This is a genomic window from Sulfurimonas sp., assembly GCF_023228785.1.
GTDB lineage: Bacteria > Campylobacterota > Campylobacteria > Campylobacterales > Sulfurimonadaceae > Sulfurimonas.
In genome coordinates, this window is the sequence record NZ_JALOAN010000021.1 from 1 (window position 1) to 40,417 (window position 40,417).

At 34.1% G+C, this 40,417-nt stretch carries 43 protein-coding genes and 2 tRNA genes; 26 read left to right on the forward strand and 19 right to left on the reverse strand.

Features of this window, described 5'->3' with window-relative positions:
- The 3 genes from yidD to rpmH all read right to left on the reverse strand — a co-directional run.
- The coding region (gene yidD / locus M0Q24_RS06775; protein WP_295048745.1) for a membrane protein insertion efficiency factor YidD at positions 1–208 on the reverse strand (208 nt) is incomplete at its 3' end.
- Positions 205–555 carry a ribonuclease P protein component gene (rnpA, locus tag M0Q24_RS06780; RefSeq protein WP_295048824.1) on the reverse strand — a complete coding sequence of 117 codons (351 nt, stop codon included), beginning with the start codon at positions 553–555 and terminating at the stop codon, positions 205–207. The genes rnpA and yidD, both read right to left, overlap by 4 nt.
- Positions 543–677, reverse strand: coding sequence for a 50S ribosomal protein L34 (rpmH, locus tag M0Q24_RS06785; protein WP_021287024.1), 135 nt, complete (start codon positions 675–677; stop codon positions 543–545). The genes rnpA and rpmH overlap by 13 nt, the downstream gene beginning before the upstream one ends.
- A 164-nt stretch (positions 678–841) precedes the next feature.
- Between rpmH and M0Q24_RS06790 the strand changes: the two genes are divergently transcribed.
- On the forward strand, positions 842–2,455 hold the full coding sequence (locus M0Q24_RS06790; RefSeq protein ID WP_295048747.1) for an EAL domain-containing protein: 1,614 nt from the start codon (positions 842–844) through the stop codon (positions 2,453–2,455).
- On the opposite strand, the gene M0Q24_RS06795 is transcribed toward M0Q24_RS06790, so the two are convergent.
- Positions 2,444–2,797: a hypothetical protein gene (locus tag M0Q24_RS06795; protein WP_295048749.1), complete on the reverse strand. Its 354-nt coding sequence runs from the start codon at positions 2,795–2,797 to the stop codon at positions 2,444–2,446. The two genes, M0Q24_RS06790 and M0Q24_RS06795, sit on opposite strands and share 12 nt — an antisense overlap.
- 2 nt (positions 2,798–2,799) lie before the next feature.
- The gene (locus M0Q24_RS06800) at positions 2,800–5,388 is read right to left on the reverse strand and encodes an AAA family ATPase (RefSeq protein WP_295048751.1); all 2,589 of its coding nucleotides are present in this window, start codon (positions 5,386–5,388) and stop codon (positions 2,800–2,802) included.
- A gap of 156 nt (positions 5,389–5,544) precedes the next feature.
- Between M0Q24_RS06800 and M0Q24_RS06805 the strand changes: the two genes are divergently transcribed.
- Positions 5,545–6,222, forward strand: coding sequence for a nitroreductase (locus M0Q24_RS06805; RefSeq protein WP_295048753.1), 678 nt, complete (start codon positions 5,545–5,547; stop codon positions 6,220–6,222).
- Here M0Q24_RS06805 and M0Q24_RS06810 read toward each other — a convergent pair.
- Positions 6,215–7,069 (reverse strand): 1-aminocyclopropane-1-carboxylate deaminase, encoded by an 855-nt coding sequence (locus M0Q24_RS06810; RefSeq protein ID WP_295048755.1) that lies wholly within the window; start codon positions 7,067–7,069, stop codon positions 6,215–6,217. The two genes, M0Q24_RS06805 and M0Q24_RS06810, sit on opposite strands and share 8 nt — an antisense overlap.
- A gap of 6 nt (positions 7,070–7,075) precedes the next feature.
- Positions 7,076–7,903: a peptidylprolyl isomerase gene (locus tag M0Q24_RS06815; protein WP_295048757.1), complete on the reverse strand. Its 828-nt coding sequence runs from the start codon at positions 7,901–7,903 to the stop codon at positions 7,076–7,078.
- 173 nt (positions 7,904–8,076) lie between these two features.
- Between M0Q24_RS06815 and nth the strand changes: the two genes are divergently transcribed.
- Positions 8,077–8,718 carry an endonuclease III gene (nth, locus tag M0Q24_RS06820; protein WP_295048759.1) on the forward strand — a complete coding sequence of 214 codons (642 nt, stop codon included), beginning with the start codon at positions 8,077–8,079 and terminating at the stop codon, positions 8,716–8,718.
- A 36-nt stretch (positions 8,719–8,754) separates the two neighbouring features.
- Positions 8,755–8,991: a hypothetical protein gene (locus tag M0Q24_RS06825; protein ID WP_295048761.1), complete on the forward strand. Its 237-nt coding sequence runs from the start codon at positions 8,755–8,757 to the stop codon at positions 8,989–8,991.
- A gap of 2 nt (positions 8,992–8,993) precedes the next feature.
- Here the strand turns inward: M0Q24_RS06825 and cmoA are convergent, their stop codons facing one another.
- Positions 8,994–9,701 carry a carboxy-S-adenosyl-L-methionine synthase CmoA gene (cmoA, locus tag M0Q24_RS06830; RefSeq protein WP_295048763.1) on the reverse strand — a complete coding sequence of 236 codons (708 nt, stop codon included), beginning with the start codon at positions 9,699–9,701 and terminating at the stop codon, positions 8,994–8,996.
- 52 nt (positions 9,702–9,753) lie between these two features.
- Here cmoA and M0Q24_RS06835 point away from each other — a divergent pair, with 52 nt between their 5' ends.
- The gene (locus M0Q24_RS06835) at positions 9,754–10,101 is read left to right on the forward strand and encodes a hypothetical protein (protein WP_295048765.1); all 348 of its coding nucleotides are present in this window, start codon (positions 9,754–9,756) and stop codon (positions 10,099–10,101) included.
- A gap of 20 nt (positions 10,102–10,121) precedes the next feature.
- Here the strand turns inward: M0Q24_RS06835 and fbaA are convergent, their stop codons facing one another.
- Complete coding sequence (gene fbaA, locus M0Q24_RS06840; RefSeq protein ID WP_295048767.1) at positions 10,122–11,201, reverse strand: class II fructose-bisphosphate aldolase; 1,080 nt, start codon at positions 11,199–11,201, stop codon at positions 10,122–10,124.
- A gap of 165 nt (positions 11,202–11,366) precedes the next feature.
- On the opposite strand from fbaA, the gene M0Q24_RS06845 reads away from it, so the two are divergent.
- The 8 genes from M0Q24_RS06845 to M0Q24_RS06880 all read left to right on the forward strand — a co-directional run bounded on the left by M0Q24_RS06845 (position 11,367) and on the right by M0Q24_RS06880 (position 18,579).
- Positions 11,367–12,029: a hypothetical protein gene (locus tag M0Q24_RS06845; RefSeq protein WP_295048768.1), complete on the forward strand. Its 663-nt coding sequence runs from the start codon at positions 11,367–11,369 to the stop codon at positions 12,027–12,029.
- Between the two features lie 15 nt (positions 12,030–12,044).
- Positions 12,045–13,718, forward strand: a complete 1,674-nt coding sequence (locus M0Q24_RS06850; protein WP_295048770.1) for a flagellar assembly protein A — start codon at positions 12,045–12,047, stop codon at positions 13,716–13,718.
- Positions 13,719–13,932: 214 nt separating this feature from the next.
- Positions 13,933–14,175, forward strand: a complete 243-nt coding sequence (locus M0Q24_RS06855) for an XRE family transcriptional regulator (protein WP_295048772.1) — start codon at positions 13,933–13,935, stop codon at positions 14,173–14,175.
- Positions 14,176–14,178: 3 nt separating this feature from the next.
- The gene (locus M0Q24_RS06860) at positions 14,179–14,412 is read left to right on the forward strand and encodes a hypothetical protein (protein WP_295048774.1); all 234 of its coding nucleotides are present in this window, start codon (positions 14,179–14,181) and stop codon (positions 14,410–14,412) included.
- A gap of 97 nt (positions 14,413–14,509) precedes the next feature.
- Positions 14,510–14,794 (forward strand): HU family DNA-binding protein, encoded by a 285-nt coding sequence (locus M0Q24_RS06865; RefSeq protein WP_021287008.1) that lies wholly within the window; start codon positions 14,510–14,512, stop codon positions 14,792–14,794.
- Between the two features lie 43 nt (positions 14,795–14,837).
- Positions 14,838–16,337, forward strand: coding sequence for a hypothetical protein (locus M0Q24_RS06870; protein WP_295048777.1), 1,500 nt, complete (start codon positions 14,838–14,840; stop codon positions 16,335–16,337).
- The gene (locus M0Q24_RS06875; protein WP_295048779.1) at positions 16,330–16,869 is read left to right on the forward strand and encodes a peptidylprolyl isomerase; all 540 of its coding nucleotides are present in this window, start codon (positions 16,330–16,332) and stop codon (positions 16,867–16,869) included. The genes M0Q24_RS06870 and M0Q24_RS06875 overlap by 8 nt, the downstream gene beginning before the upstream one ends.
- A 63-nt stretch (positions 16,870–16,932) precedes the next feature.
- Positions 16,933–18,579, forward strand: coding sequence for an inorganic phosphate transporter (locus tag M0Q24_RS06880; protein ID WP_295048781.1), 1,647 nt, complete (start codon positions 16,933–16,935; stop codon positions 18,577–18,579).
- Between the two features lie 44 nt (positions 18,580–18,623).
- On the opposite strand, the gene argJ is transcribed toward M0Q24_RS06880, so the two are convergent.
- From argJ to rpmB, 3 genes are read right to left on the reverse strand one after another with little or no spacing between them, the layout of a single operon-like run.
- Complete coding sequence (gene argJ, locus M0Q24_RS06885; protein WP_295048784.1) at positions 18,624–19,799, reverse strand: bifunctional glutamate N-acetyltransferase/amino-acid acetyltransferase ArgJ; 1,176 nt, start codon at positions 19,797–19,799, stop codon at positions 18,624–18,626.
- Positions 19,792–20,922: a TrkA family potassium uptake protein gene (locus M0Q24_RS06890; protein ID WP_295048786.1), complete on the reverse strand. Its 1,131-nt coding sequence runs from the start codon at positions 20,920–20,922 to the stop codon at positions 19,792–19,794. Before M0Q24_RS06890 ends, argJ begins: the two co-directional genes overlap by 8 nt.
- A 17-nt stretch (positions 20,923–20,939) precedes the next feature.
- On the reverse strand, positions 20,940–21,128 hold the full coding sequence (gene rpmB / locus M0Q24_RS06895) for a 50S ribosomal protein L28 (RefSeq protein ID WP_295048788.1): 189 nt from the start codon (positions 21,126–21,128) through the stop codon (positions 20,940–20,942).
- Between the two features lie 172 nt (positions 21,129–21,300).
- Here rpmB and M0Q24_RS06900 point away from each other — a divergent pair, with 172 nt between their 5' ends.
- The 5 genes from M0Q24_RS06900 to M0Q24_RS06920 all read left to right on the forward strand — a co-directional run bounded on the left by M0Q24_RS06900 (position 21,301) and on the right by M0Q24_RS06920 (position 25,745).
- Positions 21,301–22,098, forward strand: coding sequence for an HDOD domain-containing protein (locus M0Q24_RS06900; RefSeq protein WP_295048790.1), 798 nt, complete (start codon positions 21,301–21,303; stop codon positions 22,096–22,098).
- Entirely contained in the window at positions 22,095–23,489 is a 1,395-nt protein-coding gene (locus M0Q24_RS06905) for a chemotaxis protein CheX (RefSeq protein WP_295048792.1), read from the forward strand. Before M0Q24_RS06900 ends, M0Q24_RS06905 begins: the two co-directional genes overlap by 4 nt.
- A gap of 184 nt (positions 23,490–23,673) precedes the next feature.
- Positions 23,674–24,315, forward strand: coding sequence for a ribulose-phosphate 3-epimerase (rpe, locus tag M0Q24_RS06910; RefSeq protein ID WP_295048794.1), 642 nt, complete (start codon positions 23,674–23,676; stop codon positions 24,313–24,315).
- A 1-nt stretch (position 24,316) separates the two neighbouring features.
- Positions 24,317–24,901, forward strand: a complete 585-nt coding sequence (locus tag M0Q24_RS06915; protein WP_295048796.1) for a phosphoribosylanthranilate isomerase — start codon at positions 24,317–24,319, stop codon at positions 24,899–24,901.
- Positions 24,891–25,745 (forward strand): 3'-5' exonuclease, encoded by an 855-nt coding sequence (locus tag M0Q24_RS06920; protein ID WP_295048797.1) that lies wholly within the window; start codon positions 24,891–24,893, stop codon positions 25,743–25,745. Before M0Q24_RS06915 ends, M0Q24_RS06920 begins: the two co-directional genes overlap by 11 nt.
- Here M0Q24_RS06920 and accA read toward each other — a convergent pair.
- The 5 genes from accA to gpmI form a co-directional block, all read right to left on the reverse strand.
- Positions 25,733–26,668, reverse strand: a complete 936-nt coding sequence (gene accA, locus M0Q24_RS06925; RefSeq protein WP_295048799.1) for an acetyl-CoA carboxylase carboxyl transferase subunit alpha — start codon at positions 26,666–26,668, stop codon at positions 25,733–25,735. The two genes, M0Q24_RS06920 and accA, sit on opposite strands and share 13 nt — an antisense overlap.
- Before the next feature lie 14 nt (positions 26,669–26,682).
- Positions 26,683–27,894, reverse strand: a complete 1,212-nt coding sequence (locus tag M0Q24_RS06930; RefSeq protein ID WP_295048802.1) for a beta-ketoacyl-ACP synthase II — start codon at positions 27,892–27,894, stop codon at positions 26,683–26,685.
- Between the two features lie 89 nt (positions 27,895–27,983).
- Positions 27,984–28,211 carry an acyl carrier protein gene (acpP, locus tag M0Q24_RS06935; RefSeq protein ID WP_295048804.1) on the reverse strand — a complete coding sequence of 76 codons (228 nt, stop codon included), beginning with the start codon at positions 28,209–28,211 and terminating at the stop codon, positions 27,984–27,986.
- A gap of 64 nt (positions 28,212–28,275) precedes the next feature.
- Entirely contained in the window at positions 28,276–29,022 is a 747-nt protein-coding gene (gene fabG, locus M0Q24_RS06940) for a 3-oxoacyl-ACP reductase FabG (protein ID WP_295048806.1), read from the reverse strand.
- A 225-nt stretch (positions 29,023–29,247) separates the two neighbouring features.
- Positions 29,248–30,723, reverse strand: coding sequence for a 2,3-bisphosphoglycerate-independent phosphoglycerate mutase (gene gpmI / locus M0Q24_RS06945; RefSeq protein WP_295048808.1), 1,476 nt, complete (start codon positions 30,721–30,723; stop codon positions 29,248–29,250).
- 141 nt (positions 30,724–30,864) lie between these two features.
- Here gpmI and mraY point away from each other — a divergent pair, with 141 nt between their 5' ends.
- From mraY to M0Q24_RS06975, 6 genes are all read left to right on the forward strand, one after another.
- The gene (gene mraY, locus M0Q24_RS06950) at positions 30,865–31,926 is read left to right on the forward strand and encodes a phospho-N-acetylmuramoyl-pentapeptide-transferase (protein WP_295048810.1); all 1,062 of its coding nucleotides are present in this window, start codon (positions 30,865–30,867) and stop codon (positions 31,924–31,926) included.
- A complete protein-coding gene (murD, locus tag M0Q24_RS06955; RefSeq protein ID WP_295048812.1) occupies positions 31,927–33,141 on the forward strand; it encodes a UDP-N-acetylmuramoyl-L-alanine--D-glutamate ligase in 1,215 nt (404 codons plus the stop codon). It begins immediately after the preceding gene.
- 18 nt (positions 33,142–33,159) lie between these two features.
- A tRNA-Phe gene (locus M0Q24_RS06960) sits at positions 33,160–33,235 on the forward strand.
- A 54-nt stretch (positions 33,236–33,289) separates the two neighbouring features.
- Positions 33,290–33,365, forward strand: a tRNA-Phe gene (locus M0Q24_RS06965).
- A 241-nt stretch (positions 33,366–33,606) separates the two neighbouring features.
- Positions 33,607–33,864, forward strand: coding sequence for a hypothetical protein (locus M0Q24_RS06970; protein WP_295048814.1), 258 nt, complete (start codon positions 33,607–33,609; stop codon positions 33,862–33,864).
- Positions 33,845–34,261 (forward strand): type II toxin-antitoxin system VapC family toxin, encoded by a 417-nt coding sequence (locus M0Q24_RS06975; protein ID WP_295048816.1) that lies wholly within the window; start codon positions 33,845–33,847, stop codon positions 34,259–34,261. The genes M0Q24_RS06970 and M0Q24_RS06975 overlap by 20 nt, the downstream gene beginning before the upstream one ends.
- On the opposite strand, the gene M0Q24_RS06980 is transcribed toward M0Q24_RS06975, so the two are convergent.
- Entirely contained in the window at positions 34,235–34,468 is a 234-nt protein-coding gene (locus M0Q24_RS06980) for a hypothetical protein (RefSeq protein ID WP_295048817.1), read from the reverse strand. The two genes, M0Q24_RS06975 and M0Q24_RS06980, sit on opposite strands and share 27 nt — an antisense overlap.
- Positions 34,469–34,734: 266 nt before the next feature.
- On the opposite strand from M0Q24_RS06980, the gene M0Q24_RS06985 reads away from it, so the two are divergent.
- Both M0Q24_RS06985 and M0Q24_RS06990 read left to right on the forward strand, forming a co-directional pair.
- Positions 34,735–36,672: a bifunctional diguanylate cyclase/phosphodiesterase gene (locus tag M0Q24_RS06985; RefSeq protein WP_295048818.1), complete on the forward strand. Its 1,938-nt coding sequence runs from the start codon at positions 34,735–34,737 to the stop codon at positions 36,670–36,672.
- 15 nt (positions 36,673–36,687) lie between these two features.
- Positions 36,688–37,665, forward strand: coding sequence for a substrate-binding domain-containing protein (locus M0Q24_RS06990; protein WP_295048820.1), 978 nt, complete (start codon positions 36,688–36,690; stop codon positions 37,663–37,665).
- A gap of 33 nt (positions 37,666–37,698) precedes the next feature.
- Here M0Q24_RS06990 and M0Q24_RS06995 read toward each other — a convergent pair.
- A partial coding sequence (locus tag M0Q24_RS06995) for a hypothetical protein (RefSeq protein WP_295048822.1) occupies positions 37,699–40,417 on the reverse strand: 2,719 nt, incomplete at its 5' end.

The following is a 40,417-nucleotide window of genomic DNA, read 5'->3' on the forward strand; positions in this document are numbered from 1 at the left end:
AATGATACTCTATGCCACCAATAAAGAGTTGATTACAACGCAGTATTCTAATCAAAGTGTGGTAAAAAGCACTTGAAATAGAATTATTTTCAAAATGAATTCTTGCATATTCACTACAAGATGGGTAGTATCTACAACTTCCAAAGCCAATGAGGGTAAAAAACTTCTGATAAACCCATAAAATTTTAAGTAAAATCTTTCTTATCATCTATTTGTTTCTTGAATACTTTTAGATTTTTGAAGGACTTTTATAAAGTCATTTTGTAGTTGTTTGTGGGATGCTTCATTGATAGCTATTTTTGCTACAAATATATAAGTAGCATCTTTGAGTGAGTCGGAATATTCGCAAAAAAGAGCTCTAAGTCTTCTCTTTGCTCTATTTCTTTTTACCGCATTACCAATTTTCTTAGTAGCGGTAAATCCAACACTGCGAAGATTTGCTTTTGGGAGAAAAAAAAGAACAAGGTTCGCAGAATGAACGCTTTTGCCCTTTTTATATATGTGCTGAAATTCTTTATGCTGCTTTAAGGTATAAAAACCGCCTAAACTGACAATTTTTTACGACCTTTTGCACGACGACGGTTTATTATGTTACGACCATTTTTAGTAGCCATTCTGTGTCTAAAACCATGAGTTCTTTTTCTAGGCGTACTATGAGGTTGGTATGTTCTTTTCACGACATATCCTTCTTTAAAATTAAGTTCGCAATGTTACATAAAAGTTACTTAAAGTGTGATTAAGGTTCATCTTACGGTCATTTAACATATAATTAACACTGATGTGATTATAATTGTCTATCAAAAATACAAACTACTATAATAAACACCTCAGCGGAGAATAAGTGAATTTTAATAAAAAACTACTAACTAGCGTATTTATAAGTCTATTACTTCTATCTTACTCTCTTTTTCTTAATATAAGAAGTATAGGTTTTACAGATGAGATATTAAATTCAACACACATAAAAGAACAATTATCTACCGAAATAGAAGCAAATTTGCAATCTCAAAAATATATGCTATATCTCTCTATAACTGCCATCGCTATTATGATCTTTACCTTATATAAGCTTCTCTGGCGATATATAGAGGCTAAAAAACAGCTTCTTCTTGGCAAAAAAAATGAAAAGCATCATAAAAACATGCACTCTAGACTTCTAAAATATAATAATGACTTAGAAAAAGAGATCTCTAAAAAAAGTGCTGAGTTAGAGTTAAATACTTATACTCATTTCTTAAGTGCCTTACCAAATAGAAATAGACTTTTACAAGATTCTAAAACCTACGAGTTTAAACAGATGGCACTCCTAAACATAGATAAGTTTCAAAAATTTAATGATGTTTATGGTGAAGATATAGGAAATGTTGCCCTCAAACTTAGTGCTGATTTTTTAAGCTCTAAGATCAATGATACTAGAACTTTTTTATACCACATTGGTGGAGATGAATTTGTTATTGCTGTGAAAAATTCTATCAAACTTAACAACACTCTGTTTATAAATAAAATTGAAGATATTTTAAACTGCTATAAGAGAGAGAGTTTTATCTATGAGGATAAGAAGTTCAACTTCATGATGAGTGCAGGTTTAGCATTTAGTGGCTCTAAAAAGATGATGGCTTATGCTGATATGGCACTAAAAGATGCAAAGAAGAGGAATGTTGGTATCTCTATCTTTAATGATGATAAAGAGCTAGAAAAACTTCACAAAGAAGATATGGAATGTCATGAGAAGCTTTCATTTGCACTTGAGAATGACAATGTTATATCTTACTTTCAACCCATCTCAGCTCTACAAGATGCTTCATTGGAGATAAAGTATGAATCTCTTGTTAGAATTAGAGATAAAGATGGAACTATTATCGCTCCTTTTAGATTTTTAGATGTTGCAAAACAAAATCGCATCTACTATAAGATTACAAAAGCTGTTATTAAAAATACTTTTGAAGCTATTATAAAGTATGACATACACTGTTCTATCAACATCTCAATGGAAGATATAGAAAATGATAGAACTTTAGAAATGTTATATAAAAAGTTTGATGAATTTGAGCATAATCATAACTTAACTATTGAACTGCTTGAGACTGAAGAGTTTAAAGATTACAAGAGAGTTTATGATTTTTGTATGAGAGTTCGTTCTTATGGCATAAAGATAGCTTTAGATGATTTTGGATCTGGTTATTCTAACTTCTCTCACGTTCTAAACTTGCCCATTGATTATATTAAGATAGATTCTTCACTCATCTCAAACATAGATAGAGATATAAACTCACAACTAATGGTCTCAACGATTGTCGGCTTAGCACATAAGCTAAAGATCCACACCATCGCAGAGTTTGTTTCATCTAAAGAGATCTTAGATGTTGTAAAGAGCTTAAATGTTGATTTTGCTCAGGGTTATTATATAGGTAAACCTCAAGAGATAAAGAAGCATATTCCTTATCTATTTGATTAAGAAGTCTTTTAGTGAGTCGCTACTAGACTGATCAAATGGTATCGTTGTATCAAAAAGTTTTTCATTTTGCCCAACATGACAATCTCTACAGCCTTGGATTACATCGTGTTCTCTAATATTTGGTTTGTTTATCTTAGACATTGGATGACATGAAAAACAGTCATCACCACATTCAGCCATTGAGTTTGGATCTGCAGAGTGGCAATTGATGCAAGTTAGCATCGGCTTGTGTCTCTCATCTTCATGTATAGTTGGCACTAGCTTTGGGTGACAAGTCATGCAGTCACCCGTACAAGCTAAAAGATTGAATGTTAATATCATAAAAACGAGTAAATATTTCATGCTTATAAATTCTCCACTCTTACCTCTATTTCACCATCTTTTATATCAAAATATACTTTTGAACCCTCACTCACTTTCCCCTCTAGTATTAGCTCTGCTAGTCTGTCTTCGACTATTTCATACAAAGCACGTTTAAGTGGTCTAGCTCCATAGACAGGATCAAATCCAGCTTCTGCAATATAGGCTTTTGCCTCGACACTTAGATAAAGTTCTATATCTCTTTGCTCAACTTTTTTGCGAATATCTTCAAAGAAAATATCAACTATACCTATGATTTGCTCTTTTGCAAGTGCGTTAAAGATAACAATATCATCAAGTCTATTTAAAAATTCTGGTTTAAATGCTTGTTTTAACTCACTCATAACCATAGTTTCTAGTTCTTTTGATGATGGATTGTTTATGATCTTATCACTTGCGATATTTGAAGTGAGGATGATAATAGTGTTACTAAAATCAACTGTAACTCCTTTGTTATCTGTAAGTCTTCCATCATCTAAGACTTGTAAGAGCATATTAAAAACATCTGGATGAGCTTTTTCTACCTCATCAAAAAGCACTACGCTATATGGCTTTCTTCTAACAGCCTCAGTAAGCTGACCGCCCTCTTCGTAGCCCACATACCCAGGAGCCGCTCCAACTAATCGTGATACTGCATGTTTTTCCATATACTCACTCATATCTATTCGTATAAGCGCATCTTCGCTATCAAACAAGAACTTTGCAAGTGATTTTGCTGTCTGAGTCTTACCAACTCCTGTTGGTCCTAAAAATAAAAAGCTACCAATTGGAGTATTTTCACTTGAGAGACCCGCTTTGTTTCTCTTAATGGCACGTGCTACTGCATGTGTAGCCCTCTCTTGCCCTACAACATCGCGGTTTAGCTCCTCTTCAACATTTAAGATCTTATCCTTATCTCCTTGGAGCATCTTGTTTACTGGGATCTTAGTCCATCTTGATATTATAGAAGCTATCGCCTCTTCATCAACACTATTTTTAAGAAGCGTTCCCTCTTCTTGCATTTTTGTCCACTTCTCATTTATCTTTTTTTCTTCTTCTAAAAGAGCTGGAATCTCTCCATACTCTATCTCTGCTGCACGGTTAAACTCAGAGTTAGACTTTGCAAGGTGTGCTTCTTTTCTCTTTTTCTCAATCTCATTTTTGATCTCAGAAATTCTTTCAAAAACCTCTTTTTCTGTAGCAAACTGAGCTTCAAGAGTTCTAACCTCTTCACCTACATCTGCTAACTCTTTTTCGATCTCTGTAAGTCTTTTTTCATTTGCAGGAGTCTTCTCCATCTTTAGAGCTTCTTTTTCTACATGAAGTTCTGAACTTCTTCTCTTTGCAGATCCAAGAGCATTTGGCTCAGACTCTATCTGCATCTTAAGCTCCGCTGCTGCTTCATCTATAAGGTCAATCGCCTTATCTGGTAGAAATCTATCAGCGATATATCTATCAGATAGTCTTGCCGCTGCAACTAACGCACTATCTGTGATCGTTACATTGTGGTGAGTCTCAAGTCTCTCTTTGATCCCTCTTAATATTTGAAGAGATTGATTGACCGTAGGCTCATCAAGGTTAATTGGTAAAAATCTTCTCTGTAATGCCATATCTTTTTCAAAATACTTTCTATACTCTTTTAGAGTTGTAGCACCAATAGTATGAAGTTCCCCACGAGCTAATGCAGGCTTTAGTATATTTGCAGCATCCATACTTCCCTCAGCTGCACCAGCACCAACTATTGTGTGAATCTCATCAATAAAAAGAATTACATTTCCACTCTTCTTAACCTCATCTATAACCGCTTTTAGTCTATCTTCAAACTCTCCTCTATATTTAGCACCTGCAATTAAAGCGCTCATATCAAGTGCTACAACTCTTTTGTTTTGAAGTGAAGTTGGAACTTTATTATCACTTATGCGTTGAGCTAAACCTTCAACTAAGGCAGTTTTACCAACTCCTGGTTCGCCTAGAAGCATAGGGTTGTTTTTTGTCTTTCGTATGAGGATCTGCATCATACGAGTGATCTCTTCATCTCGCCCAATTACAGGTGAGAGTTTGCCCTCTTTTGCCTCTGCTGTTAGATCTATGCCATATTTTGCTAAAGACTCTAACGTCTCATCTGAGCTTTGTGAGTCTATTTTAACTCCCTTTCTTGCAGCCTCTATAGTTTTCGCAAGTTCAGATACGTCAGTATATTTCTTTAATATACTAGCAAATGGCTCGTTTTTTAAATTTGCAAGTAAGTATGTATCTACCGCTAAGAACTGATCGCCATTTTTTGTCATAAGTCCAGCACCATTTTCTAATGATGAAACAAATTCTCTTCCTAGTTTAATATTTTCTTTTGTCACACTTGAAGATTTTGGAAGTTTTTCACTCATACTTCTAACATCTAGTTCTATCGCTGTTTTATCAATGTTCATCTTATTAAACATCTGGTTTAGTACTGAATTTGAGTTAGTTAGCATCGCCCAAAAAAAGTGCAAGCTGACAACTTCTTGATTTTTGTTGTGAAGGGCTAGTGATACTGAGGATTCTATCGCCTCTGTCATATTGTGTGTTAGTTTTTCAAAAATGTTGTTAGTGTTCATAAATTTCTCTCCTTGTTAAAGTGACAATATTATAGCAAGTTGAGCGTAACTATGTCAAGTCTATTTAGTCACTCCTTCTCAAAAAGCCATTTAGTAATAACTTAGCTATTTTATATTATAATCAAATTTATACTATTAAAATCTAAAGGATCTGTTTTGCCTACAATCTTAGAAGCAATTACTTCTCGCTCATCAAAAAGAGCATACCACTCAAAGAGTGTTCCCAAAGAGATTCAAGAAAAAATCTTAAAAGCCGCAAGTATGACGCCAAGTGGGGCAAATATGCAACCTTGGATAGTTTACGCCGTTAGTGATGAGGGTGTTTTAAAAAATATAGGTGATGCCATTATAAAGAAGATGGAAGCTGGGGTAAAACATGATCAATTTATTCAGTATTATCCAATTAAGTGGAAAAATCCTTACAAAAAGAGACGACTTGAGACTGGAGTTGGACTCTATACTCTGATGGATGTAGGCAGAAAAGATATAGAGATGAGAACTAAGATGTGGCATGATAACTTCAGATGGTTTGGTGCTTCAACTGTTTTTTTTGTATTTACCGATAAAGATCTTATAGACAATGCACAAGGTGCTCTAATAGACTGCGGAGCTTACTTACAAAGTCTTATGCTTTTAGCTCAAGAGTTTGGGCTTGACACTTGTCCACAAGGATCTACAACTGAGTTTGGAAGAGTTGTAGCGGATGTTTTGGATACTCATGAAAACCTAGCACTTTTATATAGTGTAGTTATCGGTTATGCAAAAGAAGATGCAAAAATAAACACATATCAGCCAGCAAGAGCAGATCTAGATGAGTATGTAACTTTTATATAAAACCTTTTTTCTTATACCTTGTGAGCATATTTTCATTACCGCTCACGCCACCACTATGAACATATAAAACCCTCTCTTTGGTTTGACTCAAAAGAGCCTCCCATAGAGAGGGAGCATACAACAAGTCAAATTCTATTCCTGTAGTAAGTAGTTTTTTATGCAGATCTATAAACTCTCTGTATGGCTTTGCAAAGTGATACTTCTTTTTAGACTCTAATATTATGAGATTATCTGGGATCTCATGCAAAGCTTGCATCTGAGATCTTAGATATATTGCATCTCCAATACAAGGTGTAGTATAAACTTTAAACTCTTTAAGAGCTAGTGCTAAAAAGAGTGCAGTTGTTCCAGTTCCAGATGGAGTAGCTATAGATCTAGTCTCTATAGAGGACTCCCTTATTTCCTTTGCTAAAACTTCTATACCCTCTCTAGCTTCAATTATAGCTCCACCTTGATGCACTATAAATTCACCCGCGTTTGTATTTAAAGAGAGTGAAGCTATATAGTTTTTGTAAAGTGATTCATCTATCTCTATGTGATTCATTCCCATCTCTATGGAGTGAAAATAATTCCCAATATCTAATGTTTTTTGAGTTTTGCTCTGTGGCTTAGTATAGTAGTCAAATTCCCAGCCTTTATTTTTGCACATTGCTGCTATTGCTAACATTGCGTTAGATTGAGTTCCACCGTAAGATATGATTTTGTTCAGTTTGTTTGGAGGAGTTTTTAGCAGTTTATAGAGCTTTCTATACTTGTTTCCTGCTAAGTATGGATCTATGAGGTCATCTCTTTTTATAAAAAACTCTCTGCCCTCTAGTTTTATCTTAGAGATGGCAGAGACATTCATAAAAAATTATTTTATTGTTGCTTTGTTTTTTAACTCTTTCATTTTATCTTCAACAACGACCTTAAATTTTTCCATCTTAAGTCTTTGTTCTATAAAAGATTTAACTTCTGTAAAAGATAGTACTTTTTTAGCTTTTTTATCTTCAAGGTATATAACATGGTAACCAAACTGTGTTTTTACAGGTTCAGAAATAGTCCCTTTTTTCATACTAAAAACTTTTGCATCAAACTCTGGAACCATTTGTCCTTGTGCAAAAAATCCAAGATCTCCACCTTTTGGTCCAGTAGGTCCTGTGGATTTTTCTTTTGCAAGTTCTATAAATTTATTTTTTAGAGCTTCGCCTGAGAGTGATTTTAGCTCTTTTTCTATTGCTTTTGCTTCACTCTCTTCTTTTACTAAGATGTGACGAGCATGAACACTACTTTTCTCATTAAACTCTTCTTTGTTGTTGTCATAGTAGTTTTTTAAATCTTTATCAGAAACACTAACTTTGTCAAACTGTTGCTTTTGCCAAACTTGGATAGCTAAGTCTTTTTTAACTCTCTCTTGAACTTTTTCGTACTCTTCTTTAAAATCTTTACTCTTTAAAACACCTGTCTTTTGAGCATCTTCGTAAACTAACTCTTTTGCTATAAGCTGTTCTAGCACTTGTTTTCTAAACTCTGCTTGTTTATCAGCTGGAACTTGGTTAAATCTACCTTGAGTAGCATTCATAAGAGCAGTATCAACATCTTCTTGAGTGATATTAGTTCCATTTACTGAAACTAGTGTTGTGGCACACGCTAGAGAGCTTGCGAGAAGCAGAGTTGTAACTATTTTAGTCATTTTGTTCATTAGTATTCCTATAGTGTTATGTCTTTTAAAATTCAATTTAATTCATTTTTTGTGTTAACTTCAAAAAATCATCTAAATCTGTTTTAGACAAAAAGTTTATACGCATTATACTAACCATTATTAAACAAAAGTGATTTTTGGTTTATATCGCAAATTTAAGTACACTTAGCCTTATGAAAAAAGCAACTAAAAAAGAGATAGAGCAGATCCACGAACTCTTTATACAAAAGTATAGTGATGCAGTGACTGAGCTAGACTATAGAAACGCTTACGAGTTAGTTATTGCCGTCGCTCTATCAGCACAATGCACCGATAAGAGAGTAAATCTCATAACGCCAGATCTATTTAAAAAGTATCCAAGTCCAAAGGAGTTGGCTCTTGCATCTCTAGATGATGTAAAAGAACTCATCAAGAGTTGTTCGTTTTTTAATAACAAGGCAAAAAATATCATAGCAATGGCTTCAAGAGTTGTTGAAGTTTATGGCGGGGAGATCCCGATGAATGAAAAAGATCTCAAAACACTTGGAGGGGTTGGACAAAAAACTGCAAATGTTGTGATGATAGAGTACACTGGTGCAAACTTAATGGCAGTTGATACTCATGTCTTTAGAGTCTCTCATAGATTAGGGCTTAGTGATGATAAAACTGCTTCAAAAACAGAGGCAACGCTTGTAAGAAAGTTTAAAAACAACCTCCAAGCACTTCATCAAGGAATGGTACTTTTTGGTCGCTATATTTGTAAGGCTCAAAACCCAAAATGCGATGAGTGTTTTTTAACTGAGTTTTGTAAAACAAAAGAGACTTTTAAAGTTTAAAGTATTTGGTATAACAAATGCTTTATAAAAGATATGATGAAACCTATACTATTAATATTCTCAACACTTTTACTAACTGGATGCATGAACAAACACGGTATTTCAGCAAAATACTATAGCGATTGTAAAGAGTACTACGACTTACAAGGTTACTACCATAAAGAGTGTGGCGAGGATGATATAGTAACCTACAAAGCCATAGGTGAAACAGGTGGAAAAGTTATAGATGTGTGGACAGGTAGAGAAGAAAAACCTAAGGGTAATGTTTGGTAGATTTATTTTATAGCTATAAAAGTCGCAAAATTTGCCCAGCGAAAAACAACCTCGCAATGTTTAAAACCACAATTTTTAGCCATCTTTATGTTTTCATCCTCACTGTAAGGAACTAAGACATTCTCTAGTGCCTCTCTTTTTTGAACTATCTCATACTCTGAGTAACCCTGCTCTTTTTTATAATCATAGTAACACTCTATGAGATCTTTGTTTAGTTTTGAGTCATGGCTTATAACTTTTTCGCTAAAGATAAAGATACCATCAGAACTAAGAGAGAGGTTTATTTTTTTAACCAACTCTTCTCTAACTAACGGGCGAATAAACTGCAGAGTATAGTTACTTATAAAAACATCTGCTTGTTCATAGTTATATTCCAAAATGTCCGCATTTTCTAGCTCAATTTTCGCTCCAAAGGCTTGTGCTTTTTTTCTAGCTTGTTCTAGCATCGCTTCTGAGTTGTCAAGTCCTACGAGTCTTGCCTCATTTTCTAGATCTTTTGAGATACTAATAAGTAAAGATCCAGTTGAAGATCCAAGATCATAAACCACAGAGTCTTTTTTTATACTCTTTAGTGCAAAAAATTTTGTAATCTTTTGTGACTCCTCGTAAAAAGGAACACTTCTCTTTAACATATCGTCAAAGACTGCAGCAACTTCTTCATCAAACTCAAAATGCTTTTTTATGGGTTTTGTAAATACTTTATCATTCATAATGAAAGTTTAGCTAAACTTTTAGAACTATTTCAATTTATAGGGTGATTTTATGGAACTAAGTACTTCCTCGTGGATGTTAATATTTTTTGTGGCACTGCTTATTGTTAGCATTTGGAAGATCTATGCTTTTTTGCCAAATAAACCATTAGTAGATGATGACACAACAAAAGAGTCCCAAGAGGAGCTTTTAAAAGTTATCTTAAAAGTCATTAAAGAGAGTCAAGGTGAGTTAAGTCGTGAAGAACTTTTTGCAAATATAAAAGAAGATGAAACTTTTGATGAGAAGAAATTTTGGAGATTTAACCAAAATAGACTAAACCAACTACTCAGCCACTATCATTTAGAAAATCCACATACTAAAAACATAGCAGATATATACAAAGACTTAAAGGACTAAAACCTTTAAGTCAAATGTTCTTAGTTTCTATCTATTGCATTTAGATCTTTAAATGCTTCTTCAACACGACTTACTAGTGTCTCTTGTCCGGCTCTTAACCATTTTCTAGGATCATAGTATTTTTTATTTGGTTTGTCTTCGCCTTCTGGATTGCCTATCTGAGCTTGTAGATAGTCATTGTACTTTTCTACATAAGCCTTTGTACCAGCCCATAATGCCCACTGAGTATCTGTGTCAATATTCATCTTAATAACACCATAACTTATAGCTTCACTTATCTCTGAAGGAGCTGAGCCTGAACCACCATGAAAGACAAAGTTTACAGGCTTAACAGATGTGCCAAACTTCTCTTGTATATGCTTTTGAGAGTTATCTAAAATCTTTGGAGTTAGTTGTACATTTCCTGGTTTGTAAACACCATGAACATTTCCAAAAGATGCAGCTATTGTAAAGTGTGGAGATATTTTGCTCAACTCCTCATACGCGTAAGCAACTTCTTGTGGTTGTGTATATAAAAGAGAGTTATCAACGCTTGTGTTATCTACTCCATCTTCTTCTCCTCCAGTTACACCCAACTCTATCTCGATGCTCATACCAATTTTGCTCATTCTTTGTAGGTAAGCTTTAGATATAGAGATATTTTCTTCTATTGTCTCTTCTGAGAGATCTAGCATATGTGATGAGTAGAGTGGTTTGCCAGCATGTTTGAAGTGTTTCTCACCAGCATCAAGGAGTCCATCTATCCAAGGAAGAAGTTTTTTTGCAGCATGATCAGTATGAAGTATTACAGCCACACCATAAACCTCAGCCATCATGTGAACATACTTTGCTCCAGCTACAGAGCCAGCAATCGCGGCTTTCTCTCCTTCGTTACTAAGACCTTTTCCTGCAAAGTAAGATGCTCCGCCATTACTAAACTGTATAATTACAGGCGATTTTACTTTCGCTGCAGCTTCTAAAACTCCGTTAATGGAGTCTGTTGAGACAACATTTACAGCGGGAATTGCAAATCCTATCTCCTTTGCCATGTTATAAACTTTTTGTACATCATCTCCAAAAAGAACACCTGGTTTTACGATATCTAATATGCCTTTGCTCATTACACTTCCTAAATTTTGATTGTTGATGTGATTATAATATAAGCTTTATTTGAAATAACTTTCTTGTAATGTTTTTATGCTAAAATAGCTAAAATTTTTAGTTTTACATATTTCACTTAAATTTAACACAAATTTACACTCAATTTTTCACAATAAGGACATTAGATGAGACTATCTATAGATGAATATTCAAAAAGATTTAAAATGTCAAAAGAGATGATAAGCTCTAAACTAAGAGAGAAAAGGCTCGACTATATTATTGAAGATTCTACAACTTATATCTTAGTGGATGATGCTCTTTTAGCTAATGAGCCAGAAAAAGAGATTTTACAAACACAAATTATCTCAAAGGCCATAACAAAGCCAAAAACAACAGTTGCGACTGTAATAGCACTCTACCAAAGAGAAAATGCCCAACTAAAACAAAAAATCATCCAACTTGAAGAGAAGATAGATGGTCTTATCGATGATAAAGAGCAGATGTTGCGTGATGAGATGCACAAAATAGAGCAACTCTATAACAAAAAAGATGAGCAATTAAAAAATATCTTAGAACTTGTAAATGCAAAGATGATGCAAGATCAACGAGACAATACTATACATGAGGTTCAAACTCTTCAAAACAATAAGCAAGAAGAAAAACGAGACTCTGATGTAGTTGAACTAAAAGAGTATTTAAAGAGCCTAAACCTTAGATCTTATCAACGAAAAGTAATTAAAAGAAGATTTTTGTCTGTTTATGACAATGATATAAGAGTACTCCAGCAAGATGGAAAGTTATATTTAGATTTTTCAAAATATGATTATAGTGATCTTCTCTCATACTAGAAGACAAGGTAATTTATGAGTCAAGAAACAATAAAGAGTATTAAAACAAAAAATATCAAAGCTGCAATGAATAGCTTTGCAACCCAAAATCTTACTCCATTAAATGAGTGTGATTTTGAGATAATAAAAACAGCAACATATATAAAAACAAATGCTGATGATAGTTTTAGACTCTTTAATGAAAATCTTTATGAACACTTTAAAGATGAAGAATCAATCTTAAACAATCGCTTAGAACTCAAACAAATTCATACAATACTCCCAAGTATACTAACTGAAGTAGTCGTAAAACTAAACTATACCTTAGAGTTCACTCAGCATAAGACTCATCCAAAGATTATCTTGCATCCAGATTCACATATATTTTATAAAAGTCGCAAACCTAGTGAGACTTATATTCTATTGGTTAAAGAGTTTAACAAGATAAAAGCCAAAAATAATATCATAATAGATCTCTTTGATGAGAGTATGTTAAAGACACTAAAATCATTTATTAAACATCTTTATCAAGGTAAGTTTGTAAAAAAAGTGCGCATACCTCTTTTTGATGGGATTGAGCCAAATGTTGCAAAAGCTGGAAAGCTTATCCTGTGGTTTGAACAAAAAGATCTGCTTAGAAAACAAAAAGTTATAGAAGTAGAGACCAATGAAGTCTTAGCAGAGTACAAAAAACCAAGCTATTCAAAGAGTGGCTTCAACTCTCTTGGTGAACATATAGATGGCGATTATTCTAATAGCTATGATGACTTACAAACTCCGATCGATGAAGAGAGTATCTATATAGAAGAAGATGATCACAAAAAACTCTATAAAAGTAAATTTAAAGGCTTTGTTGTACTAAATGATAAAATCTTTGGCGTTAACAACAAACTAAAGATGAAAAAACTCTCAAGAATCGAGAGTAGCATCTCTAAACAAGAAGACAATAACATAGAAGTTGTTGTCTCTCAGAGTGATACTACTAAAGATAGTATTGGCGAGGGAGTCACACTTAAGAGCGAAAAAATTCATGTTAATGGACATATCGGAGCAAATAGCATCCTAGAAGCTCTAACTCTGCAGATAGATGGAGCTACACATAAAGACTCTATGCAATTTGCAAAGAGTGCTAAGATAAACAGACATAAAGGAAATCTAAGATGTCATAATGCACAGATAGCACTACTTGAAGGTGGAATAGTTAATGCCACAAATGTAGAGATAGAATCTTGCCTTGGTGGGACTATTTATGCTCAAAATGTAAAAATTGGACATGTAAAGAGCAACTTAAAAGTATATGCAAGCCAATCAATTGAGATTAACCTTGTTAGCGGAGAAGATAATCTCTTTAAAATTAACTATAAAGACATTCCCATACTTAACTCAAAAGTAGAGCTTTTAAATGAAGATATCAACAAACTAAAGGATGAGTTAGAAGATGCAAAAAGACACAACATCTCTAAAGTCCAAAAGATACAATATGATATAAAACTCTTAAGAGATGAGATTGTAACTATTCAAAATTCTGCTCTAAGAGCTACAATAACCATTCATAAGCCTCTAAAAGGACTAAACTCTATAGTGTTTACCTTAGCAAATTCTCAAGAATTAGTTTATAAAACAGATGCTAGGAGTTATAAACCCTTTTATTTAAGTATTCAAGACGATAAAATAACTCTAGAGCCTGTTAAAAAATCAATCTCTCTTTAAAAAATTCAAAAATACACACTTTTTAAAATAATCTCTTATATCTCTATATTTTTTTATAAATAAGATACGGTAATCCGTATATAATATATAATTAAACTTATGTTAAATATATTATTTAGCATATTAAACAATATATATAACATATATAACACAATTTATACTATAATATTATATAATAAATGTATATTTAAGTATAAAATCCGTATAATTTTCCATGCAAATTTATGATCTATTTAACATTCTTCATAACTCCTTAGAGTCAAAAAACAATGGTAAAAAAATATCCTTAAAAGATATGGCTGCTTCACTAGGGATACCTATGCGTACATATCAAGACTGGAAACTTGGACGTGCAAAACCTCAAGCCGCTAGTATTGTGATGAAGATGTTAGGTAAATTGGATGATGATGAAATCATTAGAGCTGTTAGAAAAATAAACAAATTACACGAGGAATGATAAATGGGCGCATTAACAAAGCAGGAAAGAGACTCTCTAGAAGACATATTTCTCTCCATTGGCAAAAGCGATGATAAATACTCCAGATTGAAGCAATATACTTCAATAAACATATCAAAAAACATAAGCTTTAACGCCTCTAGGCTACTAAGAATGGCTAAATTAGGAATCAAAGAGTCAAAATTATCGCAATTTATCACACTTTTTGGTAAAAAGAAGAAAAATTTAAGCAAATAAACTATAAAGTATCCATAGCTGAATTATTTAAGCAGAAGTATTTGTGGTGCTTATGCTAAATAATATCGGAAATCTTTATGAATCTAAGGGTAAATATATGAATAAAGCTCAATTTGTTGAATTAGTACAATCATGTGGTGAGTACAAAACTAAGGTTGAAGCAGAAGCTGCAATCAAGGCGTTTACAGAAGCTGTAACAGTAGCGTTAGTAAAAAAAGAAGATGTTTCTTTAGTTGGTTTTGGTAGTTTTGCTGCAAGCCTACAAAAAGGTAAAAGTGGTAAAGTTCCAGGAACTGATAAAACTTATACAACTCAGGACAAAATGGTTCCTAAGTTTAAAGCTGGCAAAGGTCTAAAAGACCGTGTTGCTGCTGGCAAGTAACTTCTTAAAACTCATTGCTTTTTAGCGATGAGTTTTTCAATAAATGAATATAATTTCACTTTTCTCCACTTTTAAAAAAAAACAACAAACTTTAAAACTTCCCGACTCACTACTTATAAGACAACTAAAAGAAATTAGCAAAAAAAATGATCTTAGCCTATACAAAAACATAACGATCTACCATCATGCAAAAGAGTATTTTATTCCACTTTTAATTTTAGATAAAAAAAGAGGAATATTTCTTTTTGAGTATAAAGAGTGGTCATATGATGACCTCAAAAACTCTACAGTTTCAAAAGCTTCTCATCAAGATTCAAATGCACAAAGCATTGCCTATGAAAAAACACATGAATTTATAAGACAAAAATTTAACGAACTCACACATAAAGATGGTGTGCCTATCTACAACTATCTTTTGATGCAAAACCTAAACAGTGACGAGTATGAACATCTAAATAGTTCATTTAGGGAACTGTTACCTTTAAATAAAATTTTATTTAATGACTCAGATGAAGAACAGATTATTCAAAAGCTAAATGATGTCCCATGCTTAAAAACTCCCATATTAAAAGAAGCCGACATTATGGGCAATCTCTTAGTACAGTATCTCATACTCTCTAAAGATAAAAGTCTAAATCTAGCCACCTCATCACAGATAGAATTTATAGAAACAGATCTAAAAAAACTCATAACACTAAATGGCGTTGCTTCTTCTGGTAAAACAAGTTCCATACTATTAAAGTCAATTTTAGAAATTTTAAAAAATCCAAAATTAAAAATTATCATTATAGAACCAACAAGATTAGCTTGTGATTTGCTAAAACAAAAACTCTTAAACATCATAGAATATGCGATCATTGAGATAGATTTAAATTCTATAGAAATTATCACCCCATTAGACCTGCTAAACAGACATCTTAGTAAGCTCAATAAACCAAAACTAGAACTTGTTTTACATATCAATGAAAAGTTGATGAAAAAGAGTTTTAAAGCAGCAGATCTAATCATATGCGATGACACAAAAATTTTGCCCTTAGAATTTATAGACTATCTAATACATATACAAAAAAAATCTCTCTTAATTTTAGTCAATGCCGATAGTAAAAGAGAATCCAATTTTATTTTAAAAGATAATTTTAAAACAACTAAAGCAGAAGTTATATTTAAAAGAGCAAATCAACACGCAAAATCTCTTCAAATCATCTCAACCCTTCTAGAAGAGTACGAATCAAAAGATATTTTAATCATAAGTGATAATTTGAGCAAAAAAAAGCTTCTAGATGATCTTGATGGTTTTGTTGAAGAACGGGTTATCGCAGTTGACAGTTCGTTGAGTTTAATTTCTCAAGATTTAAATGGACTACTTTTATGCTCATATTCTGACATTGCTTCAATGAACTCCAAGATAGTTATACTTATGGATATAGAAGACACCTCTTTAAATCAGCTAGAATATGCTGCCACTTTGGCACAAAAAACTCTCTTTATTCTTCATGAAAAAGAGTGTCAAAATATCAAAATATTAAAGGAAAAATATGAGTAAGATCTTACTTTTGCTTATGCTGATGCTAAGCTTAAATCTAAGTGCCAATGAGAAAAAAGAGAGTGTAATCTTAGAGACTACACAGGGAAATATCGAGCTAATTATGTTTAGAGATATCGCACCTCTAGCTGTAGAGAACTTTACCACACATGTAAAAAATGGTTACTACAATGGTATAGCCTTTCACAGAATCATCAAAAACTTTATGATTCAAGGTGGAGATCCAACTGAGAGTGGTCGTGGTGGAGAGAGCATCTGGGGCAAAGACTTCAAAGATGAGTATAAAAACAAAACATTTGACAAGGCAGGAATACTCGCAATGGCAAATGCTGGTCCTCACACAAATGGAAGTCAGTTTTTTATAACAACCACAAAAACTCCTTGGTTAAATGGAAGACACACAATCTTTGGTGAAGTGACAGAAGAGTCAATGTTGACTATTAAAAAACTAAATAATGTAGCGACTTTAGGTTCAAGCGGTGCAGACAGACCTATAGAGCGTCAAGAGATTCTAAAAGCATATATGAAATAAATTTCTAATCCCCATATAACCCAAATCAAGGTATAATTTCCAAATTATATTTATGAGGTTATGATGGAAATTTCAACTTTTAAAAAGCTAGAAAAAACTGCGCTTAAAAAGAGCGGAACTGATTTTACAAGACTAGGTTTCGCACTATTTTTTATGATAGGAGTTTTAACTTTTAGTTTTCTAAGCAATGGTGGAATTTCAAACAATATGTTTTTAGCAGTTGCTGCACTTATCGGTGCATATATGGCTATGAATATTGGTGCAAATGATGTAGCTAATAATGTAGGTCCTGCTGTTGGTTCAAAAGCACTAACACTAACTACTGCTATTCTTATTGCAGCTGTTTTTGAAGCTGCTGGAGCTTTGATCGCCGGTGGAGAAGTTGTAAATACCATTAAAAGTGGAATTATAGATATCACTGCTTTTGGAGGCAATGCCGATCCATTTATTTGGGCGATGATGGCAGCTCTTTTAGCGGCAGCTCTTTGGCTTAACTTTGCCACTATGATGCGCGCACCAGTTTCAACAACACACTCTGTAGTTGGAGGCGTTATGGGGGCTGGTATCGCTGCTGCTGGTTTTTCTATAGTCTCTTGGAGCACTATGGCAAAAATCGCTGCATCATGGATAATCTCACCAATTATGGGTGGAGTTATCGCAGCTCTTTTTCTTTTTGCTATAAAAAAAACCATAGTCTTTAAAGAAGATAAGATTTTATCTGCAAAAAAATATGTTCCTGTATTTGTATCTATTATGGCATGGGCTTTTGTAACATACCTGATTATAAAAGGCTTTAAACAAATATGGCCACAAACTGTTGAGTTTTTAAACCTTATACCTCTTGTTTCTATAGAGATGAGTGACAAACCTGCTATGTCTGTTGCATTTACACTAGGTTTAATAACTGCTGTAATTGTTTATTTCATCGTTAAGCAAAGAGTTGGTTCAAATACTACTGTACTTGAAAATACAAAAGCATCCGTAAATACACTCTTTACAATCCCTTTAATCTTTTCAGCCGCACTTTTAAGTTTTGCTCACGGTGCAAACGATGTTGCAAATGCAATCGGTCCATTAGCAGCGATTAACGATGCAGTTATAAATGGTGGAATAACTTCTGATGCTTCTATTCCTTTGTGGGTAATGGCAGTTGGTGCTCTAGGTATTGCTCTAGGTCTTGCTCTTTATGGTCCACAACTTATCAAAACTGTTGGAAGTGAGATCACAGAGCTTGACCAAATCAGAGCGTTCTCAATTGCTATGGCAGCATCAATTACAGTCATAATTGCTTCTCAACTAGGGCTTCCTGTTAGTTCAACTCACATCGCGATTGGTGGTGTTTTTGGTGTTGGCTTTTTAAGAGAGTGGATGCACTTAAATACTGTGGATAGGACTATAGAAGATGATAAACAAAGTATTATTGAAGATAGAGAAGTTCTCAATGCTCTAAATGCAGAGCTCTTAACCCTAGAGGCAAAAGAGGGCAAGATTCAAGAGGACTATGAAAGGATTGTAGATCTTTACAAAAACATAGCTATAGAAAAAACACAGATTAAATCTACAAAAAAGAGTATCAAACAAGCTAAAAAGATAGAGTATGTAAAAAGAGAAGCTATCAAAAAGATCATTACTGCATGGGTTATAACTGTTCCAGCAGCAGGAGTTTTAGCGGCTATGTTGTTTTTTATGATAAAAGGGATTATGGTTTAAGAAAGCAAGGGTTGAAAAATCTCAACCCTTAAAAGATATTCTTTTTAAGTTCTATAGTCTGCGTTTATTTTGACATATTCATATCCTAAATCACAACCATAAGCTTTAAAACTGCCCTCACCTACTCCTAGATCACAAGAAATAGTGAATTTTTTATGCCCCATAACTATTGCACACTTTTTTTCCATTTCTGAGTCGAAATTTAGTGTGCCTCTATCATATACACAAAGATTATCAAATGAGATCTTTAGCTTCTCTTCATAAGCCTCAACTCCACTCGCTCCAACTGTAGAAGCTATTCTTCCCCAGTTTGGATCTTCTCCAAAAAGAGCGGTTTTTACTAAGAGTGAATCACTAAGAGTTTTCGCAACTATCTCAGCTTCTTTGTCACTTTTTGCACCTGTAATATTATAAGTTACAAGCTTTGTAGCCCCTTCTCCATCTCTTACCATCTCTAGAGCTAAAAAATGCATCACTTTAAAAAGAGCTTCTCTAAAAGCTTCTTTGTTATAAGCACCGCTTCTAGAGTTACTTAGAAGTAAAACAGTATCATTTGTAGAGGTATCACCATCAACACTTATAGCGTTAAAAGTTGTCTTTGTAACAAGATCTAAAATCTCTTGCATCTCCTGTTTTGAGACTTTGGCATCAGTTGTTATAAAGCATAGCATAGTAGCCATTGCAGGGTTTATCATCCCTGCACCTTTTGCCATTGCACCAATACTAAAGCTACTGCCATCATCAAGGGTAACTTTTAGGGCTATCTCTTTTGAAAATGAGTCAGTTGTCATAATAGCTTTTGCAGCGTTGCTTGGATTTTTATTTGAGATCTCAAAAAGCTTCATGCCATTTATAATTTTCTCTTTTGGAAGCCTCGCACCTATTACACCAGTTGAGCTCATTATAGGATTTAGCATATCTTGGCAATTGCTTAGAACTTCGTCTATATCATCAATCCCAGCTTGGCCAGTCATTGCATTTGCGTTTCTTGAGTTAATAAGTACAAAGTTAGTCTTAAAATCACCCTTAGATCTGAAATGTTTTATAGGAGCTGCAAACATCTTATTTGTAGTAAATACTGATGCTACTTCACACTCGCTATCACTATAGATAAATGCCATGTCAAGTGCGTTATTTTTTTTAAGCCCTGCACTTATTCCATCAGCAAAAAATCCATCTGCCGCACAGACTCCATCAGTTGCTTGAACTATATTATACAAATCTCAATTCCTTTGGCTTAGTTCTCTTTCTAAGCAGCTCTTTTGTAGTAGTAATATCACTCTGTATACCAATAATAAGGAGTTTACACTCACTTGTAATGAGTACATCACCTTTTGGCATGGAGATAAATTTACCATCTTTTTTTGTTATTCCAATAACTGAAGTATTAGTAATTTGGCGAATATGTGTTTCTTTTATCTTCTTTAAAACTGCCCAGCTATACTTTGGAACTTCAACTTCTTCCATATCTAGTGGATTATCACTCTTATATAAAAACTCTTCTAAAAGGTTCTCCATATCAGGGCGAGCTGCCATTGCGCTAACTCTTTGAGCAGTTAGTTTTGTAGGAGATACTACTGTATCAGCTCCAAGTTTTTTGAGCTTTTCAACATCGTTCATAGCTTCTGCAGCAGAGATTACATAGTATGGTCGTGGCAAAAAATGCTCTTTTTCAAAAAGTCTTACAGAAGCTATAAGGGCGATGTTATCAGCGATAGATGCAGATAGAGTTATCAATCCTTTTGCAGATGCTAGGTGTGCTTTTAACATCGAGAGTTCAGCGTGTGGCTCTGCTTTTAAGTAAGTTTGATAATTATGTTCTATTGCCCATTCGTGGATCTCTTCTCTTGGATCAACAACAACAAAAGGTATATGATTTTTTCTTAACTGTTTAGTGACTTCAAGAGTATAATCATTATGATAACAAACAACAAAATGTTTTTTTAGTCTTGCTATCTTATATAACATTTTTCTCTCCTTTAAGATCTTAAAAATAGTACCTCTATTTAACTCAGTTGCCATGATACCTATAGCACTAGTAAATATAGCAAAACCAGCAATAATAAGTGTTATAGTAAATATTCTTCCAGCATTAGAGATTTCAAAAACCTCCCCAAAACCAACCGTAGTGAATGTTATGCCTGTCTGATAAATAGCATCCATAAGAGATACTTTTTCTAAAAGTAAATAACCTATGGTTCCAATCAACATTGTTATGATTGTTAAAATAAGAGGTAGACGAAATTTTCTTAGATGAGGATAAACTTCAGGAAGAAGTTTTGCTTGAGGTTTGGGAGCAGACTCCCAATGTAGGAAGTTGCGAATCCTTTGTAAAAGATTCAACTTATTTTCCTATGCTCTTACGAGTTTTTCTTTAACGTGCGTAATTCTCTTGCAGAAATTTTAATCTTTTTTGTTGTACCATCTTCTAATGTGATACGCACTGATCTTAAGTTTAATAAAAAACGACGCTTTGTTCTGTTTTTTGCATGAGAAACATTGTTCCCAGTCATAGGGCCTTTGCCGCTAATAGCACATCTTCTTGCCATGCTAGAATCCTTAATTTTAGGTTTTTAAAAGTTGCGAATTATATCAATGTAAAGCAAAACTTCAGCTTAAAGGTAACTCTATCTTTAGCAAACAATGCACAAGTGGACTTAATAGCTATTTTATAAAGATAAAGATAAAATGTAATAAAATTATAACAAAAATGAAGAGAAAATGATAACAAAAGACAAAATTGATGAGTATATAGATAAGATCCCACCTACTCCCAAAGCATTAAAAGATACGCTCTCACTCTTAAATGATGGGCAACTCATAAAAGCTTCAAAGATTGCTCAGACAGATTTGGCTCTTTCAAAATATCTTAAAAATTTAGTAAATAAACCTATTTATGGCTTCTCACACGAAGTAAAAGATATTTCACAAATTTTTGGCATCTTGGGTGTTTCTGGTTCACAACAAACCGTCTATAACTATATGACCACACTTTTAAGCCCTGCAAAATGGCTACTTTTTGGGCTCAATACCAAATCATTCCATGAACTCCAAGCAAGACTCTCAAAAAGATGGGAGTTAATTTTAAAACATCTTGACATTGAAGATAAAAATTTAATAAGTTCCATCACTATACTTCCAGCTAGCATCATAGTCTCAGAAGCCCTTTTTAGCCAAAAAGTAGAAGATGTAAAACTTCTAAGATCTACTAAAAACCTTGACTATAACACTATTTTAACTCGTCTTTGTGGAATGGGTTTGTTTGATATTTGTGAGCAGATTACTATTAAGTGGGAGATGCCAAAAGAGATAGGCGAGCTCATTCAGGCAAGTTCTGGCTTAAAGCCTTCTTGTGATGAACAAATCAACTTACTTGCAAAATGGATGCATCTACTTCTTTTTTATGAACTTTCACAACCTATCTTTGTAGAGGCAGGTTTAAATGATTTTGTTGATTTTCAAGTAGATTTTGTAAGTGATATTTATGATGATTTTGCCAAACTTATGGAGATAGGATGAGAGCAGTAGTAAAAAATGGTGTAGGAGTCTTTACTCCTCAAGGTTTTTTAGATGGAAACAGCAGTAGCTCTTTTTTAAGCATAGATGACATTGAAGCTACCGCAGCACTAGAGGTTGATATGATTTTAGTCTCACTAAAAAGAGTTATATTTTTCAACAAAAATGGACTTGATATTTTTATGAAACTTTTCTCAAAAGTGAGGCAAAAAAATCATGCAACAGTTGGTTTTTGTGACTACGATGAGAAAAAATATAGAGCTATTAATGTCTTTTATCAAGATAAAATGTACTTCTCTTTATATAAGACTATAGAGATTGCATATCTTTTTTCTTCTTCTTTTCAAAACCAAAATAAAAATGTTTTACTCTACAGTGAAGATAGGTCTCAACGCTCAGCAATGGCTATAGAGCTTCATGACAATGGACACAATCCAATTATTGCCCAAACAAGCCAAGAATTTAAAGAAAAATCATCTAACAAAGACGCCTATGATGCTATAGCTGACTTGACATATTTGGGGCAAATGGGGCAAAAAATAGCTACAAGAGTTACAGGTAATGCCATCATCTACTCTATCTCTTCATATTTAGATGCAGAGATTTCAAATAAATTCAATATTCAGTATCATAATAACTCTCTAAATGTCGGCTTTAGACTCTTTGTATTTGATGCTTATAAAGTTATAAGTATGAATGTTCATGCACTGAATTTCTTCTCAAAACTTGCAAGTTCTGCGGCTGAGTATAACGCTAGTATCTGTTTTGTAGGTATGGACTTTGAAAAGACTACAGAGACTTTTAAAGATACCCTTGAAGATGCCGGTATTTTATTTTATGAGCAGATGGATGATATCTTAAAAAATAAAGAACTTCTCCAAGAGCTTGGAGCATCAAGCGCAGCAAATACAAAAATTAAAAGAGTTATAAATAAACAGACTGTGACTGAGTTACCAAGGTTTATAGATGCAACCGTTGTGACTATTGAGATGATGACAAACTCTAAAGCTATCAAACAATCAGCCGAAGTTCAAGCCATAACCATAAAAGACAAAACAGACAAAATTGCGAGCTCTATTGGTTACTATGGAGATTTAGATGGAATGGTCATCTTAGTCTTTCCAAAAGGCATTGCTAAAAAAGCTTGTGAGCTTCTTATAGGGGAAAATACCGATGATGTAGAACTTATCTTAGACACATTAGCGGAGCTTGTTAATATTGTGGGCGGAAAGATTAAAACACTCCTCTCAGATCAAAATATTAGTGTAGACATAACTCTTCCTCGCACTTATAATGATGTTGATAGTCTCTTAGAGGTAATTCAAGATAGAAAAGGTGTTCAAGTTGAGCTATCTTTTAATGATGATAAATTTCTCTTTTTCTTAACTAGATAAAAGTTTGCATCTGTATAATTACAAAATTAAACCCTCTGAATCAATCTATAAACTAGATTCCGTGTCAAGCACGGAATGACGAAACATGTGTCATCCTGAACTTGATTCAGGATCCAAACTTAATAATTGTTCAGAGCATTTAATTAAAATGAGAGTTTAGCTCTCATCTATATAAGGAATATTTATGTTAGTAGCCCCTAGTGTTTTGTCTGCCGATTTTGGCAACTTACAAAGAGATATAGAAGATATATGCTCTAGCGGATGTGATTTAGTTCATGTAGATGTTATGGATGGTCACTTTGTACCAAACCTAACTATCGGGCCTGTTGTGGTATCGGCTATTGCTGCGTGTGCTACAAAACCTCTAGATATTCATCTTATGGTTGAGAACAATACTTTTTTTGTTGAACTTTTTGCTCCACTAAAACCAAAATATATATCCTTTCATATAGAAGAAGAAAAGCACCCCCACAGACTCATCCAAAAGATTCGCTCATTAGGTATAAAGCCTGCGATAGTGTTAAACCCACACACTCCACCAGAATCATTAGAATACATCTTAAAAGATTTGGATATGGTTCTGCTTATGAGCGTAAACCCTGGATTTGGTGGTCAAAGTTTTATAGAGAGCGTGTTACCTAAAGCTGCTAAATTAAATGAGATGAGAAATAGACTAAATCCAGCTTGTGTTATTGAAGTTGATGGTGGGGTTAGTGATAAAAATATACAGAGCTTAAAAGATGTCGGTGTAGATATTGTAGTAGCTGGAAGTTATGTTTTTAATCATGTCTCAAAAAAAGATGCAATAGCTTCACTAAAAGTTTAAAATGAAAACTAAAATTTGCGGAATAACTTCTTATATAGATGCAATAAATGCCATAGAAGCGGGAGCTGATGCTTTGGGTTTTGTCTTTTATGAAAAATCTCCTAGATATATCTCACCATCTCAGGCTAAAGAGATTATCTCAAAACTTCCTCCTTTTGTTGAGAAAGTTGGTCTCTTTGTAAATGTTGATGCACAAGTTATAAACTCCTATATGCAAGAATCTGGATGCACTCTAGCTCAGATCCACTTTGAAGCCCAAGATTCACTCTACGAACAACTTTTTGTCCCCTTTATAAAAGTCATAAGAGCTAAAAGTGCACAAGATCTACTAAAGTATAGTGATGAGTATAGACTTGTAGATGCATATTGTGAAAGTTATGGTGGATCTGGTAAAAGACTAAATATTGAGTGGTTTGACGAGCTTGATTGTTCTAAAATCATCTTAGCTGGTGGACTAGATGCATCTAATGTAGCCTCACTCAAAAAGTATGGTTTTTATGGGATTGATGTTAGTAGCTCAGTTGAGATATCATATGGTAAGAAAAATAGAAAAAAAGTAAGAGAGTTTATAGCCAATGCTCACTAATGATTTTACACTAGATGCTAAAAGTATCCAAAGACTCTCCAACAAAGGACTAGCACAAGAGCATTTAAGGTCTCAAATAGTTGATAAAGAATTGGATTTATATTTAGAACTTTGGCACTCTCAAGGTTTGGAAATTATAAAACATCATGGATCTTACTATTTCTCTACAAGATTTGCCTCTATTGCTGATGGAGAGTTTTGTATAGTTGATATTGAGACAAACGGCTCAAAAATAGATAAACATCAGATCATAGAGATAGCAGCTCTTAAGATAAAAGATGGGAAAGTTATAGATAGATTTGAATCTCTTGTAAAATGCAAAGAGATAAATGTACATATAACTCAGATAACTGGTATCTGCGCTGAAGATACAAAAGATGCACCACCATTAAAAGATGTACTTTACAAATTTAAAGCTTTTTTAGCTAACTCTATCTTTGTGGCACACGATGTGAAATTTGATTATAGTTTTGTATCTCTTAGTTTGCAAAAGATAGGGCTAGAACCTCTTTTAAATCGTTCTTTATGTTCATTAGCACTTGCTCAAAGAACTATAGTCTCTTACAGATATGCGCTTTCATACCTAAATGATACATTCCAACTAAATCCAGATGCAACTCATCACAGAGCTATGAGCGATGTTAAAACTACTTACGAGTTATTTAAACTCTCGCTAGAGAGTATCAAAAAGAGAGATAAAGATGTTAAGAGTGTTGAGAATCTTATAAAGTTTTCTAAAGATGCTAAAAGATTAAAAAGACCAAAATTTGACCCTCTTTTGTTAGAGAACCAAGAAGAAGAAAAAGAAGAGGTTAAAAAAGAAGATTCAGCTTACTCTGCGTAAGCTCCGATACCTGTTAGTTTTTCATATCTAGCTTGAAGTCTATCTTCTTTGCTCATCTCTTTTAAAGATTTAACACTAGATAAAAAATAATCAGCAATAGCAGCAGCTGCGCTTTCTTTATCTCTGTGAGCACCAATAAGTGGCTCATCAATAATGTCATCTATAAGACCTAATTTTTTTAAGTCTCCACTTGTGATTTTCATTGCATTTGTAGCAGCTTCGGCTTTTTTAGGATCATTCCAAAGAATTGCTGAACAGCCCTCAGGCGAAATAACACTAAAAACAGAGTAACGCATCATAGCAAATCTATCAGCTACTCCAATAGCCAAAGCTCCACCACTTCCACCCTCTCCTATGACTATAGAGACACTTTGGGTATCAAGTTCTGAGAGTTCTAGTAGGTTTCTGGCGATTGCCTCACTCTGGTTTCTCTCTTCAGCCCCAAGACCTGGATATGCGCCTGGAGTATCTACCAACATCAAAAGAGGAAGTTTAAACTTTTCTGCTAATTTCGCAGCGCGAAGAGCTTTTCTATAACCTTCAGGATGAGGCATACCAAAGTTTCTTCTTATCTTGTTTTTAGTTCCACGACCTTTTTGTTCTCCAATAACCACAACTTTTTCATCACCAATATAACCGATGTAGCATAAAATTGCAGCATCATCACGAAAGTGTCTATCTCCATGGATCTCATACTTATCACGCATTATTAGGTTGATATAGTCAAGCGCATAAGGTCTATCTATATGACGGGCAAGTTGAAGTTGTTGAAAAGGAGTTAAGTTACTAAAAGTTTTATTAACTTCCTTATCAAGATTTGCTTGAAGTTTTTCTACTTCGATCTCATCATGACGAACACGAGCAGAGATTATATCTTCTTGAATAAATTTGATTTTATATTCAAAATCTAAATATGTTGCCATTACGAGTCCTTTTTCTAGAGTTTTTTAAAGATTAAAACACCGTTAGTTCCGCCAAAACCAAAAGAGTTACTCATAACTACATTTAACTCAGCTTTTCTTGAAGTGTTAGGAACATAGTCAAGATCACAAGCTTCGTCTGGAGTTTTATAGTTGATAGTTGGAGGGATAATTCCATCTCTCATTGCCATCAAACATGTTACTGCTTCAATGCCACCAGCTGCACCTAAACAGTGACCTATTTGACCTTTGATAGAACTCATTGGAGGACACTCTTCACCTAAAAGTTCTCTTACTGCCGCTGTTTCATTTTTGTCATTTATTGGTGTACTTGTTCCGTGTGCATTTACATAGTCAATCTTAGGCTTTCCTGCCATTTTATAAGCTGCCATCATCGCACGAGCTGGACCGTCAAGACTAGGTGTTGTAATGTGACTAGCATCACCACTCTCACCAAAACCTATGATCTCGCCATAGATATTTGCACCACGAGCTATTGCATCTTCATAACCCTCTAAAACTAGTGCAGCTGCACCTTCACCCATAACAAAGCCATCACGAGCAGCATCGAAAGGACGAGAAGACTCTTTTGGATTTTCATTGTTTGTTGAGAGTGCTTTCATAGCTGCAAATCCACCAATACCAGCACCAGTTACTGCACACTCAGCAGATACAACAAGCATTCTATCTGCACCACCACACATAATAGTCTTAACCGCTTCACTTATAGCGTGAGTTCCAGCTGCACAAGCTGTGACGCTAGAGAGGTTTGGACCTCTTGTTCCATGTTCTATTGAGACAAAACCGCCCAGCATATTAACTAGTGCTGAAGGAATAAAAAATGGAGAAATTCTTCTAGGACCTTTAGTTGCAAGTATGATAGAGTTTTTCTCAATTGCTGGTAGACCACCAATGCCAGATCCAGCACTTATACCAAATCTATCCATATCTATACCATCAGGAAGATTAGCATCGCTCATGGCTTCTGCAGCAGCCTTTAGACCAAGATGAATAAATCTATCTGCTTTTTTAACCTCTTTAGGCAGCATAACAGTTGATGCATCAAAATTTTTCACTTCTCCTGCTATTCTTACAGAGTACTCTGAAGCATCAAAAAGAGTAATCTCATCTATCCCACAAACACCATCACAAATAGCTTTAAACGAACTCTCTTTATCATTACCAACTGCATTTATCATGCCTATACCAGTTACTACAACTCTTCTCATAAAACTCTCCATCACAAAAATTTATAAAATACTCTATAAAACTCAGCTGCAGTCATAAAATCACAAACTGAGTTCTAAAAATATTTTGATTATTTATTTTCTATATAATCAACTACATCTTTAACAGTTTGTATCTTCTCTGCTTCATCATCAGGAATCTCGATATCAAATTTCTCTTCAAGAGCCATTACTAATTCAACTACATCAAGGCTATCAGCACCTAAATCCTCAACGAACTTTGCGTCCTCTTTTACTTCATCTGGGTTTACGCTGAGTTGCTCAACCACTACTTCTTTAATATCGTCTAAAAGTGCCATCATAGCTCCTATTTTTTTTATTATAAAATCGCGAAATTGTAACATACATAACTTAAATAAACTATTACGCCATGTTCATTCCACCGTTAACTTTTAAAGTTTCACCTGTTATGTAACTAGAGTGATCTGATAGGAGAAATGCTGTTGCCTCCGCTACTTCCTTTGGATCTCCAAAGCGTTTCATAGGTATTTTAGAAGTAAAACTCTCTTTTATTTCATCACTTAGTGCATCTGTCATCTCAGTTGCAATAAAACCTGGAGTTATAGTGTTGTAGCGAATGCCACTTGTTGCGGCTTCTTGTGCAAAACTCTTAGTCATGGCAATAACTCCGCCTTTAGATGCTGCATAGTTTGTCTGCCCTGCATTTCCAGTCTCACCAACAATTGAAGCAATATTTACAACTGAGCCAAACTTACTCTTTCTCATAGCTTTCATAGACTCGCGACACCCTATAAAACAAGATGTCAAGTTCGCATTTATAACGCTCATAAACTCCTCTGTTTTCATACGAAGTGCAAGTTTGTCATTTGTTATACCAGCATTATTTACAAGATATGAAAGTTCTCCATCACAATCTACTATAGTCTTAATAGCATCTATAAATGCAGCCTCATCACTAACATCAAAGCCTATAACTGCAGCTTTTCCGCCACTCTCTTCTATTGCATCTTTTATAGCATCAGCTTCTTTTGCACCACTTCTATAGTTGATCCACACCTTTAGACCATAACCCGCCAAAGTCTTTGCAATCTCTGCACCAATACCACGACTAGAACCCGTAACTAAAACATTTTTTCCGCTAAATTTCACTTTATTATTCCTTTTTACTATTTTATCACGCAAAACGAACAAGTCCGTTTTACTACGCTATCGCTTAGATTCCCTCAGCGGGAAGCTCTCGACACTTGTGTCTCTTTCGCGAAGCTGAAGCATCGCTTCCGAAAACCTTATCAACCACAAATTTCACATCCTTTTGGAAGCGAGGTTTTTAGGAACGCTAACCCGTGGCGTTCTCCACGATGAACCTCGTACTATTTAGACTAAACTACCATCCATCTCTTTTGGTATCTCTATATCCATAAGTTTTAAAACTGTTGGAGCTATATTGTTTAGTGCTCCAGGTTCTACTTTTGTAACACCTTCTGCTACTACAAAACACCAAACTTTTCCAACTGTGTGATTTGTCAAGATGCTTCCATCATCATTTCTCATCTCTTCACAGTTTCCATGATCAGAAGTTATAACCACGGAGTAGTCTTGCTCTTTTGCACACTTTAGTATGCGTCCTAACTCCGCATCTACAGCCTCCACAGCCAAAATTGCAGCTCCTTCGTCTCCAGTATGTCCTACCATATCGCCATTTGCGAAGTTTACAACTACAAAGTCGTAGCTCTCTTTCATAGCTCTAAGAACAACATCTCCAACCTCTTTTGCACTCATCTCTGGCTTCATATCGTAGGTTTTTACATTGGGTGAGGGGATTAAAACTCTTGTCTCGTTTTCATAAGGCTCATCGATGCCACCATTTAAAAAAAATGTTACATGCGCATACTTTTCCGTCTCAGCAGTGTGAAGTTGTCTTAAACCACGTGATGCAATAATCTCCGCTAGAGTATTTTTTGGAGCTTCTTTTAAAAACAAAACAGGATAAGAAAAAGATTTGTCATACTCTGTCATCGTAGCTATATTTACACTTTTTTTTGTGCAAGTAAAACCATCAAAGTTACTACTTCCAAGTGCCGTCACAAGCTCTCTCATTCTGTCACTTCTAAAGTTTATTGTTAGGATGCTATCACCATCCATAACACCCTCATAACCTTCAAATGCAACTGGTTCTATAAACTCATCACTTTCATCTTTAGCATAAGAAGCATCAATGTAATCACTCACACTCAAGTTTGTCTTTGGCTTTGCTTCTACCATTGCTTCATAAGCTTTTTGAACTCTATCCCAGCGATTATCCCTATCCATCGCATAAAATCGTCCAGAAATTGATGCTATTTTTACACTTTTATCTATTTGTGATGCCAAGGATTCGAAGTATTTTTTTGCAGAAGTTGGTGAAACATCTCTACCATCTGTTATAAGATGTAGAAAAACTTCTTTACTGTTTTTTGCTGCAATATTTGCAATGCCAATAAAATGATCTATGTGAGAGTGAACTCCGCCATCACTCATCAGTCCGATAAGATGAAGTCTTGGTGATTTACTAAAGAGTGTTTGTAAGACCTCATTTGATTCCAAAGTTTTTTTATTAAGTGCTAAAGAAATTTTTACTAGATCTTGATACAAAATCCTACCACTTCCAATACTCATATGACCAACTTCAGAGTTTCCCATCTGCCCTTTTGGAAGACCAACACTAAGCCCTGAAGTTTCTATAAGAGAGTGTGGTTCCTCTTTAAAAAGTTTGTCATAAGTGGGTTTTTTAGCTTTGTAAAATGCGTTATGCTCAGTTTTTGCGCTATAACCTATGCCATCTGTTATGACTAAAACAGTTTTTTTTGACAAATTTACTCCCTTTTTGTAAAATTTTGTAATTATACTCTTTTTTCAAAAACGACCAAATGTGATGAAATATTTTCACTTTATCATACTTTTACAATAATAAATCTATAATGTCACTTTTAAACAACTAAGGGATTAACCACTTTGCTATATGCACTTCATGAATTACTCAACATAAATATACTTGGCTATATCACAATTAGAGCGGGAATCTCGTTTTTCTTAGCTCTTATTTTTACTCTATATCTAATGCCCAAATTTATAAGATGGTCGCAAAAAAACTCAAGCGTTCAACCTATATATGACTTAGCACCACAAAATCACAAACAAAAAGAAAAAACCCCAACTATGGGCGGTATAATCTTTATAAGTGCTACTATTTTAGCATCACTTTTAACCATAAAATTTTCCAATATGTTTGCTATGGGAGCCTTACTTACACTTGTTCTTTTTGCTCTTATTGGTTTTAAAGATGACATAGCAAAGATAAAGAAGAGCCAAAACGGGGCAGGCTTAAAAGCAAGAACAAAACTGCTTTTACAGATCCTAGCTTCCATTGTTATAACAGTTTATTTATGTCTTGGAGCTGGGCTTAATACTGAACTCTATGTACCATTTTTGAAAAATCCCGTTTTAAATATGGGGATGTTCTCAATGATATTTTGGTCGATTGTTATCATCTCAACTTCAAACGCAGTAAACCTTACTGATGGACTTGACGGCTTAGCTACAGTTCCTTCTCTTGCGGCTCTTGCATCTTTTAGCATTATTATCTACTTTACAGGAAATGCAGTAATAAGCTCTTACCTTTTAATGCCAAACTTTGATGTTGGTGAAGTAGCCATAGTAGCTAGTGCTTTGATGGGAGCTTTGACTGGCTTTTTATGGTACAACTGCCACCCTGCCGAAGTTTTTATGGGAGATAGTGGATCTTTAACTGTTGGTGCTTTTTTAGGTTATTTAGCCATCATCTCTAAAAACGAGATCTTACTTCTTCTTATAGGATCTATCTTTGTAATAGAGACAGTCTCAGTAATACTGCAAGTTGGAAGTTACAAACTAAGAAATAAGAGAGTCTTTTTAATGGCTCCGATTCATCACCATTTTGAGATGAAAAAGTGGGCTGAGAACAAGATTATAGTTAGGTTTTGGATTATTGCAATTTTGTCAAATCTCATAGCACTCATCACTCTTAAGATCCGCTAGATGGTCTCACTATTTGGTTATGGTAAAACCACAAAAGCCTTAGCGAAAGTCATAAAAAAAGTTACTTTTTATGATGACAAATGCAATAAACCTTTTCGTGATGAAGATGGATTTTGGGTAAAACCATCAAATGAATTTAATCCAAAATACTCAAAAGTGGAGATCCCATCACCTGGGATCCCGCCTTCAAACCCGCTTATTACTAGGTCTAGAAACCTTATAAGTGAGTACGATTATTTTCAAAACACTAAACCTTTAAAAATTTGGATCAGTGGAACAAACGGTAAGACCACAACAACACAGATGATGCAACATCTCTTAGCATCTAAAGGAAGTCTAAGCGGTGGAAATATTGGAACTTCGCTTGGCTCTTTAGACAAAGAGGCAAAGATCTGGATCCTTGAGACTAGCTCGTTTACCATGCACTACACTAACATTGCATCGCCAAATATCTATGTTCTTTTACCTTTAAGCCCAGATCATATTAGTTGGCATGGAAGTATGAAAGAGTATGTAAATGCAAAACTAAAACCTCTATGTTTTATGAAAGAGGGAGAAGTTGCTATCATCCCAGAAGCCTACAAAGATACACCAACAGATGCGCATCTCATTACTTACAAAGACGAGGCATCTCTAGCTTCTTACTTTGGTATAGATCCTAGCCGTGTAAAGTTTCAAGGAGCCTTTTTAGCAGATGCACTCTTAGCGATGGCTGTTGATAAGATCTTGTTTGATGAGATAAACTATGAAAAGATAAACACATTTGAACTAGAAGCTCACCGTCAAGAAGAGCTAAGAGATGCTAAAGAAAGACTCTGGGTAAACGACACAAAAGCCACAAATTTAGATGCAACAATAGCTGCACTAAAGAGGTATAAAGAGTCACATATACATCTAATACTTGGCGGAGATGACAAAGGTGTAGATCTAGATGAACTATTTAAGTTTATGCAAAACCTCTCACTTGAGATCTATACCATAGGTTCAAACAAAGAAAAACTCTCAGATCTTGCACAAAAATACAATATGAAATTTAACACTTGTAAAAATTTAGCTGATGCAATAAAAGAGATAGATAAAAGGCTAAAAAAAGACGAAACTGCCCTACTCTCACCAGCAGCTTCAAGCCTCGATGAATTTAGCTCGTATATGCAAAGAGGCGATGAGTTTAAAGATGCAGTTTGTAAGCTGAAATTCAGTACACAAAAGATATAATTTCGCTCTTTAAAAGATGGCCAATTAGCTCAGTCGGTAGAGCAAGTGACTGAAAATCACTGTGTCCTTGGTTCGATTCCGAGATTGGCCACCACCTCTTTTAACTGTTTCGTCATTCTCAACCTGATTGGGAATCTTTTTTCATAATGGCCAATTAGCTCAGTCGGTAGAGCAAGTGACTGAAAATCACTGTGTCCTTGGTTCGATTCCGAGATTGGCCACCACCACTTGCAAAACAAATTTTTAAAACACCCATTAAATTTTCATTGATAATCTGTTACAATATATTTTATTAAATAAAAGAGGCAAAAATGGCACTAATAAACTGTATATTTTTTTAAAGTATAGGTAAGCAACATGACATCTTTATGTCTGGATTACATGTTATGTCTAAAATTTGAGTTATTTATTTTCATTAGTTGAAATTGTGATACAATATGTCATACAAATATATGAGGAGAGATTATGTTATCAGTTAGACTAAACAATACCCTTGAGAGTCAACTTCAAGTTGTATCAAATCAAAAACATCTATCAAAGAGTCAAGTTATTAAAGATGCGCTAGTTTACTACTTTGATATGTTACAAAAAGAATCAAACCAAAAAACTGCTTATGAACTAGGTAGTGATCTCTTTGGTAAATACTCAAGTGGAGATGGGACGCTCTCAACTACTTATAAACAAAAACTCAAAGATAAAATAAATGCAAAAAACAATAATTGATAGCGGACCGCTTATAGCTCTTTTTGATAGAAGTGATAAGTATCACCAGAGAGTTTTAGAGTTTATCAAGTCTTACAAAGGTGAGCTAATAACATCGTGGTCGGTTATAACAGAGGTCTCGCATATGCTAGACTTCAACCTTCAAGTTCAAATAGACTTTTTAAAATGGTGTGAGATAGGAGGCATAAAACTCTATGACATATCTCAAGATGAGATAGTTCACATAAGAGTGATGATGCAAAAGTATATAGATGTGCCAATGGATCTAGCAGATGCAACACTTATGTATATATCTAACAAAGAAAATATAAAAAACATTGTGAGCATTGATAGTGATTTTGATATATACAGAACTTTAAAAAAACAAAGCTTAAATAATCTTATTAAGTTTATTTAAAATATTTAAGCCTTTTTTACTTTTTACTTCATAAGCAGACACATGTCTCTTGTTAGGTATAAGGTGAGCGTATCTCATCGTCATATCAAGTGTTTTATGCCCTAGCTCTTTTATGTGCAATATATCTAATCCAGCCATAGCTAACTTTAAAAAAGTATCAAAAGTTATAGAAGAATATAAAAAAGATACACTCTCTTCAAAGCCCATAAAATAGGCACTTCTAAAAGGTTTTAGGAAGATTTAATAAAGTGTAAAAAAGTGCTTATAACTGACTGAAAATCACTGTGTCCTTGGTTCGATTCCGAGATTGGCCACCACCTAAAATTTTTTTACCATACACTTCACACAATTTAATCTCTAAAAATACAAAAAAAGTTTTATAATTTTTTTGTATTCTAAATGAAGTTATATAACCTCTTAATATGAAATTGGATAAAGTAACTTTATTAATTATTTGAAGGTTTTGTGACATAATGAAAAATAAACAAAGATCTGTCTTTTATACTCTTTTTTTAGCAATTTCTTTTACAATCTTGGTTGCTATTTTTATCGTGAGTACAATACTTTATAATCAAACAAAAGACCGTCTTTTAAAAGATATAAACAGTGATGTTCAAACAAGTTTAACCTTACTAAAAAACAGTATCTATCCTTTTATGGATTCTTACTCTGTTCATGAGTATGAAAAACTTATAGCAAATGAACTAAATCGTAAATATACTCTTGCTATTGTTGTTGAAGATTGCAATATGGCTAAGATCTTAGATTCAAAATACTTAGTCGGCAAAATCAACAATGACAAACAAGTACAAGACTTTGATCAAAACAACAAGATCCACCAACAAAGGATAGACAACTCTTACTTATATATAAAAGATGATATTTACAATCAAAATGGACTAAAACTTGGCAATATAGCAATTTATGCTTCTGATAGTTTAGTGCAAGAAAAACTCGAAAGTATCATCACCATCAGTATAATAATCACACTCTTAAGTACTATAATAGTCTTACTAGTAATCTACTTTGTTATGCACCAAATAGTACAAAAGCCTGTCAATAGCATTATAGAAGTCCTTAATAACAAAACAGATGATGGCATACCAACGAGCACAATTCCCTCTTACAACTCCAAAGAGTTATCCATTCTCTCATCAACTCTTAACAATATGATTAACTCCATTAAAGAGTCAAGATATCAACTTGATAAAATTGCAAATACCGATACATTGACTAATCTTGGAAATAGATATAAATTGATTCAAGATATCAATCATAGTACAAACCCAGCACTCGCTATCATAAACATAGATAATTTTTCAGAGCTAAATGACTTTTATGGATATGAAGTTGGCGACTATATTATCAAGCAAGTTGGTCAACATATATCAGGAGTAACTAGGCATAAAAATACTTTTACATACCATATTCAAGGTGATGAGTATGTTTTATTTAACCACGATATAGATAAAAATGAGTTTGAGAGAAACATACATAAACTAGTAGATATATTTTCTAATATAACTGTAGAAGTTGACGAAGAAGATTTAAACTTCAACTTTACTATTGGTGTCTCTTTTGAGAGTAAAGAAAAGATCTTACCAACTGCAGATATGGCTTTAAAAGTTGCAAAAAGAAACAATGAAAACATTATGGTTTTTAGTGAAGCCATTTCTTTAAATAAAGAGTACGAGAACAATATTTACTGGACAAAAAAGATAAGAACTGCTATCTTTGAAGACAGCTTCATACCAGTTTATCAGCCAATCATCAACAACAACACAAACAAGATAGAAAAATATGAATCTCTTGTTAGAATGAGAGATCAAGACAAGTTAATATCTCCTTTTTTCTTTTTAGAAATATCAAAAAAAACAAAATACTACTCAACTATAACTAAAATAATGATAGAAAAAACCTTTGAACGCTTTAAAGATAGTGATCTTGAATTTTCTATAAATCTAACTATTGAAGATATTTTAAACACCGAGATCAAAGAGTACATATACGGCATGCTCATTAAGCATAACATTGCCACTAGAGTTGTTTTTGAAATAGTTGAAACTGAATCCATAGAAAATTTCGAAGCAGTTTTAGGTTTTATAAATAAAATAAAAAAGATTGGATCTAAGATAGCTATAGATGATTTTGGCACAGGTTATAGCAATTTTGACTACCTAATGAGGCTAAATGCCGACTATATAAAGATTGATGGATCTCTTATAAAAGAGATAGATACAAACAAACAAGCTCAGGCAGTTGTCTCCACTATTGTAGATTTTGCTAAGAGAATGAATATAAAAACCATCGCTGAGTTTGTAGAAAATGAAGATATTCAAAAAAAAGTTATGGAGTTAGGTATAGACTACTCTCAGGGCTACTACTTTAGTGAGCCAAAAATAGATATTTAAAAAGATGGAGAGGATATGAATCTTATAAAAATTACTTTTTTGGTACTCTTTTTTACTTCTGCTACTTTTTTAGGAGCAACTGAAGCTCAGTTAGATATTTCTAAAAAAAAGATAGCTTATATTGTCTCAGATATAAGGATACCTTTTTGGAAAATCATGAGTAGTGGCATAAAAGATAGCGCTGCTAAACTAGGTTACGAAGTTAGCATCTATAGCTCTAACAATATAAAAAAAACTGAAATCCAAAACACCATAAAAGCGATAAAGGACAAGGTGGACGCTATTGTCCTCTCGCCTATAAACTCTTCTTCTGCTGTTACTGTTTTAAAGTTTGCTAGATCTGCAAATATTCCAGTTGTTATAAGTGACATAGGAACTAATGAGGGTGAATATCTCTCTTTTATCTCTTCAGATAATGAAGATGGAGCATATAAGATAGGTCAGGTTCTAGCAAAAAAAATGAAAGATCTTAAATGGGATATAGATGGATCTGTTGGCATAGTCTCCATCCCACAAAAAAGAGCAAATGGTAAAGCTAGAACAGTTGGCTTTATGAGAGCAATGAACGAGTCAGGGATCAGAGTTGAGGGCTTGAAACAGCAAGTTAACTTCTCATACAAAGAGACTTATATTTTCTCAAAAGAGTTGATCAAGCAGAGCAAAAATCTAAGAGCTATTTGGCTTCAAGGCTCGGATAGATACAAGGCTGCACTAGAAGCCATAAAAGATTTAGGCAAAGAGAATGATATTTTACTCATAGTTTTTGATGCAGAGCCAGAATTTTTAGAGTTGATCCCAAAGAGCGTTCTTATTGGAGCGGCTATGCAACAGCCCTATGTTTTTGGAGAAAAAGCAGTTTTTGTCTTAGATGATTTTTTCAACAAAAAAGATGTAAAAAAATATATCCAGCTCACCATACTTCCCATCTCTACAGACAACATTGAAAAAAATATCTCTCTTATAAAAAGAAATGTTTTAGGAATCTTGGAGTAAAACTCCTCTCCCCTTAAGGGAGACTAGAGCATTTTATGCAATTGTTACAGTTGCATCTTCGCTGATTTTAAGAGAGAGTGAGCTATCTCCACTATTTATATAGACTTCAAAGTTTTGTCCATTTGTAGTAATATCAGAATCTTTTGACCAATTATTTCCATTTTCACTTACAAGCGTTACACTATCATTTGCATCGTCTGCTATGATTAAAAGTTCATTTGCTGTGTCTGTCATATCTATAACATCTTGTAGTTTCACATTTGTAATATTAGTATCTCCATTTTGAGTGAGATCTAGCTTTTCTATACTTGATGAAGTAATAGCTGAAAAATCGATAGTGGCTCCACCTAGTACTAGCCTATCATCTTGCCCAACAGTTCCATCAGCTGTGATATCTGTTATGATATTATCCGTTGTTGCTCTAAATGAGCCACTCTTCTCATCTGATATTTTTGCAGGATCATCAGCTTCTGCAGTTTTAAAAGTGTAATCAATATTTTGATTATGAAGTCCATCTTTTTGAAATGTCAACTTATTTAATTTATCTGTAGCTAAATCTATATCTGAAATAGTATAAGTATCACTACCATTATCGTAAACTACATTTGCCATAATATCAACACCATCTTGTTTAAATGTAGCTCCTACACCAAACCCTGTAAGTGTCAAAATACCACTCTCAGAACCATCTAGATCTATCGCATTGGCATTAAGATTTATTGCCACATCGGCACTTGCTGCTTGAACTGTGTTGTTGTGAGTCACACTTGAAAAACCATCTGCTACACTATCTACAGTCACTTTAAAATCTTTAGAGACCATAGTTGTAGAGTTTCCATCTTTTACTAAAGTATCGAGTCTTAAATCTACATCCGTTGTGCTGCTCCAATTTTGTGGTGCTTTTATCCACACTTTAGGAATACCATTAGCTATATTTATAGTCCAGTTGTAAGTATCATAATCAGTTCCATCAATATTAACAGTTCCAGTTTTACTTCCTTTTGTTGCCATACTCTGATGACTATCTCCAATGTAGAGTAAAAATCCTTCTGGTACATCATCTATAAACATAGATGTTACTTTTTCAGAACCATCATTATCTATCTGCGCCACTCCGCTTAGAGGAGTTCCATTTGTTTTATCTGCAAAAATCTGAATAAAATCATCTTCATTCCCATGTCCCTTTAAATCAAGAAGTTCTAAGCCATCAGCCACAGGAGCTACAGAGATAGTAAAATCCTTTGAAGTCTCGGAGATATTATCTGCACCTGTCTCTTTTGCAAAAACAGTATATGTAAAAGTTACTCCTCCTGAAGCATCTTTTGTTGGAGTAAACTTTAAACTGCCATCATTTAAATTTGCTATATCTACATTTGCAACTTTATTTGAAGCATCAAAAGTATGACTTCCTCCACTCCAAACTAGTGTTCCATATATACCGCTTTTATGTGTTATTGCTACAGTTGAAGCTGCTGTTGCATCTTCTGCACCCTGCACTATTGCATAATGAGGATCATCAACAGTATCAAAAGTGATTTTTACAGTCGTTGTCCCATCTTCTTGAGCACTTCCTACTGCATCGCCATTTTCTTTAACATGAGTTTGAGCTGCACTTGAAGTGATATCATCAGTTACAGGAACGACATCTACAGCAAAAGGTTTATCAGCTGTTGTATCTCTAGCCCAGCCATCACCAATATAAGCAGTTAAGTTCACATCAAAAGATAGTTTTGCTCCTGCATTATTTTCATTGTAGTCTTTATTTGGAATCATTTTGATTTGTGAGAGTACATCATTTATAGTCTCTTGTATATCTTCTTGCTTTGCTGTTACAGTAATGAGATGTATCCCATTATAACTATTGACTTTACCATCGGTAAACGCATCACTTCTATCAAAAGTAACATTTTGTAAGTTGCTAAAAGCAAGTGAATATGTAACTAACTCAGTTGGTGCAATATTATTATCTGCATTGCCTCCTTGACCATCACCAATAATTTCTATGATTCTATTTGTATTATCAGTATATAAAGAAAACTGTGTATCTTCTTTAACTGTAACAGAGTGTACGATCATATCAACGTCTATAGTTTCTAAAGTACCAGATCCACCACCTGTATGTAAATTATTGATAAAGGTGATTGTCATATCATCAGTTTGTATATCATTTGCTTTTGCACCACTATCATGAGCATAAGCGGTAATTTTTACAAGTGATGAGGCATCAAAATACTTCAATGAATCATTAACTTTAAAGTTTACAGTATAGCTTGATCCACTCGCATCTATAACTTGTGATGGAATATCTAAAAACCAGATATTTTTAGTTCCACTAATCGCCATAGTTGCATACTCATCATCAACTGTTATACCTCTTTGAACTCCCTCAATTACAAAACGAGTAAAGTTTTCAGAGCCATCAGTGTCTGTACTCGTTACATCTACATCAAAGCTAAACGAGCCTACTTCGTTGATGGTTACAGTTGAAGCTCCATCATCATAGACAATATTATTTACAGATACGCCATTACTAGTATCAACAGAGATAGGATCAGTAACAGAAAGAAGTGAGATATTGTAAACACCATCTGCTTCTATATTTGTGCTTGTAAAGATTTCACCATTTGATGCAGTAGCTTTATCTGAGACAGTGTATTTGATAGCAAAAGAGTTATCAGGGCTATTTGCACTTCCGACATCTTGGTCATACTTGATATATACACTATTTATTGCAGCGCCTGTAAGTTTGTAA

Coding starts and splice junctions, on each gene's coding strand:
- M0Q24_RS06870 (WP_295048777.1), top strand. CDS start 14,838: ATGAATATAATTTCACTTTTCTCCACTTTTAAAAAAAAACAACAAACT.
- M0Q24_RS06915 (WP_295048796.1), top strand. CDS start 24,317: ATGAAAACTAAAATTTGCGGAATAACTTCTTATATAGATGCAATAAAT.
- M0Q24_RS06970 (WP_295048814.1), top strand. CDS start 33,607: ATGTTATCAGTTAGACTAAACAATACCCTTGAGAGTCAACTTCAAGTT.
- accA (WP_295048799.1), bottom strand. CDS start 26,668: ATGGCAACATATTTAGATTTTGAATATAAAATCAAATTTATTCAAGAA.
- rpe (WP_295048794.1), top strand. CDS start 23,674: ATGTTAGTAGCCCCTAGTGTTTTGTCTGCCGATTTTGGCAACTTACAA.
- M0Q24_RS06825 (WP_295048761.1), top strand. CDS start 8,755: ATGAAACCTATACTATTAATATTCTCAACACTTTTACTAACTGGATGC.
- M0Q24_RS06985 (WP_295048818.1), top strand. CDS start 34,735: ATGAAAAATAAACAAAGATCTGTCTTTTATACTCTTTTTTTAGCAATT.
- M0Q24_RS06845 (WP_295048768.1), top strand. CDS start 11,367: ATGAGACTATCTATAGATGAATATTCAAAAAGATTTAAAATGTCAAAA.
- M0Q24_RS06835 (WP_295048765.1), top strand. CDS start 9,754: ATGGAACTAAGTACTTCCTCGTGGATGTTAATATTTTTTGTGGCACTG.
- M0Q24_RS06810 (WP_295048755.1), bottom strand. CDS start 7,069: ATGAATGTCTCTGCCATCTCTAAGATAAAACTAGAGGGCAGAGAGTTT.
- M0Q24_RS06880 (WP_295048781.1), top strand. CDS start 16,933: ATGGAAATTTCAACTTTTAAAAAGCTAGAAAAAACTGCGCTTAAAAAG.
- M0Q24_RS06900 (WP_295048790.1), top strand. CDS start 21,301: ATGATAACAAAAGACAAAATTGATGAGTATATAGATAAGATCCCACCT.
- M0Q24_RS06905 (WP_295048792.1), top strand. CDS start 22,095: ATGAGAGCAGTAGTAAAAAATGGTGTAGGAGTCTTTACTCCTCAAGGT.
- M0Q24_RS06860 (WP_295048774.1), top strand. CDS start 14,179: ATGGGCGCATTAACAAAGCAGGAAAGAGACTCTCTAGAAGACATATTT.
- M0Q24_RS06855 (WP_295048772.1), top strand. CDS start 13,933: ATGCAAATTTATGATCTATTTAACATTCTTCATAACTCCTTAGAGTCA.
- M0Q24_RS06920 (WP_295048797.1), top strand. CDS start 24,891: ATGCTCACTAATGATTTTACACTAGATGCTAAAAGTATCCAAAGACTC.
- M0Q24_RS06865 (WP_021287008.1), top strand. CDS start 14,510: ATGAATAAAGCTCAATTTGTTGAATTAGTACAATCATGTGGTGAGTAC.
- rpmB (WP_295048788.1), bottom strand. CDS start 21,128: ATGGCAAGAAGATGTGCTATTAGCGGCAAAGGCCCTATGACTGGGAAC.
- M0Q24_RS06990 (WP_295048820.1), top strand. CDS start 36,688: ATGAATCTTATAAAAATTACTTTTTTGGTACTCTTTTTTACTTCTGCT.
- nth (WP_295048759.1), top strand. CDS start 8,077: ATGAAAAAAGCAACTAAAAAAGAGATAGAGCAGATCCACGAACTCTTT.
- acpP (WP_295048804.1), bottom strand. CDS start 28,211: ATGGCACTTTTAGACGATATTAAAGAAGTAGTGGTTGAGCAACTCAGC.
- M0Q24_RS06815 (WP_295048757.1), bottom strand. CDS start 7,903: ATGAACAAAATGACTAAAATAGTTACAACTCTGCTTCTCGCAAGCTCT.
- murD (WP_295048812.1), top strand. CDS start 31,927: ATGGTCTCACTATTTGGTTATGGTAAAACCACAAAAGCCTTAGCGAAA.
- M0Q24_RS06980 (WP_295048817.1), bottom strand. CDS start 34,468: ATGGGCTTTGAAGAGAGTGTATCTTTTTTATATTCTTCTATAACTTTT.
- M0Q24_RS06795 (WP_295048749.1), bottom strand. CDS start 2,797: ATGAAATATTTACTCGTTTTTATGATATTAACATTCAATCTTTTAGCT.
- cmoA (WP_295048763.1), bottom strand. CDS start 9,701: ATGAATGATAAAGTATTTACAAAACCCATAAAAAAGCATTTTGAGTTT.
- M0Q24_RS06850 (WP_295048770.1), top strand. CDS start 12,045: ATGAGTCAAGAAACAATAAAGAGTATTAAAACAAAAAATATCAAAGCT.
- M0Q24_RS06800 (WP_295048751.1), bottom strand. CDS start 5,388: ATGAACACTAACAACATTTTTGAAAAACTAACACACAATATGACAGAG.
- M0Q24_RS06975 (WP_295048816.1), top strand. CDS start 33,845: ATGCAAAAAACAATAATTGATAGCGGACCGCTTATAGCTCTTTTTGAT.
- fbaA (WP_295048767.1), bottom strand. CDS start 11,201: ATGAGCAAAGGCATATTAGATATCGTAAAACCAGGTGTTCTTTTTGGA.
- M0Q24_RS06875 (WP_295048779.1), top strand. CDS start 16,330: ATGAGTAAGATCTTACTTTTGCTTATGCTGATGCTAAGCTTAAATCTA.
- M0Q24_RS06930 (WP_295048802.1), bottom strand. CDS start 27,894: ATGAGAAGAGTTGTAGTAACTGGTATAGGCATGATAAATGCAGTTGGT.